At 40.7% G+C, this 57,671-nt stretch carries 46 protein-coding genes and 1 tRNA gene (2 of these 47 running past the window's edge); 19 read left to right on the top strand and 28 right to left on the bottom strand.

Annotated features, from left to right (window positions below; translation table 11 throughout):
* Positions 1-344: the beginning of a ligase-associated DNA damage response exonuclease gene (locus IPO83_14890; GenBank protein ID MBK9732538.1), read on the bottom strand. The gene continues 667 nt to the left of window position 1, outside the view; the window shows 344 of its 1,011 coding nt (coding positions 1-344); its start codon is at positions 342-344; the stop codon falls past the left edge of the window.
* 184 nt (positions 345-528) lie between these two features.
* Between IPO83_14890 and IPO83_14885 the strand changes: the two genes are divergently transcribed.
* Positions 529-1,404 (top strand): SDR family oxidoreductase, encoded by an 876-nt coding sequence (locus tag IPO83_14885; protein MBK9732537.1) that lies wholly within the window; start codon positions 529-531, stop codon positions 1,402-1,404.
* A gap of 86 nt (positions 1,405-1,490) precedes the next feature.
* Here the strand turns inward: IPO83_14885 and IPO83_14880 are convergent, their stop codons facing one another.
* Positions 1,491-3,233 (bottom strand): ABC transporter ATP-binding protein, encoded by a 1,743-nt coding sequence (locus tag IPO83_14880; GenBank protein ID MBK9732536.1) that lies wholly within the window; start codon positions 3,231-3,233, stop codon positions 1,491-1,493.
* A gap of 367 nt (positions 3,234-3,600) precedes the next feature.
* Between IPO83_14880 and IPO83_14875 the strand changes: the two genes are divergently transcribed.
* Entirely contained in the window at positions 3,601-4,548 is a 948-nt protein-coding gene (locus tag IPO83_14875; protein ID MBK9732535.1) for a hypothetical protein, read from the top strand.
* A 201-nt stretch (positions 4,549-4,749) separates the two neighbouring features.
* Here IPO83_14875 and IPO83_14870 read toward each other — a convergent pair whose 3' ends face one another.
* From IPO83_14870 to IPO83_14850, 5 genes are all read right to left on the bottom strand, one after another.
* The gene (locus tag IPO83_14870) at positions 4,750-8,235 is read right to left on the bottom strand and encodes a hypothetical protein (GenBank protein MBK9732534.1); all 3,486 of its coding nucleotides are present in this window, start codon (positions 8,233-8,235) and stop codon (positions 4,750-4,752) included.
* Between the two features lie 232 nt (positions 8,236-8,467).
* Complete coding sequence (locus IPO83_14865) at positions 8,468-9,178, bottom strand: response regulator transcription factor (GenBank protein MBK9732533.1); 711 nt, start codon at positions 9,176-9,178, stop codon at positions 8,468-8,470.
* 52 nt (positions 9,179-9,230) lie between these two features.
* Positions 9,231-10,805 carry a HAMP domain-containing histidine kinase gene (locus IPO83_14860; protein MBK9732532.1) on the bottom strand — a complete coding sequence of 525 codons (1,575 nt, stop codon included), beginning with the start codon at positions 10,803-10,805 and terminating at the stop codon, positions 9,231-9,233.
* Between the two features lie 236 nt (positions 10,806-11,041).
* Positions 11,042-11,791: a response regulator transcription factor gene (locus IPO83_14855; protein ID MBK9732531.1), complete on the bottom strand. Its 750-nt coding sequence runs from the start codon at positions 11,789-11,791 to the stop codon at positions 11,042-11,044.
* A 48-nt stretch (positions 11,792-11,839) separates the two neighbouring features.
* Positions 11,840-12,838: a HAMP domain-containing histidine kinase gene (locus tag IPO83_14850; protein ID MBK9732530.1), complete on the bottom strand. Its 999-nt coding sequence runs from the start codon at positions 12,836-12,838 to the stop codon at positions 11,840-11,842.
* A 278-nt stretch (positions 12,839-13,116) separates the two neighbouring features.
* On the opposite strand from IPO83_14850, the gene IPO83_14845 reads away from it, so the two are divergent.
* Complete coding sequence (locus tag IPO83_14845) at positions 13,117-14,922, top strand: tetratricopeptide repeat protein (GenBank protein ID MBK9732529.1); 1,806 nt, start codon at positions 13,117-13,119, stop codon at positions 14,920-14,922.
* A gap of 54 nt (positions 14,923-14,976) precedes the next feature.
* On the opposite strand, the gene IPO83_14840 is transcribed toward IPO83_14845, so the two are convergent.
* From IPO83_14840 to IPO83_14820, 5 genes are all read right to left on the bottom strand, one after another.
* Positions 14,977-16,350 carry a sigma-54-dependent Fis family transcriptional regulator gene (locus IPO83_14840; protein ID MBK9732528.1) on the bottom strand — a complete coding sequence of 458 codons (1,374 nt, stop codon included), beginning with the start codon at positions 16,348-16,350 and terminating at the stop codon, positions 14,977-14,979.
* Positions 16,351-16,498: 148 nt separating this feature from the next.
* A complete protein-coding gene (locus IPO83_14835) occupies positions 16,499-17,560 on the bottom strand; it encodes a T9SS type A sorting domain-containing protein (GenBank protein MBK9732527.1) in 1,062 nt (353 codons plus the stop codon).
* A 47-nt stretch (positions 17,561-17,607) separates the two neighbouring features.
* Positions 17,608-18,411, bottom strand: coding sequence for a toxin-antitoxin system YwqK family antitoxin (locus tag IPO83_14830; protein ID MBK9732526.1), 804 nt, complete (start codon positions 18,409-18,411; stop codon positions 17,608-17,610).
* 21 nt (positions 18,412-18,432) lie between these two features.
* Positions 18,433-19,782: a hypothetical protein gene (locus tag IPO83_14825; protein ID MBK9732525.1), complete on the bottom strand. Its 1,350-nt coding sequence runs from the start codon at positions 19,780-19,782 to the stop codon at positions 18,433-18,435.
* 4 nt (positions 19,783-19,786) lie between these two features.
* Entirely contained in the window at positions 19,787-21,880 is a 2,094-nt protein-coding gene (locus tag IPO83_14820; GenBank protein MBK9732524.1) for a hypothetical protein, read from the bottom strand.
* Positions 21,881-22,104: 224 nt separating this feature from the next.
* On the opposite strand from IPO83_14820, the gene IPO83_14815 reads away from it, so the two are divergent.
* Complete coding sequence (locus tag IPO83_14815) at positions 22,105-22,926, top strand: SDR family oxidoreductase (protein MBK9732523.1); 822 nt, start codon at positions 22,105-22,107, stop codon at positions 22,924-22,926.
* Between the two features lie 149 nt (positions 22,927-23,075).
* On the opposite strand, the gene IPO83_14810 is transcribed toward IPO83_14815, so the two are convergent.
* Positions 23,076-23,723, bottom strand: coding sequence for a toxin-antitoxin system YwqK family antitoxin (locus IPO83_14810; protein ID MBK9732522.1), 648 nt, complete (start codon positions 23,721-23,723; stop codon positions 23,076-23,078).
* A gap of 451 nt (positions 23,724-24,174) precedes the next feature.
* On the opposite strand from IPO83_14810, the gene IPO83_14805 reads away from it, so the two are divergent.
* The 8 genes from IPO83_14805 to IPO83_14770 all read left to right on the top strand — a co-directional run bounded on the left by IPO83_14805 (position 24,175) and on the right by IPO83_14770 (position 35,103).
* Positions 24,175-25,533: a dihydroorotase gene (locus IPO83_14805; protein ID MBK9732521.1), complete on the top strand. Its 1,359-nt coding sequence runs from the start codon at positions 24,175-24,177 to the stop codon at positions 25,531-25,533.
* Between the two features lie 101 nt (positions 25,534-25,634).
* A complete protein-coding gene (locus IPO83_14800) occupies positions 25,635-26,069 on the top strand; it encodes a hypothetical protein (protein MBK9732520.1) in 435 nt (144 codons plus the stop codon).
* Between the two features lie 276 nt (positions 26,070-26,345).
* Positions 26,346-27,647: an amidohydrolase gene (locus IPO83_14795; protein MBK9732519.1), complete on the top strand. Its 1,302-nt coding sequence runs from the start codon at positions 26,346-26,348 to the stop codon at positions 27,645-27,647.
* Between the two features lie 11 nt (positions 27,648-27,658).
* Positions 27,659-28,609, top strand: a complete 951-nt coding sequence (locus IPO83_14790) for a 2-dehydropantoate 2-reductase (GenBank protein ID MBK9732518.1) — start codon at positions 27,659-27,661, stop codon at positions 28,607-28,609.
* Between the two features lie 215 nt (positions 28,610-28,824).
* Complete coding sequence (locus IPO83_14785) at positions 28,825-29,433, top strand: TetR/AcrR family transcriptional regulator (GenBank protein MBK9732517.1); 609 nt, start codon at positions 28,825-28,827, stop codon at positions 29,431-29,433.
* Positions 29,434-29,519: 86 nt separating this feature from the next.
* Positions 29,520-30,869 carry a TolC family protein gene (locus IPO83_14780; GenBank protein ID MBK9732516.1) on the top strand — a complete coding sequence of 450 codons (1,350 nt, stop codon included), beginning with the start codon at positions 29,520-29,522 and terminating at the stop codon, positions 30,867-30,869.
* Positions 30,870-30,890: 21 nt separating this feature from the next.
* On the top strand, positions 30,891-31,949 hold the full coding sequence (locus tag IPO83_14775) for an efflux RND transporter periplasmic adaptor subunit (protein ID MBK9732515.1): 1,059 nt from the start codon (positions 30,891-30,893) through the stop codon (positions 31,947-31,949).
* A gap of 67 nt (positions 31,950-32,016) precedes the next feature.
* The gene (locus tag IPO83_14770; GenBank protein MBK9732514.1) at positions 32,017-35,103 is read left to right on the top strand and encodes an efflux RND transporter permease subunit; all 3,087 of its coding nucleotides are present in this window, start codon (positions 32,017-32,019) and stop codon (positions 35,101-35,103) included.
* A gap of 207 nt (positions 35,104-35,310) precedes the next feature.
* On the opposite strand, the gene IPO83_14765 is transcribed toward IPO83_14770, so the two are convergent.
* The 4 genes from IPO83_14765 to IPO83_14750 form a co-directional block, all read right to left on the bottom strand.
* Positions 35,311-36,486 carry a hypothetical protein gene (locus IPO83_14765; GenBank protein MBK9732513.1) on the bottom strand — a complete coding sequence of 392 codons (1,176 nt, stop codon included), beginning with the start codon at positions 36,484-36,486 and terminating at the stop codon, positions 35,311-35,313.
* Between the two features lie 68 nt (positions 36,487-36,554).
* Positions 36,555-37,733 (bottom strand): sodium:proton antiporter, encoded by a 1,179-nt coding sequence (locus IPO83_14760; GenBank protein ID MBK9732512.1) that lies wholly within the window; start codon positions 37,731-37,733, stop codon positions 36,555-36,557.
* 705 nt (positions 37,734-38,438) lie between these two features.
* Positions 38,439-38,939, bottom strand: coding sequence for an SRPBCC domain-containing protein (locus IPO83_14755; GenBank protein ID MBK9732511.1), 501 nt, complete (start codon positions 38,937-38,939; stop codon positions 38,439-38,441).
* Positions 38,936-39,256, bottom strand: a complete 321-nt coding sequence (locus IPO83_14750; GenBank protein MBK9732510.1) for a winged helix-turn-helix transcriptional regulator — start codon at positions 39,254-39,256, stop codon at positions 38,936-38,938. Before IPO83_14750 ends, IPO83_14755 begins: the two co-directional genes overlap by 4 nt.
* Before the next feature lie 221 nt (positions 39,257-39,477).
* On the opposite strand from IPO83_14750, the gene IPO83_14745 reads away from it, so the two are divergent.
* On the top strand, positions 39,478-39,900 hold the full coding sequence (locus tag IPO83_14745; GenBank protein ID MBK9732509.1) for a hotdog fold thioesterase: 423 nt from the start codon (positions 39,478-39,480) through the stop codon (positions 39,898-39,900).
* Positions 39,901-39,940: 40 nt separating this feature from the next.
* Here the strand turns inward: IPO83_14745 and IPO83_14740 are convergent, their stop codons facing one another.
* The 3 genes from IPO83_14740 to IPO83_14730 all read right to left on the bottom strand — a co-directional run bounded on the left by IPO83_14740 (position 39,941) and on the right by IPO83_14730 (position 42,717).
* Positions 39,941-40,159 carry a SemiSWEET transporter gene (locus IPO83_14740; GenBank protein ID MBK9732508.1) on the bottom strand — a complete coding sequence of 73 codons (219 nt, stop codon included), beginning with the start codon at positions 40,157-40,159 and terminating at the stop codon, positions 39,941-39,943.
* A gap of 59 nt (positions 40,160-40,218) precedes the next feature.
* Positions 40,219-41,106, bottom strand: a complete 888-nt coding sequence (locus IPO83_14735; GenBank protein MBK9732507.1) for a UbiA family prenyltransferase — start codon at positions 41,104-41,106, stop codon at positions 40,219-40,221.
* Between the two features lie 66 nt (positions 41,107-41,172).
* Positions 41,173-42,717 (bottom strand): acyl-CoA carboxylase subunit beta, encoded by a 1,545-nt coding sequence (locus IPO83_14730; GenBank protein MBK9732506.1) that lies wholly within the window; start codon positions 42,715-42,717, stop codon positions 41,173-41,175.
* A 309-nt stretch (positions 42,718-43,026) separates the two neighbouring features.
* Between IPO83_14730 and IPO83_14725 the strand changes: the two genes are divergently transcribed.
* Both IPO83_14725 and IPO83_14720 read left to right on the top strand, forming a co-directional pair.
* Positions 43,027-43,518, top strand: a complete 492-nt coding sequence (locus IPO83_14725) for a DUF1572 family protein (protein MBK9732505.1) — start codon at positions 43,027-43,029, stop codon at positions 43,516-43,518.
* Positions 43,519-43,560: 42 nt separating this feature from the next.
* Positions 43,561-44,454 (top strand): hypothetical protein, encoded by an 894-nt coding sequence (locus IPO83_14720; protein ID MBK9732504.1) that lies wholly within the window; start codon positions 43,561-43,563, stop codon positions 44,452-44,454.
* 74 nt (positions 44,455-44,528) lie between these two features.
* On the opposite strand, the gene IPO83_14715 is transcribed toward IPO83_14720, so the two are convergent.
* From IPO83_14715 to IPO83_14700, 4 genes are all read right to left on the bottom strand, one after another.
* On the bottom strand, positions 44,529-45,743 hold the full coding sequence (locus IPO83_14715) for a hypothetical protein (GenBank protein ID MBK9732503.1): 1,215 nt from the start codon (positions 45,741-45,743) through the stop codon (positions 44,529-44,531).
* A gap of 125 nt (positions 45,744-45,868) precedes the next feature.
* Positions 45,869-47,209 (bottom strand): MATE family efflux transporter, encoded by a 1,341-nt coding sequence (locus IPO83_14710; GenBank protein ID MBK9732502.1) that lies wholly within the window; start codon positions 47,207-47,209, stop codon positions 45,869-45,871.
* Between the two features lie 367 nt (positions 47,210-47,576).
* Positions 47,577-47,650, bottom strand: a tRNA-His gene (locus IPO83_14705).
* 173 nt (positions 47,651-47,823) lie between these two features.
* Positions 47,824-48,591: a superoxide dismutase gene (locus IPO83_14700; GenBank protein ID MBK9732501.1), complete on the bottom strand. Its 768-nt coding sequence runs from the start codon at positions 48,589-48,591 to the stop codon at positions 47,824-47,826.
* Positions 48,592-48,742: 151 nt separating this feature from the next.
* On the opposite strand from IPO83_14700, the gene cadA reads away from it, so the two are divergent.
* Positions 48,743-50,878 carry a cadmium-translocating P-type ATPase gene (gene cadA, locus IPO83_14695; protein ID MBK9732500.1) on the top strand — a complete coding sequence of 712 codons (2,136 nt, stop codon included), beginning with the start codon at positions 48,743-48,745 and terminating at the stop codon, positions 50,876-50,878.
* Positions 50,879-50,883: 5 nt separating this feature from the next.
* Entirely contained in the window at positions 50,884-52,056 is a 1,173-nt protein-coding gene (locus IPO83_14690) for a glycosyltransferase family 4 protein (protein ID MBK9732499.1), read from the top strand.
* On the opposite strand, the gene IPO83_14685 is transcribed toward IPO83_14690, so the two are convergent.
* Genes IPO83_14685 through IPO83_14670 form a run of 4 tightly spaced genes read right to left on the bottom strand, consistent with a single transcriptional unit; the run spans position 52,041 to position 55,997 of the window.
* Complete coding sequence (locus IPO83_14685; GenBank protein MBK9732498.1) at positions 52,041-52,952, bottom strand: sulfotransferase; 912 nt, start codon at positions 52,950-52,952, stop codon at positions 52,041-52,043. The two genes, IPO83_14690 and IPO83_14685, sit on opposite strands and share 16 nt — an antisense overlap.
* Positions 52,949-54,283, bottom strand: a complete 1,335-nt coding sequence (locus IPO83_14680) for an oligosaccharide flippase family protein (GenBank protein MBK9732497.1) — start codon at positions 54,281-54,283, stop codon at positions 52,949-52,951. Before IPO83_14680 ends, IPO83_14685 begins: the two co-directional genes overlap by 4 nt.
* Positions 54,268-54,405 carry a hypothetical protein gene (locus IPO83_14675; protein MBK9732496.1) on the bottom strand — a complete coding sequence of 46 codons (138 nt, stop codon included), beginning with the start codon at positions 54,403-54,405 and terminating at the stop codon, positions 54,268-54,270. The genes IPO83_14680 and IPO83_14675 overlap by 16 nt, the downstream gene beginning before the upstream one ends.
* The gene (locus tag IPO83_14670) at positions 54,402-55,997 is read right to left on the bottom strand and encodes a gliding motility-associated C-terminal domain-containing protein (protein ID MBK9732495.1); all 1,596 of its coding nucleotides are present in this window, start codon (positions 55,995-55,997) and stop codon (positions 54,402-54,404) included. The genes IPO83_14675 and IPO83_14670 overlap by 4 nt, the downstream gene beginning before the upstream one ends.
* A 115-nt stretch (positions 55,998-56,112) precedes the next feature.
* Between IPO83_14670 and IPO83_14665 the strand changes: the two genes are divergently transcribed.
* Complete coding sequence (locus IPO83_14665; protein MBK9732494.1) at positions 56,113-57,186, top strand: adenylate/guanylate cyclase domain-containing protein; 1,074 nt, start codon at positions 56,113-56,115, stop codon at positions 57,184-57,186.
* A gap of 69 nt (positions 57,187-57,255) precedes the next feature.
* Positions 57,256-57,671: the 5' portion of a class I SAM-dependent methyltransferase gene (locus IPO83_14660; GenBank protein ID MBK9732493.1), read on the top strand. Its footprint extends 418 nt past the window's final position; the window shows 416 of its 834 coding nt (coding positions 1-416); its start codon is at positions 57,256-57,258; its stop codon lies off the right edge, out of view.

The raw sequence follows: 57,671 nt of genomic DNA, 5'->3' as shown, positions 1-57,671 counted from the left end.
TCAGTTTTATAATCACCCGAAGCAACCCAAACTTCACCATTCAATTCGACCCGAACTTGTGAAGAACCAATAATATGACCGGCAGGATGCAATGAAACAGTAACTCCGTTATGAATTATTTTTTCATTGTATTCCAACGAATGAACGTTGATGTCTGCTCCCAGCCGCTGACGCATTACGGGAACAGATTGACGATGCGCAAGATAAACCTGATGTCCACGATAGGCATGATCACTGTGTGCATGTGTGATAATTGCACGATTCACGGGTTTATGGGGATCAATGTAAAAATCTCCGGCCTCGCAATAGATACCTTTGTCAGTAAATTGAAGTAGTTGTGACATGTTGTAGAAGCAAAAATAAATGTTTGCGACATTGTGGGGAATTAAGAATTGAGAATTAGCAATTAGGAATTGGAGAATTAATACTGCCACTGAATACAAACTCTTTCGAACCTACAAAACGATTTAAACAATTTAAACATCATAAACAATCTAAACAATTTAAACAATCTAAACACTTCCCCACATGTATAATGAACCCATGCTCAAAGAAGGTGCCCTCAAAGACAAAGTGATTGTAATTACCGGTGGCGGAACAGGATTAGGAAAGTCAATTGGACTTTATTGCTCCCAATTAGGTGCGCAGCTGATACTCACTTCAAGAAAACTGGATGTGTTGCAACAAACAGCAACAGAAATGGAAAAGGAAACCGGTAATAAGGTATTGGCCATCGCCTGTGATGTTCGTAAATATGAAGATGTTGAATCGATGTTGAAACAGTCACTGGATTATTATGGAAGAGTGGACACCTTGTTAAATAACGCTGCCGGAAATTTTGTGATGCCAACGGAACGGCTTTCTCACAAAGCCTTTGATGTGGTGGTTGATATTGTTTTAAAAGGAACTTACAATTGTTCACTTGCGCTCGGAAAATACTGGATTGAAAAAAAACTGCCCGGAAATATATTAAATATTGTTACCACTTATGCTTTCACAGGTTCGGGTTATGTTGCACCATCTGCTGCTGCGAAAGGCGGCGTGCTCGCTCTTACGCGTTCACTCGCTGCTGAATGGGGTCGTAAAAAAATCCGTTGCAATGCAATTGCTCCGGGCCCTTTTCCTACGGAAGGTGCGTGGAGCCGTTTGTTTCCACCTGTCGTGCAACAATATGTTGACCCAATGAAGCGATTACCAATTGGCCGTTACGGCGAGCACCAGGAACTTGCCAATCTTGCAGCCTACCTGATTTCAGACTATTCAGCATATGTGAATGGTGAAGTGGTAGTGATTGATGGCGGCGAATGGCTGCATGGCGCAGGTCAGTTTACAGGTTTGGAAAATATTCCGGATGAGTTGTGGGATATGTGGGAGAAAATGAGGGTGAAGAAGAGTAGTGAGTAGCGAGTAAAGAGTAAAGAGTCGTTAGTCGTTAGCAGATTGGTTATTACTCATTGTGTCATTGCTAAATAATTCCTGATTCCTGATTCTTAATTCTTAATTCCTTTAGGAACGGCGTTTATCAACTTCTTTGTGTACTCAGAAGATGGGTGATGGTAGACGTCATCAACATTGCCTGATTCTTCAATCTTTCCATTATTCATTACCAGCATTCGGTCGCTCATAAATTTTACAACGGAAAGATCGTGCGAAATAAAAATGTAAGTGAATTGAAATTCTTCCTGAAGCTGAAGCAGCAGATTCAATACCTGCGCCTGCACAGAGACATCCAGCGCTGAAACACATTCATCACAAACAATAAATTTTGGATGTAATGCCAGAGCACGCGCGATGCAAATCCGCTGTCGTTGTCCACCCGAAAATTCATGGGGAAAACGATTGTAGGCATCTGAAGACAAATTTACTTTCTGAAGCAGATCGAATACTTTTTCGCGGCGTTCAGCTTCGTCTGAATAAAGTTCATGAACTTTCATCGGTTCCAGGATTGCAGCGCCTGCAGTCAGCCGCGGATTGAGTGACGAGTAAGGATCCTGGAAAATAATCTGGAGTGATTTGCGAACGCTTCTCATCTCGTCGTCCGAAAGTGTGGTCAATTCCTTTCCCTCAAAGATCACAGATCCGGAAATCGGTTTTACCAACTGCAAAACACATCTTCCTAAAGTGGTTTTTCCGCAGCCGGACTCTCCTACCAAACCAAGTGTTTCTCCCGGATACACATTAAATGAAACACCATCCACTGCTTTCACAAATGATTGGGCTGAACCGAAAATGTTTTTCTTATCAGGAAAATACACTTTCAAATCTTTTACTGAAAGTATGGGTTCGCGTTGTTGCAATCGCTCAAGCCGGATCGAAATTTCATTTGGTGAAATCACATTTTCAGCTGAAAGTACTGCAGCCTCCTGAGATCGTGCTGTCAACAGGCCCTCATCATCTTCGCTCATGAAATCAAAAATAGTGGGAAGTCTGTGCAATTTTTTCCCTACCGGCGGACGGCATGCCAATAATCCTTTTGTATATGGATGCTGTGGATTCAAAAATATTTCTTCCACTGTTCCCTGTTCCACAATTTTTCCTTTATACATTACAAGTATGCGATCCGCCACTTCCGCTACTACGCCTAAATCGTGGCTGATAAAGAGCATGCTCATTTCATTTTCTCTCCGCAAACTGTCCATCAATTTCAATATGCGCGACTGTACTGTTACATCAAGGGAGGTGGTCGGTTCATCAGCAATGAGGATACGCGGATTGCAGCTCATAGCCATTGCAATCATTACACGTTGCTTTTCTCCACCGGAAATTTGATGCGGATACGCATGGAAGACCCGATTCGGATCCTGCAGTTGAACTCTGTTCAGCATTGAAAGTGTTCGCTCCTTTGCATCCGCGGCTCGCAATTTAAGATGTAACGAGATGGCTTCCATTATTTGATTACCGCAAGTAAATACAGGATTGAGAGAAGTCATTGGTTCCTGGAAAATCATGGCGATTTCACGGCCACGGTATTGTCGCATTTCCTTATCAGGAATAGAAAGCAGGTCAACAGGCGCTCCATGAGTTTTTGAAAAAAAAACCGATCCGTTCGTAATTTTTCCCGCAGGAGGAAGCAACCTCATCAACGATAATGCAGTGATGGATTTGCCCGATCCTGACTCTCCGACGATCCCGACAGTTTCACCATGATGAAGGTCAAAGCTGACGTTATTCAACGCAAAAGATTTTTGTCCGTTTGCCGTGAAAAAAGTCTGAAGGTTGACGACTTGTAAAATGCGATCGTTATGCAATGATTTATTATTGGGATAAAAATAGCAGTAAAAATATTTGATCCCTTCGGATTGTTATTTGATCATGAAAAGTCCCGCTACAATAAAACGACTTTAGAAACGAGATATGCAACGGTTGGCAAATAGCAATGACATTATATATTCAGACAAATTTTAATCCATCGCCAGGTTTAATGGATGTTGCAGAAGCTGGCAAACATGACTAATTCTTGCCCAACTTGTGCAGTATTTTTCCTGTTTTAGAGTATATTTATAAGGGAAATAACACTTTATGAGTAATAAAAAATTGAATTCTGACTTTTCGGTACTAATTTTGCAAATGTGAGTTTTTCTTAACCAAAAATAACCAAGTATGTCAGACGTAAGATTAAACCAACCGGGAAACCAACCTCCTAAACAGAATAACCGGACTATTTTTTACATTATCCTCATCCTATTGCTTGTCGGAATTAATATTTACCTGTACGTAAACTATTACCAGTCGAAAAATCAGGTTCAAGCACTTTCTGAAGAAACCAACATGGACAGCATCCGTATCGCTGACCTTGACATGAAATATCAGGAAGCTCTGGTGAATATTGAGTCTTACAAAGGTCAGAATTCAAAGCTCGACAGTATCATTGCCTTGAAAGAAAAAGAACTGATGGGTTTTAAATCTAACCTCGATGCAATGAAAAAGAAAATGAAAGTCACTGATGCCGACTATAAGAAACAATTGGATGGTATGCAGAATACTGTAAATGACCTGATGGCGCAGATTAAAGACCTTCAGGATAAAAATCAGATTCTGATCACCAAAAACGATTCGTTAGGTCAAACATTGGCGAACGAAATGAATACGAATACACAATTGAGCAATACGAATCAGGTTCTTTCTCAAAAAGTATCGGTTGCATCGTTGCTAAAACCGACGAGCCTCTCTTCCACTGGCGTTCGTGGAAAATCAAGCGGCAAAGAAAGTGAAACAGACAATGCAAAGAAGGCAGAGAAGTTAAAGGTTTGTTTTGATTTGCCGGAAAATCAGGTTGCGGATCCTGGAGAAAAGACATTTTTAGTTCGCATTATAAGTCCTCAGGGAACAACGCTTTCAATTGAGAGCAGCGGTTCAGGCACGTTCATGGTAGCAGGCACGGGCGAACAACGCCAATACACTACTTCCACCAACGTTCAGTATGATCAAAAGTCAAAGAATGTTTGTACCTACTGGCAACAAAGTACGCCCTATGAAAAGGGTACCTATACTACAGAAGTTTACCAGGATGGCTATTTATTGAGTTCACAAAAATTCGAATTGAAATAATACAATAGTATTTAGAAAAAAACCACTTCCCCGGAAGTGGTTTTTTTTTGCCTTTCATTCAGAGGCTGTTTAAAAATCATTTTATCAATGGAGAGATGTTGCTGAAGTTGCCGGTGAATATACTTTCAACAGTTAAGCAGCCGTGGTTTGGATCTTCACCTGCAGCTATCATAATTCCGGAAACCATTTTTAAACAGCTTCTCAGAAAATCGCACGCACTTGGGCACGGCCGGTATTCACCAACGGTGCACTCCCGGTTTTGCGACCTTCATAACTCAACGACATCTCAATAAAATTCGAAAGCTTGCGGTCGAAAGAAATATTCAACAAATAGTTCTGTCCTTTTTGCAATCCTTCGAGCATGGCATATTCCACCGCTGTATTGCTGACTCCGGAGTAATCAACATTTGCATATACAGCACCCACATTAATTACACTTTTGGCCACTACATTGTACTTTAAATCCAGTGTCACTTTATTGTTGATGGCCTGTTCACCTTCTCCGTCGCTGATTGAGTTTTTACTGTTGCCATAACTGTAACTGACAGTTAACCTGAATACGTTGGATGGCTGAAAAGATAGTTGAGGTGTAAGAAAGTATCCATTCAAGAGGTAATCATTTTCCGGAAAATATTCAGCTACATATCCCTTTTGATTCTGATTCACTTTTAAGATGGAAGAAAATTTGCGCGTGATATTCCACCTCCAGCGAATACCATAATCACGTAAACTACGCGATTCTATTCCATTCGTTAATAAGGTACTCGACCGGTTATTCTGATAAGAGAAATCGAGGCCGTATTTCGGATTGCTCCGGTTAAAGTATAGAAAGCCTGAAACAAGAGAGCTATTTGAAATGAGCAAGGTATCCGCAACATTCAATAGAAACGGATTGAACTGCGAAGAAAAATTACCCGGAAGTGTTTTTTTATTGATTTGCAAAGTTGCCTGCGCGGAAAAGCGACTGATCAGTTCTTTGAATCCACGCGGAGTTCGCCAAAGGTTGCGCGGATTGATGGAAAGTGATTCATTGAACAATGAGGAATACGCTTTTACAAACTGGTTGGTAGGCAATAACAGCCTGATGTAATTAGCATCGCTCTGAAAAGCGGCAACCTCAAATTCATTGATCTGTTGTATCCCATCGGAGTTGTAATCATTCCATGTATAAACTCCGGTACCATCAGGAACAGGCGTATAAGCATATTCTTTTTTTTGTTCCTGCACTGATCCCAATTCATAAAGTGTGTTGGAAGTGATAAATCCTTTTTTCACCTGGAGGTCATAACCCAACCTTCCAAGCAATGATTCATCCGCGCGCTGTGGAGTAATGAGTGTATCAGGCACATTAAGTTTACGGTAGATGACGTTTGCACGTAAAATGCTGTTGGGATTCTTTAAAAATTCAACACCTGCATTCATGGTATTGCCAATGGTTGCTTTTACAAATTGATTTGATTCAGGAGTGTAATCGATTCGCGAAGCATAATCAATGTTATAGCGGATCTTAGCGGTATCACTGCTTCGTAAATAGATTTTTCCTTCATTCCAGTAAAAACCGGACGCTGATAAAGTATCTGTTCCTTTCAAAATTTGCCGATTATTTTCCTGCTCCCCATGCAAACCCAATACTGCCCCTTTTAAAAATCGAAAAGATTGAGATATATCAACTGCAGGTCTAAGAAATTTTGTTTCTAAAACATCAGTCGAAGAAACGAGATAAGATGAAATCAAGGAAGCATGAAATCCGTGATACTCGTAGTTGCCATGGAGTGAATTATTAATACCGGTATAATTCCCGGTACGGTTATAAAGTGAAAAAACGTACGACACATTTCCCTTTGTAATTTGCTGCAATCCCAAACTAACTGTAGCAAGGTTTTCATTTGCCGCTACTTCATCAAGAGGAAGATTCCAGTCTCTTTCGAATTCTACAGAACGGTAACGCTCTACAGGTTTGAATGTTCGGGAAGCAAATTCATACTGTCCGTTAAATAAAAAGAAACTGGGTTTCACTTTACTATTGTTAAGTGAAATTTTCTGATTCCATCCCAGCTTTGCTGCGCCACCGCTATTGTCGCCGTTATCTATATCAGAAAAAGTATTTACATCCTGGTTACTGAATGCTCCTTCCCATAATAAGTTTGCATGTTCATTAAAAGCATATTCACCGCCAACGGTTAATAATTGAATGCGTTGTGGTGCAATTAACGGAATCACGGGTTCATATAAACCTTGTGGAATTCCATTGAGCGGTGCGACCCAGTTGTAAACTCTTCCATTTACAAGGTTCGTGGAAATAACATAGTTGCCGTTGCCGGGTCCGAGGTAAGAAAAGCTGAGGGCGTAATGTGCTACATCAGGATTCGTGGAATAGACATACACTACATATCCGAGCGAATCAATCTTTCTGTACAGGATCCGATCAGCAGTAAAGGGGACACTGTCAATGCTTTGGTAATATGCCTTTTGAATACTGTCACCGGATTCAGAAAGGATCACTTTCTGGGAATCAGTCAGTTCCTGCTGCACCGGTTGATTTTTGGCATCCTGCTCTGAATAAAAATTTACCCTGATGGTTGACTTATCCTGCTGAAACTGTTGATTTGCAAAAAAAACAGAGCGCAGATAGGCCTGCTCAGAATATTGAAACTCCACCGTGATTCTTTTATCCTTTGTAATAAGTCGTGTGGGAGAAAAAATAATTTCACCTGCATTGTAATCAATCACGTAATCAAGGTCAGCGCCACGCACCATCAATTGATCATCAATAAAAACGCGTTCGCTTCCGGCAAGTATCACGATAAAGGTTTCGCCATTGTTTCCTGTAAGCCGATAAGGTCCCTGGTTGCCTTCCTGACCCGGGAATTTATTGCGCGCATATTTTCCTTTTGCCAATGCGATACCTACATTGGTTTTTAAATGCAAGTCAGGTCCTGCATCATACACCGTACTGAAACTTGCGCCCTGCAGTTTTTTATAGTAGTTCATGAAATAACCATCCGGCTTCGACAATTCATAGTCACCCACCACGAGCGATGACTTATTTTTCTTAAGCTGAATAAATACTTTATCGAATTCCTGTAACTGTTGCGTGTTGCCATCCGGTTGAATTGGAATGTTATTATCAGAGAGCGCGGCGAGCACCTCCACATCACCTGCCACTTTACCCTGCAACTGCAGGTTGAAGCCGGAATTAACCACTAAATCCTGGTTGTTACCGAATGTGATGCCGCGTGTGAAGCTGCCGTTATAATTTACTGCTCCAAGATCAAGTGATGTGCCCGGACTCAGTTCCTGCAGCGAATAGATGATCGGCAACCTGCTGAGACTGTCTTGTTTGTTCAGCCTTGAGAAATCTTTGTGAAAAAGTTCTTTCGAAAATGCATAAGGAAAAACCCGGTAGGTAATGTTTATACTATCGGGAACTGCACTGCCTTTCCAGGTAAGTGTAGATTTAAAGTCATCCACCACGTATTGCTCCTCAGGAATTACATTTCCCGACAACGCATCATTAAGAATAACAGTGCCCGGAAGAACACTGAGCGAATCGATTTGAAGGGTATTGCCGGTGAATGAAACTGTTTTGTGACGGAGATTTGAAAGTTGCTGCGCAGATAACGGCCCGACAAAAAAAAGCACAGTGAATACTGCACTGTAAACAATATGAAAGGTTGTTTTTTTCAATCGTTGCCTTTGTAAGAAGAATGTTTTTCCCGTTGATTGATCTATCAATGCAACCGGTTAACGGACAAATGATTTCAGGAATTGCTGAAACTTATTACTGAAAGTTTTCACTTGTTGCACATTCCGGAATCCTTCGTAATGCTGCCTGCAAACTGCCGTGTTACACTCCAGTCATAAAGTTTAAAAATAGCCATTATTGCATTCAATAAGGAATTGCAAGGTGCAACCGTGATCAGGCATTTTGACGGTTTCCTACCATAAGGCGATAACCGTTTCCATGAATATTGACGATCTCCACATCAGGATCGTCTTTTAAATATTTCCGAAGTTTTACGATGAATACATCCATGCTCCGGCCTGTAAAAAAATTGTCTTCTCCCCAGATGAGCCGGAGTGCTTCCTGCCGCAACACCACATCATTCATGCTGGCGGCAAGCAGGCGCAATAAATCAGCTTCCTTGGGCGACATTTTCCATTCCTGATTTGATAACCTGAGCGCCCTTAATCTATAATTAAAAGAATATTTGCCAATCACAAAATCATTCGGCAGCTCAATTGTTTTGGCCGGTTCATGCCTCCGCTTCAGAATCGCCCTGATCTTATATAAGAGTACTTCAGAGTCAAATGGTTTTGTGATGTAGTCGTCTGCTCCAATCCTGTAACCTTCCACTACGTCAGCCTTTAGCGTTTTCGCCGTTAAAAAAATGAAAGGGAGCAAGGGAGTTCTTTTCCTGATTTCACGCGCAACGGAGAACCCATCCATTTCAGGCATCATTACATCAAGCACACAAAGATCGAAGTCCTTTTTCTGCTCCAACTGCAACGCGGTTGTTCCATTGACCGCAAGCGTAACGTCGTAGTTGTTTAACTCAAGGTAATCGCGTAACACGGTTCCAAAGTTCGGATCATCTTCAGCTAATAGTATTTTCGGATTCTTTTCCATAGTCAGGTTTACGATGCACGATCGTTTTTATTGTGATGGAAAGGAAGCTGATTTAAGCACCATCATTCGCCGGCTGTGCAGTGTTCGTTGCCTGCACGTGGCCAAATGGTAAATAAATTTCAAAACGGCTTCCCTTTCCCAATTCGCTGGTTACCTCAATTGTGCCACCATGCTTTTTTACAATAGATTTCACGTAAGCAAGCCCCAGCCCAAAACCTTTTACATCGTGAATATTACCGCTTTGTTCCCGGTAGAATTTATCAAATATTTTCCGCTGTGTTTGCTGACTGACACCAATTCCTTTATCCTCCACGCTGATTACAATTCCGCTTTTTTCGTTGGCCGTACTGATGGTTATCTCGGGCGCATTTAATGAATACTTATTGGCATTGTCCAACAGGTTATGAATAACATTTGTAAGGTGTACTTCATCACCCACTACCTCAGCATTTTCGGCACAGAGTTCCAACGTCAAAATTCCGTTTCGCTTTTCCACCTGCATGCTCACCGGGTCAGATACATGATAAATGATATCATGAATATTCAGCAATTGTTCATTCAGGTTGAAATTCTCTTTATCAACCATTGCCATTTGCAGAATATTCTCCACATGTGCGTTCATTCGCTTATTCTCATTGCCGATGATGGAGGAGTAATACCTGATCCTGTCCTGATCTGAAAGCACTTTCGGATTATTGATCGCATCCAACGCCACTGAAATAGTGGCAATGGGTGTTTTTAATTCATGCGTCATGTTATTGATAAAATCAGTTTTTATGTCGGCCAGTTTTTTCTGCCGGAGAATGATATATACAGCAGATGAAAAAGTGGCAACAATCAGCAGCAGAAAGATGGCTGATAATATCAGCATCCACCATAATGATTTTACAATATATGGTTGAGTGTCGTTAAAATGCAATAACAATTGATAAGGACTCATAAAAATATCATTGGGAAAAAGGTCAGCCCTGAAAGACGCCGGTACCATGGCCATCGTGAAGGAAGGCGATTTTACACTGCAAATGGAATCCTTAACACCACGCACCACAGCGAATTGAAAAGGCAATTCAATGCCTTTTTTACTCAACTCCTGCCTGATCATGGTATAAAGTTCAAGTGGTGGAATGCGCCGGTCAATCGGAACTTTTACGTTGCTCAGTTCCATTACCATCTGGTAAATAATCTCATTCATCTGCCCGGCTTTAGTGTTCATGCGACTCTCACCGGAAGGCTGCATCGCAGAATCTTTATTGAATTCAATAATTACCTCAGGGTTGGAGAAAACCGGGCTGTACTTTGAATTATTCGAACTAAATGAGTGCTGACTGGTAATTTTTGTTTTGCGAACGACTGTGTCGGTGCCGGATGAAGCAACGGAAATTTCCTCCCGCTGACTAAAGAAAACTTTGTTTTGATCTGCTACACTATATCGCTGATGGATAAAACTTGCTGCTTCACGCCGTTCCACTTTACTTACTACATTGTTCAGCGCTTCATTAACTGTTTTATAAAAGTCCTCCTGTTTGGTATCCCAGGCATTTCTTATCCATAACCCCTGCAGCACAATGATGCCGATGAGCGACAAGGTAAGCAACACTATATTGAAGGTGATGAGTGAAATTTTCACCTCGCAAATTTATGGCATTGCTGGTTTGAAACAACGATTTTAACGATACTTTAACCACTGACTGTATTTACTGATCTCCATTGCAGAATGGCCATCAGTATAATTGCGCTTTATCGTTTGATGAAAAAAAATGTGGCAAACTGATTTCGATTATCAAATGCCAAATCATTCAGGCCAACATCCAATTCATTGCCAATCGCTTGATGCGATACTATAAAATTCAGAAAAATCGGTCGTTAGTGGTCTGTAAATTTGTAACCGACACCTCTTATGGAATGAAAATAAACGGGATTGCGGGAATCTTTCTCAAAGTATTTCCGAAAAGTGAGGATAAAATTATCAATCGTTCGTGTAGAAGGAAACACATCATAACCCCATACCGTTTGCAAAATCTGCTTGCGGGATACTACTTCATTCTTTCGTTCAATCAGCAGTTTAAGCAAAGCTGCTTCCCGCTTCGTAAGTTGAATAGGGTTTTTGCTTTTGCCTTTTGCTATGAAAGTGGAGAAATTGATTTCATTCTCATCAAAGCTAAAAATATGTGTACTCATTTCATCCGCTGTTCCTTTCATGCTGTGGCGAATCAATACTTTCACCCGTAATAAGAATTCCTCCAGGTTAAACGGTTTGGTGAGATAGTCATCAGCACCCATCTTAAGACCCATCACTTTGTCTTCACTGGTATCCTTTGCTGTAAGAAACAGAATCGGTGTTTCAGTGTTAGTAATACGAATGGTCTGACACACCTGGTAACCATCCAGTTCAGGTAACATAATATCCAATACCACAAGGTTAAACCGTTCTTCACGGAATCGTTTCAGTGCTTGCGGACCGGTAATGGCTACCACGACTTCATAGCCCTCCAGCTCCAAATTAATTTTTATGGCTTCGAGCAGGTTTTCTTCATCTTCCACAACCAGTATTCTCGGCTGAGACAAGTTCTGATACGCTGTGGCCTGGTTGAGTACTGCGGTGCTAGTCGACATATGCAGGTTAGTTTAAAATGTTAGAATGCTTTAAGGTGTTTATATTTTCTAAACGAATTTTGGTAATTCAACCTGAAAAACTGAACCTCTCGGTTGGTTATCCTTAACTGTAACTTTCCCTTTGTGTAATTCCAGAATGCGCCCCACAATATAAAGTCCTAATCCGGTTCCCTTTGTTTTGCGGGTCTCTTCCTGGCCAATACGGTAAAATTTCTCAAACACTTTTTTCTTTTCCGCATCCGGGATTCCAAAGCCATGGTCTGAAATTGTAAAAAAAGCATGCTTGTCTTCTTCTGACACCGCGACTTCAATCATGGTTGCATCAGCAGAGTATTTTATCGCATTTTCAACCAGGTTAGTAACCACACTGGTCAGTGCCATCCTGTCTCCAATCACAAATACTTCCGGTTTTATATCTGTGTTAAAGACACGCTGAAATTCTGATGCTGCTACCGTCTTATCAATCACCGTTTGCACTATCTCGCTCAGGTTGCATGCATCCTTGCCGATCTGGAATGCATGGTCTTCAATTTTTGCCGCGAGTAAAATATTTTCTACCAGCAACTGCAAGCGATCCATATCATGTAATGAATTATTCAGCAGCAATTCCACTTTGTTACGTGGCAGCGAATCACGCTTCAACATCGTTTGCAGCGCAACTCTTGAAGATGCAATAGGTGAACGCAGTTCATGAGTTATAGATAACAGGAAATTTTTTTGCTGGCGGTTCAGTTTGTACTCGCGTTGCAGGCTTTGATTTGTCTTAAGCGTTACCACCATTAAGATGACCAGGAAAACCGTTCCTTCCCCGATAATCATGTAGACTTTTCTATGATATTCACGGTCTATTTTTGTGAATGTTGCCGAATTTTCATCATTGTAGGGTACTTTATGCTGATAGATATAATTCAATTGTGTCAATTCTTTTTTCTCATTGTATGCTTCTGCGTTGATGCGCACCAATAAAAATATCCACCAGGTGAAGGAAATAAAAATATACGTTACCAGCAGGTAAAAAATAAGCAACGGTCGTCTTCTGATTTTCATAGTTTAATAAAATGATCGTTAAGTTAAAATGAATTGCCCGATGATACAAGTATTTTACATTACCATGAAATCAAAATGATGCTTTTATGACAAAGATACAGCGATAGGTGTGCACCATAAAATGGAAATCAAAACACACATCTTAATACTTTTATTATCCCAGGCAGGTCTTCCGGAAATCAATTCCCAAATTTCAGCTTTCATGAATCAATGAAGAAAGCTGATTCATTCATCACCAGGTCTTTTCAAACTTTATTACTTTCAACCTGTAACGCAATATGAAAAAAGCACGAAAGCAGACTCCTCCAATTAAGAAACAACAAACCGTTGTTCCTTCTTCCAACCGGTTGATACTTTTTTTTATTGCAGCAGCCATCGCGATGATCACCTTTATTGTATTCGCGCCCGCGCTGAACGGCTCCTTTACAAATTGGGATGATGATTCTTATGTAACGTCGAATCCGTTCCTGACCAGCGCCACTATTGACTGGCGATCCATTTTCACGGAACCGGTCGCACTGAACTATCATCCATTAACAATGATTACGCTTGCCCTGAACCGGCAGGCAGCGGGTTTTCATCCTCATGCTTATCTTGCCACCAACATTCTTTTTCATGTAATGAACAGTGTTCTGGTATTCCTGTTTTTCTATTTCTTATCAGGAAAAAAAATAATCACGGGTACCATTTCAGGGATCTTATTCGGCATTCATCCGATGCATGTAGAGTCAGTTGCCTGGATCTCTGAACGGAAAGATGTGCTCTATGTATTTTTCCTGCTTCTTTCATTGCATGCTTATCTGCAATACAGGTTAAAAGAAAAAAGCATTTGGCTTTTCGTCAGCTTTTTATTTTTCCTGCTGTCCTGTCTGTCAAAAGCAATGGCAGTAGTGCTTCCAATTATTTTAATCCTGATAGATTATTTCCAGCAACGTAAACTGTCACGGCTGGCATGGTTGGAAAAAATTCCATTTCTGCTGGTTTCTCTTTTCTTCGGCATAATCGCCTTGCGTATTCAGGCAGCGTCTGCAAATGAAACAGTAGCCTCCTTCACTTTTATTCAACAATTTTTTTTCGGTTGCTATGGTTGTATGATTTACCTGCTAAAATTTTTATTCCCCTGGTCACTTTCCGCATTCTATCCGTATCCGGTTACAGACAGTTCACAGTCGCTGCCATTCCTGTTTTATGCTTCACCAATGGTGCTGATTGTGACGGCCTGGTTGGTTTACCGTTATTTAAGGAAGCAATCATTTATCGTGTTCGGTTTCCTCTTTTTCCTGGTAAGCATTGCGCTCGTTTTGCAATTTATTACTGTAGGAAATGCATTGATGGCTGACCGCTACAGTTATCTTTCCTATGCCGGGCTCTGTTTTGTTACCGGCTTTGGATTTGAAAAAATTTACCATGAAAAACAAAAGATCCGGCCTTCACTTCTTGTTGCGGCTGCAATTATATTTTTTTTGTTGGGCTACCTCTCGCACGAGCGCACTAAGGTGTGGCATACGAGCGAAACATTGTGGAGTGACGTGATCAGCAAATATCCGGAGGCAGCAACAGCATATAAGAACCGCGGCAACTATTATGGCGCAAGGGGCAACACTGCCGCAGCATTGAATGATTATAAGGTGCTACTTAAAATGAATACCAACGATCCGGAAGTATTCAACAACCTTGGAAATATTTATGCAGATCAAAACAAAATGCCTGAATCCATGGCTGCTTATTCCAAAGCAATTGCGTTGAAACCCGATTATGTGAATGCTTACATTAACAGAGGTATCAGTTACAACACCTTGAAACAGCCGCAAAAAGCGGTGGATGATTTTTCAAAAGCAATCGCCTTGAATGGAAAAAAAGCTACGTTGTGGGCACAACGCGGATATACTTATTATGAAATGGGTAATTATGAATCCGCTATTTCCGATTTTGATATTGCTGTGAAGCTTCAACCCGACCTCCCGGCCGCCTACTATTGCCGGGGACTCTCTTATTACAGGCTTTCAAAAAAAGAAGCGGCAGCGAGGGACCTGATGAAAGCTAAATCATTGGGTTATGAAGGTGACTATTCCTTGCTAAAATAATAAGCGATGTAATAATCTTTTAAGGTTCTATTACTTCAAATATAATTCCGGTGCTTACGAACTGCTTTGTGTCTCTTCTCTTTTCAATCCAAACTTGTCCATCTTGCTGTAAAGGTGGCTTCGCTGCAAATCAATTTCATCGGCAGTTTTGGAAACATTCCATGAATTGAGGCGCAAACGATATTCTATGTATTGCTTCTCCATAAAATCACGAAAATCTATGAACTTGTCAAACCTGTTGAACATCGACTCCATCGGGTCGTTGGCAATATTGGCCACTGCATAAGCCAGCACTTCCTGTTCAGTTATTTTATTTTCACTTAGAATTACTAATCGTTCCATCACATTGTGCAACTCACGGATATTACCTGTCCAGTTGACATTTTGAAGTTCCTGAATGGCTTTAGGTGTTACAATTTTACGCGGAATGCCATAATCTTCGCAGATTTCAGTTACAAATTTTTCAGCAAGAATCGGTATGTCCTCTTTGCGATCATTGAGGGAGGGAACATGAATAATAATCACACTCAACCTATGATAAAGATCCATCCGGAAATTTCCTTTGTCAATCTCTCTGCTCAGGTCTTTGTTGGTAGCAGCCACCACTCTTACATCTACTAATATTTCCTTATCACCACCCACGCGCGTGATTTTGCTTTCCTGCAAGGCACGCAACACTTTTGCCTGCGCACTCAGGCTCATATCCCCAATTTCATCCAGGAAGAGTGTGCCGCCTGTAGCAGATTCAAATTTCCCAATGCGTTGTTTGATGGCTGAAGTGAAGGCACCTTTTTCATGACCAAATAATTCACTCTCTATCAGTTCAGTTGGTATGGCCGCGCAGTTCACTTCTATCAAAGGACCTGATGCACGGTTACTTTTTTCATGTATCCAGCGTGCTACAAGTTCCTTTCCTGTGCCATTGTCACCTGTAATAAGTACCCGTGCATCCGTTGGTGCTACCTTTTCAATTTTTTCTTTGATCTTTTCCACTGCCGGCGATTGTCCGAGTATTTCCCGGGTTTTAGAGACGCGGCGTTTGAGCACTTTGGTCTCTGTAACCAGCGAAACTTTTTCCAACGCGTTACGCAAAGAAATCAGCAACCGGTTGAGATCCATTGGCTTTGCAACAAAATCATAGGCGCCTTTCTTCACTGCTTCTACTGCAGTATCGATGGTGCCGTGTCCTGAAACCATAATGACAGGTGTATCCGCATTGGTCTGCATGATTTTATCCAGCACCTCGAGTCCGTCCATCTTAGGCATCTTGATATCAAGAAGGATCGCGTCAAAAGTTTTTTCTTTGAGCATATTCAACCCTTCCGGTCCATCATTGGCTTCTTCAACCTTATAACCTTCATATTCGAGAATTTCACGCAGCGTGCGGCGGATACTTTTCTCATCGTCAATGATCAATATCGTTGGCATGAAATAGTGTTCTTTTTTGAAAGAAGGTAAAGGTAAAGATTCCGGCTAACACCACCTTACATCTGAATAATAAAGCTCGTGGTAAATTAACTGGAACCTGAATAGGTGAGTTGTTAAAACCTGATGAAAGTCTGATTAACTTTTTAATTCAATGTTCCACTACAATAGCATGATGTTGCACATTTTGATTTTCAACAAATTCTAAAAAATAAATCCCGTTGCTCCAGGATGAAAGATCAAGCACTGAAACAGGATGGGACAAAATTCTTTTCGCTATGATCTTTCCGGATAGATTGGTAACGGTTAGGTGCAAAGGGCCATCTACAGTTTCATTTGTTTTAATCTGCAACATATCATTTGCAGGGTTGGGAAATACCGAAGCCAATGAAATGCCTGAAGTGGCTACCGGCCTTATTCCGGTCTGCAGTGTTGTATCCTGATAAGTAATTTGAGTAACTACCGGTAAGCCCAAAACATCCTGCGCATTGATCTGGAAAACCGGTGTTCCACTTCCCGCTGCCAGCCATTTATATTCATAAGATTTCAAGGTAACATTGGTACCGAAATTTAAGGTGTCAAGATAAACACTGTCAACATCCAATATGGTAGAACTAACTCTTAAAGCGTTAAAGGTTCCCGCCGGCGTTTTAACCGTTCCCCAACCATCAACGGTATTTACTCTTTTCCGCTGCTGTGAAACATATCCGAATCCTGTAAGGCCAAATGCAAAACCCGACTCAGAAGAATCCACATCGCCATATTGAAGGGGGAAATTATAGATCACATCCTTTTCTCCATAAACAATCGGGACAGGAATACCATCAAATGTGCCGGCAAATCCATATTGCTCGTATAAAGTGGAATTGCTTTTATAAATAAGATACACATCATCCAACGAGAGTTGATCTATCGAAATGCTGTAAGCAGTTTTATCTACAAGGTTTGCTCCGGTGTATAAGAGCTGATAAAGAAATGAGAGCTCGGTCTGATCATAAAAAGTATCTGTGGTGGAAGTTAAAGGCGTAAGTTGTTGAAAATCCCAGATGTGATCCGGACCCGTTTCAACAGGATCAATTGCAAGATCAAGTACCAATCCCGTGGTAATATAAGTGCCTCCGGGATGCGGCATATCGGCTTGTGTAATCGTAATTTGTGCACTGGCAGAAATGCATGTCATCAAAAGTAAAACAGGAATCAGTGCGTCTTTCATAATTATTGAATTTGAAATGGTAAGCAGCAACCAACGAGTGAGGATTATTATTTCTTAGCAGGAACTTCCTTTACCATCACGCCTTCGTTCCATGTCTGTGTTTTTTGCAGGGCGCCAGACTCATCATACAACTTCCATGTACCGGTCTTCTTTCCGGATTTATTGGTGCCTTCGGCCTTCACCTTTCCTGATTCATAGAAATCTTTCCATGCTCCATTTTCTATATTGTCATCGTAGTTGCCTTGCGACATAATTTTGCCGCTTTCATAATATTGTGATGAAATACCACTGATCACGCCATTCACATAGTTGTATTCCACAAAGGGTTTTCCATCGGGATAAAACCAACGGTTAAGACTGTCGCGCTTACCATTCCTCCACATTCCTTCCTCAGAAAGTAATCCTTCCACAGAGTAAGCCCGCCGCCAGCCATTGAGCACACCCGCAGCATAATTTTCTTCGCTCTTAATATATCCACCGATATAAAAGTCGTGCACTAACCCTTCTAACTTACTGTTTTTAATACTTTGCTCTTTCAACAAACTGCCGTTTTCATCAAAAATCAAAACCAGGCCATCATAAAAATCAAGGTTATATTCTTCCACCCTGCTGAGTTGCCCGCTCTCAAAGTAAGTTCGCCAAATCCCTTGTTTTTTACCATTCAACAATTTACCGGCACGATACATTCTGCCTGAAGGCAAGTACCTGATTTTCATGTCCACAATGTTATAAGCATTGGGATCATGTACAGCAATGGTATCGTAGGTTGCTACCATTTCATCGCTTTCCTCCTCCTGTGCAAATAGAAAAGTGGGAAAGAACAAAGCCAGACAGCATATCAACTTTTTCATTTCTAAACGTAGTTTAAGTTTTTAAAAATTGAACAATGCCTGCAAAAATAAAGAAGTTGAAGTAGTTTGTTGTGGTATAAATATACCAAGCACATTTTCCGAAGCGAGCCGAAAACTCCAATGCCTGTCAGCAACAACGTTTGCCATAAGACCAAGATTGAATTTTGAGGTTCCTCCATATGCTATCGAGCAACCACCAGTAAGCCAGGAGGTAAATGCATATTGCGGTTGTATAAAAAAAACGGGCAGCAGGTCGGTAAAAGGACGGTAGGTCATACCAGCATACGTCATCCATCTGTTGCTGAACGCATGAAAATAAATGAAGGAAAGCCGCATCGGAAACTGAGAAACATAAGAACTTGTTTTTACAGTGGTCGAAGTTTGATTCAGTAAGCTGTCTTTATTAAATTGAAATAAAGTTGTATCAGAGGTTTGTAAAAAATCCCCGACCTCAATACCTTCAAAGTGAAGTGAGGTGTCTGCTGTATAAAGGGTCGCTTGTTTGTTCCAGGAAATAAAACCCACATCGCCTGCATAAAAAACCAGCCGTGATTTTCCACCAGGCAATGTACACGAGAGCAACAGATCGAGCGAAGCTCCTCTTCCATCTGTTTGCAAACTTCCGTGGTTAGATGTATCAGCTTGCCTGTACTCGAAGTTGTAAGTTGCATCAAGGTATTCTCCATTCTGCTCTGTGAATAAAGTTGCATTGCGCAGGTTAATTTCAAAACCATTTTTAGCGGAGAGAAAAGACAATCCGACTCCAGCCTCCCATTCTGCGGCATGCGAGAAAAATTTCTTTTGAACACCAACACGAACCTGACGGTAATCATATTTAATATCACGTGAACCACTGAAATCGGCGGTTAATCCCGCATATGACGCATTTCCAAAAAAAACAACATTGAAAAGGTCACTGGTAAATTCAGACTGTTGTACTGAACCGACCTTTAAGCTTAGCGATAGCAATGCAGGCGTTTGCCATAAAAATTTTGGAGACACAACACGATAGCTGATGGATGCACCTGTATTGTACTCAAATGAATTGATAGAAGTAAGATTATCCGACACGGAATGCTTTTGCTCATCATCAATAAACTTATTGCGCAAGGCAGCAACACTGAAAGCCAGATTCACCGAGTTAGAGCTCAGCACTCCATTTCCTGATAAGGAAATTTCATGATTCATCGAATCATTGAATGATGTAAACGGATTGATAGCAGTAGTAGTCAATGACAAATCATTCCAACCTTTCAATGAATTGGCAATGTTCATTTCATCAGCTACGTCATGGCTTATTACATCCTGAGAATAGGTAGCAAAGGCATACAATAATAAGGTCCATAAAAATAAAAAGTGACGATAGCTCATGCGTTTAATATCCGGTGTAAAAAATAAAGTTGCCAGTCAATTTTATATCAAGCAGGTAATCGTCGTAAATTTTAAGGTACGAGCTGCATGCTCCGGAAGTAGTTGTGGTAAAAGAAGAACGAATGACTACTTTCTTCGCACCTCTGAGCCGGTTCATTTTTGATTCATCGGCAGGAACCGTCAGCACTGATTTTGTTTTTTCTGAAACAATACACTGATTGTTAAGCAGGCCGGCTGCAATGGTTGCTGTTGATGTGAATAGAGAATCCAACAAGTTGAAATCCTCATCATAAAAATACAACTGTGGAGTAGCGGAAAATGGAAAACCATTGTAAGCAATTATCGAAAACGTGCCTTCTTTGATTGCAGGATCTCCTTCTTCCTGGCTGCCTAATGAAAAATCAAAAGTATCCTGCAACACTAAATCATTTGCAACAAAAGATAACGGGATCGTCAGATTCAGCGCAACTTCCAATCCACTGGTGTCATAAGCAAAATCGTGATAAGCTGAACTGTTTCCAAATGGGTTCACGAACAAATCCATGGTATACTTCAACTTATCAGGAAGATTTTCCACCAGCGATTTGATAGTTGAGTTGGAGTTGTTCAAAGAAAAAAAAGTGAGTGATGGGATGAATGGAGACAACAAAGCCGGAGCAATACTGAGTGGTTTATTTAACTGATCCCATTGAAGAGAAACGTCATTTCCGGTGGAAGAATTAATTGCAGTCAGCTCATACAAGTTAATTCTGCCGGAAACACCAATTCCATTTTTAACCGACAGATCAATCGCAGCACTTTCCAAACCAATCGTTCCGCTTTTTATATTCTTAAATCCATCAAAAATACTTTCCGAAGGTCCGATGGTAATGATTTGTTGTCCGAGATAACCACTGATAAATTCCGGTACAATATCCTGCAGTGTATAGAGAATGATGACAGAGTCATTTTTTGAAATCGTCACGAGATCACCTGTTGAATCAATACTGGCCACAAGGTGACTATAGTACGTATTGTGTTCATCTCCATTAATACCGGTGAGGTCAAATGTATATCCGGAAAGATCAAATGATTTAACCACGGAGCTTGTAGAACCAGGTGGCGCGGCCGGTAAATATTCATTGAGTGAAATTGAATTACCGAAAACATCCGTTGCAGAAGGCAAAGCAAATTCAAAATGTGATTGCTGGGGAATGGTGCTTTGCAAGGTAATGTTCAGCAAACCTGATTTCACACGCAACTGATTCAATTGAGCACCTCCACTTAAATTGTATTTCGTTTCCTTGTTTTCATCAATCAGGTTTTGTGTTGGAAAAATGGCCGTCGCGCCACTCACCACAAGATCATGCGCGACCATTTTGATGATCAGCGCATCAGAAGTGTCAATCAATGCAACGCCGCCCGGACTGTCAAGATCGATGATAGCTGCGACCAATGTTCCTTCCACATGCTTCCCACTCAAATCAATCATCTTGGTTTGTGTTTGTCCGGGTAACAAATTCAAAAAGGTATCCTGAGTGAGCACCTGTTGATCAAACTTGTTTTTTACCTGGAAAACAATGTTGGAGATTTCTATAGTCAAACCATTTTCCAGCGTCATGTCAATAAACCCTGCCTCCAGGTCAGCCGATTCAAAAAACTGTGTGGCATCAATATCATTATCGCCGGTCACGATATCCTGAATAGGCGGAATTGGAAAAACTCCGCCGTTGGCAGCAATAATAAACTGACCAAGCAATCCGAGTTGCTGACACATCTGTCCCAGCGACAATGGATAAATGATGCTCTGATTTGCAAGACTCAGATTTGACAAAGAGAATCCGGCTTTAATAGTTGTATCAGGAATTTCCAGTGCCTGATCGGCAAATGAAAACTTATAAAGAGCATTGCTGAAAACAAGAGAAACAGAATGATCGCTGTTTTGCAGCAACAATGAATCAGCGAGTAAATCATCTAACGACAAAGAAGTATTCAGCAATGGCGCAAGGATATTCGCATTCCATGAAGGACTTGATTCACTTCCCTTTTTGCAGGAATTCAATACAATTACCACCAGAGGCAACAACCATAAAAATCTTAAGAAAATCCTGTGAAACATTCTCAGCAGATGGGAAAACCGTTCGAAGTGGGTGAAGTTACTTTTTTGATCACAATTACTCAAAATCATGTGGCAACAATCATTTCAAAGTGCATACAATATAAATAAGGAAGGATTCTTCATAAACAATATAAATGATCTAAACCATCTAAACGCTTCAACCCATCGCCACATGGCAATAATTTTTAGCTTTACTTCCTCATATTTGAGCACTATAAAAACCTATGAGTAAAAACTCTTTGAAAGATAAAGTGGTGGTTATCACCGGTGCATCATCCGGCATCGGAAAGGCATGTGCATTTGCATTTGCTGCAGCCGGTGCGCAGGTGATGCTTGCTGCACGCAATGCGGAAAAGTTGTCGGAGATAGAATGGCAAATCAGGGAACAAGGTCAAAAAGCTTCGACCTGCAGAACAGATGTTAGCATTGAAGATGATTGCAGAAAACTGATAGAAACAACCATCCGTGAATTTGGAACCATTCACATCCTCATCAACAACGCAGGAATCTCCATGCGCGCTGTTTTCGCAGACGTGGATCTAAAAGTGATCCGTCAATTGATGGACATTAACTTTTGGGGAACTGTCTATTGCACCAGGTATGCCATTGGCGAGATCATAAAAAATAAAGGCAGCATTGGAGGTGTGTCATCTATTGCCGGTTATAAAGGATTGCCCGGTCGTACCGGATATTCGGCTTCTAAATTTGCCATGCAGGGATTTTTGGATGCGCTGCGTGTTGAGAATCTTAAAACCGGTGTTCATGTAATGGTGGTTTGTCCCGGTTATACAGCTTCAAACATCAGGAACACAGCGCTCAATAAACAAGGTAGACAGCAAGGTGACTCACCGTTAGATGAAAATAGTCTGATGAGTGCCGAAGAAGTTGCAGATCACATTGTAAACGGAATTATTCACCGGAAGCGTGTTGTCATACTTACCCTTCAGGGAAAATTTACGGTACTGCTGAATAAGTTTTTTCCGGCGTTTATGGATAAGATGGTGTATAATGTTGTATCAAAAGAAAAGGACTCACCTTTCAATTGATACAACAACAGTCCCCTATTTAAAAAGGGTGGAAATTTTTTTGTTCATCAGAGATTAAAAATAGTTTCCAGGAAATTAGTTGCATTGAATTCCCCCGTCCTCTTAGAATACACGGCGGCAGTGTAAAAACACATAAGTTTATTTTTACTTCAGTCATTATCATGATTCACTTCGCCGACCTGCTTTCCTTCCTCATCAAATGATTTCCAAACACCGGTCTTCAATGCATTTGTATAGGTTCCGGTCTCCTTCACTTTTCCGGATTTATAATAAGCTATAAAGGCACCATTCTCTGCATTGTTTTCAAACATTACTTCTTCCTTTAATTCGCCGGAATCATAATAGTATTCCCACTTTCCGGTCATCACATTTTTGTGATACTGACCGCTTTCCTTCGTATTTCCATTTTCAAAAAAAGTTTGATAGGAGCCTTCAAATTCACCCTTGTCGTAATGCTCGATAATCATTACCGGACCACTTTCATAAAAGACCTTCCGCTCGCCATTTCCGATTCCGTTAGCAAACAATGCTTTTTCACTAATCTTTCCCGAAGCATAATATTTAAACAGTGTATCCTGAACCTGGTTGTGGATATAGTTGCGTCTTTCCACCAGATTTCCTTCCTTTCCATAAAGCAAATATTCACCTTCACGAATAGATGGACTGTCTGCCCTCACAAAATAAACTTCCCGTATGCTTTTATTTTCAAGGTCATAATAAGTCGTTATTTTTTGATTCTCCCTTGTGCAGGATATTATTACAGTTGCAATAAGCAGCAAACAAATCAATCTAAGCATATCATGTAGTTTCCTGCAAATATAAAAGATGCGATTAGAAACGAAATGGGTTAAGTGGATGGGGTGTACGACATTTCCCCATTTGGTTTTTTTCGCAAAGGTAATCCACCGGGTGTATGACAACCTATAAAAAGAAATGCTCCATCTATCTTAACCAATACCAAAATACAAAGAAAGTTTGCCAGGTTTTTTTTCTATAGGATTGAATTCGTCACCAAAATCTTTAAAAAGAGTCGCTCGCAAAGTCGCAAAGGAGATAGCGTATTTAACTGTTCGTCCATTGCGTTCAATACTTTTTTCATCTGATAGTCACTTCATTCAAATAAGCAAAGCAGCATCCTCCATTTTCTTTGCGAGCATTGCGAGCTACTTTTGATTGAACAACCCGCCAACATAAATTGATCTCCTTAGCATTTGTCTGTTATCTGCTGAATAGTATCTTCGTAACAGCATGAAAAAAATTCTCCTTAAAAACGCCCGGATAGTAAATGAAGGAAAAATTTTCGCGGGCGATCTATTGGTAAAGAACGGGCGCATTGAAAAAATTGATGCCCAGATATCAGGCACAGGTGCTGAAACCGAAATTGACGCCGCAGGTAATTATCTTTTTCCCGGCATCATCGACGACCAGGTTCATTTTCGTGAACCAGGTTTAACACACAAAGCAACGATCTACTCTGAATCGAAAGCAGGAATCGCAGGTGGCGTTACTTCCTTCATGGAAATGCCGAACACAATTCCGCCTGCGGACACGCATGAATTACTGGAACAGAAATACCGGACTGCACAGGTTACATCTCTCGCCAACTATTCGTTCTATCTCGGTACTTCCAACACCAATCTTGAAGAAATCAAAAAAACTGATCCATCAAAAATCTGTGGCGTAAAAATTTTTATGGGCTCTTCTACCGGGAAATTGGTGGTGGACAATGCAAAGGCACTCGAAAACATTTTCATCCATGCTCCTGTATTAATTGCAACGCACTGCGAAACTGATCCGCTCATCAAACTGAATGAAAATAATCTGCGTGCAAAATACGGTGATGCTATTCCCATTTCATTGCATCCGGTTATCCGGAATGAGGAACAATGCTTTGCTTCCTCCAGGCAAGCCGTTGTGCTGGCACAAAAACACAATGCCCGTCTGCACATTCTTCATATTTCCACAGCAGAAGAATTAGCATTGTTTGATAATAAAGTATCGCTCAGGGATAAAAAAATCACAGCAGAAGTTTGCGTGCACCACCTCCTTTACGATAGCAAAGATTATGAAAGACTTGGCCCTCAAATTAAATGCAATCCTGCAATCAAAGATGAGCGTCATAAAGTTCAACTGCTGAAAGCGCTGCTTGATGACCGGCTTGATGTGATTGCAACTGATCATGCTCCGCATTTGTGGGAAGAGAAATATTCCCTGACGCCGGAAGGGAAAATCAATTACTTCAAATCACCATCCGGCCTCCCGTTAATTCAGCATTCATTCAGCATCATGCTCGAATTTTTCCGGGAAGGAAAAATTTCATTGGAGAAAATTGCGGAGAAAATGAGTCATGCTCCGGCAATACTTTTTGGTGTAAAAAACCGTGGGTTTATCCGCGAAGGATATGCCGCAGACTTTTTTCTATCAGACATGAAAAAAAACTTCACGGTAGCAAAAGAAAATATTTTGTACAAATGCGGATGGTCACCTTTGGAAGGCACAAATTTTCAGGGACGCATCACGCATACTTTTGTAAACGGACGATTGGTGTATGCCGATGGCGTGTTTGATGAAAGCGTAAATGGAATGAGATTGGAATTTGAACGGTAATGTCCTTTTTGCATCAACTGTCAATGATCAATATCTGAGGCCATCATTTCGTTGTAGCCGCTACTTTTGACAGACCTGTCTTTCATAACTCAAAATAATAAATGGACGAAAACATAAAGAAAAAGAAGAGAACACGAATAACAATCCTTGTGTGCGCATCCTTAATACTCTTCTTTTTTGTGCTCAAGATGACAACCAAAAAAACTTCCGTTGAAAACGAGCTGATGATTCAAGCCGCTAATGAAATAAATAAGAAATGTCCGATTATGGTGGACAGCATAACACGTTTTGATAATTCGGCTGCTCTGGCCAACAATGTTTTTCAATTCAACTACACCATAACTAATGCTGACAAGTTAAATTATGACACATCGGCCTTGCAAAATGCTGTAAGATCTTCAACACTCAGTGCATTAAAGACTGACTCCAGGTATAAACTTTATCGCGACAACAATACGAACTTATCATTTGTGTATCACGATAAAAACGGTTCTTATTTATGCAGTATTTTGATGAACTCAAGCGACAAGAAATAAGTGCTATGGGTTATATTGACATTGCTATCCCATTAGTTGCGGGACTTATATTCATTGCATTTCCTGATAAGTTAATTAAGACAAAAGACGCCACTTTTGAAAAGAGAAAATCTTTACTGACTAAATGTGGCTTCCTTCTTATAATTGTTGCCGTACTTTTCTTTGTTATCAAAATCTTTGAACAATAAAGCTGCAGTCACGAAGGATTTGTCAGGCATTTCCGGATTTCACAGCTCTCCCGATTTTTTTAATACTTTCAATAAAAATTAATTCAATATGCGATTACAACAACTTACGCTACTATCCTGCTTTATTTTCATTGCATCATTAGCATTTGGACAAAAAACGGATGCAATAATAGATCAGCGGGCAACAGAAATACTACCCAAAGTAATTGAATGGCGTCGCTATCTGCACGAGCATCCTGAACTCTCCAATCGCGAATACGAAACTTCAAAATATATAGCGGCCTATCTGACATCATTGGGACTTGAAGTACAAACAGGCATTGCAAAAACCGGCGTGGTGGCATTACTGAAAGGTGGAAAGCCTGGTCCTGTTGTTGCTTTACGCGCTGATATGGATGCACTGCCTGTAGAAGAACGTAACAGTCTGGCCTTTGCTTCTAAGGTAAAGGGCGAATACATGGGTAATGCCGTTCCTGTCATGCATGCATGTGGTCACGATTCTCACATTGCAATATTACTCGGAACTGCGCAAGTGCTTTCATCAATGAAAAAGGATGTTCCAGGCAGCGTTAAGTTTATTTTTCAACCCGCTGAAGAAGGTGCTCCGGGTAATGAAGAAGGAGGCGCAATGCTGATGGTGAAAGAAGGCGTAATGGAAAATCCTAAAGTGGATGCCATTTTTGGATTGCATATCAATTCACAAACAGAAATCGGTGATATCAAATATAAAAGTGGCGCGGAGATGGCCGCTGCAGACATACTCATCATCAAAGTAAAAGGTAAAGGTTCTCACGGTTCACAACCCTGGGGTGGCATTGATCCGATAATGGTTTCCGCACAAATTATTGAAGGGCTGCAGACGATTGTGAGCAGGCAGGAAGATCTCACTATGGCACCTGTTGTTATTACTATTGGAAAAATTAATGGTGGCGTTCGAAATAATATAATTTCAGAAGAAGTAATAATGGAAGGAACCATCAGAACACTCGACAGTGCCATGCAAATAGATGTGCATGAAAAGATCAGGCGAACAGCCACAAAAATTGCAGAAGCCGCCGGAGCAACTGCAGAAGTTACCATTATCAAAAAAACATTGATCGTAAACAACAATGCAACATTAACGGGAATGATGTTGCCAAGTTTAGAGAAAGCAGCAGGCAAAGAAAACGTTCACATCATGAACTGGATGACAGGTGCGGAAGATTTTAGTTATTACGGAACAAAGGCGCCTGCTTTTTTCTTTTTCCTTGGCGGAATGCCCGTTGGTCAGGATCCTGCAACCGCTGCACCACATCATACACCTGATTTTTATATTGATGACAGCAAACTGGATGTAGGCGTAAAAGCATTTTGCCATTTGGTATTCGACTATGCAAGTCTGAAAAAATAGTTAATGCATCAATGGAAAACAAAGGAACTGCAATAAAGAGAATAGCTATTCTGGGAATAGGAGGCGTAGGTGGCTATTATGGTGGAAAATTGGCGGCGTCTTACACTTCCGGTTCCGCGATCGAAGTAATTTTTATTGCACGTGGTGAAAATGAAAAAGTCATCCGAACAAAGGGGTTAGAACTGATCACTCCCGCAGATCACCAAATCATTCATCCAAAAATTATAACTCATGATGCCAGTGAAATTGGTGTAGTTGATCTTTTGATATGCACCACAAAAGCATATGCGCTTGAAGAAAGCATCAAAACAATTTTGCCTTGCATTGATCAGCACACCATCATTCTTCCACTCCTGAACGGAGTGAATAGTAAAGAGCGCATTCAACAATTTATTCCAAACACAAATTGCTGGCAGGGTTGCACTTACATTGTTACGAGACTGGTAGAACCGGGTGTTGTTAAAGAAACAGGCATTTGGAATCAACTGTACTTTGGAGATGAACAGGCAAGTGAAGAAACTATTTTCCAATTGCAATCCATTTTTACCAATGCAGGAATCAATGCCAAAGGAACGAAGGAAATTACACCGGTGATATGGTCCAAATTTATTTTCCTCTCTCCTATCGCGACCATGACCACGGCTTTTAATTTGCCAATTGGCGCAGTGTTGGAAAACAAAGAACATAGCCGCATGTTGTGGTTATTGATTAAGGAAATTGCAGACATTGGAATGTTTAAAGGAATTCGATTGCCGGAAACAATAGCCGCAGATACGCTTGAAAAAATAAAAAAACTACCCTTCGACACTTATAGTTCAATGCACTTTGATTATTCGCAGGGAAAGAAAACTGAAGTGGAATCACTGACTGGTTATGTCGTTAGTCTTGGTCAACAACTTGGCATTGAAACTCCCTGCCATGATCAAACACTTGCATTGCTGAAGGCCAGGGTGATTTTTTAAAAATATCGAACATTGATTAACGATTTTTGAATTTCGAAGTGCGGCTCCTATAAAATGCGGGGCCTCAGTAACGGGATTGCCTGCCGGACCAGGAAGAAATAACTCCTTGATTTCCGGCAACCATCCGTGTGGAAAAATTAATTTTTCAAAGACTTGCAAATTATAAACAGTGTTCAGTATATTTGCACCGTTACTTATAAAATCATCATTCAGCAATGGGCATCACCGAACGCAAAGAGCGGGAAAAACAGGAACGCAAAGCACTCATCCTCGAAGCCGCCACCAAAATGTTTATTGAGGATGGATTCGATAAAACCTCCCTTCGCAATATTGGTGAAAAGATAGAATACAGTCCTGCCACTATTTACCTCTACTTTAAAGACAAGAACGAATTGTTTTACGCTATCCAGGAAAAAGGATTTGAACTTTTGCTGAAGCAATTCAGGAAACTGGATAAAATAAAAGATCCTTTTGCCAAGCTGATTGGCGTGGGTAAAGAGTATTTAAAATTCGCGGAGAAAAATCCGGAATACTACGACCTCATGTTCATCATGCGTGCTCCAATGCTGCATATTGAAAATGAAGAAAGCTGGGACTGCGGCATGCAAAGTTTTCACTTCCTCGAAGAGGTAGTTACTGAGTGTATCAAACAAAAAAAAATAAAGTCAAAAAATGCGGCCATGGCTTCTATTGCCATCTGGTCCTTTGCACATGGTTTGGCCGCGCTTCACATCCGCGACCGGTTCAAAAGCATGCAAAAGATCAAAATTAATAACCTGATGGAAGAGGAACTGGCGGAGATGATGAGCATGATGAAATCCTGATTTTTTTTGCGAATAAATATGAACACTGTTCACCAAATGCACACTATAATTAACTTTCGATCGTCCATCTGCAAAAAATGCCATTCATGAATCGTTCCTTACATTGGTTTTTGATACTCCTGTTATTCCCTACCTTCCTCAGCGCACAAAGTGCTATTCTCGAGAATTATGTAAATGAAGGACTTAAGAACAACCTCGCCCTGCAACAGAAGGAATTTTCATTGCAGAAATCGATGTATGCTCTGAAAGAAGCGAGGGGATTGTTTCTTCCTTCCCTCAATTTTTTGGCAGATTATACCTACGCCGGCGGAGGAAGGTCGCTCGATATTCCTGTAGGTGACCTGCTGAATCCTGTTTATACCACCCTGAACCAACTGACCAATTCCAACTCCTTTCCGCAAGTGGAAAATGCAACAGAGGAGTTTTTGCCCAATGATTATCATACCACAAGGCTCGAAGCTGCCATGCCGCTGATTAACGCAGAAGTATTCTACAATCAGCAAATAAAAAAAGAAGATATCAATTTCCAGCAAGCGGCCGTGAATGTATACAAGCGTGAGTTGGTGAAGGAAATCAAAAACGCTTACTACAAATACCTGCAAAGCATACAGGCAGCAAAAATTTACGCGAACACCTCCAAACTTTTAGGCGATAATAAAGCAGTAACAGAAGCATTGGTAAAAAACAATGTAGCACTTCCCGGCAACGTGTTGAAAATTAATGCCGACCTGGAAAAATTCAATGCCCTGTATAGCGAAGCACTTAACAACAGAGAACTCGCTGCCGCTTATTTTAACTTCCTTCAAAACAAACCATTCAACATGGCTATTGAAGAAGACAGTCTTATGCTGAATGAAATTACGATCGCGCAAATTAATTATGCGGCATCTGTCGAAAACAGGGAGGAAATCCTGCAATTGAAAAGCGGAATTGAACAAAATAATATTTTATTAAAACTACACCGTTCTCATGCCATTCCACAACTAAGTACCTTCTTTGATGTCGGCTACCAGGGCTACTATTATACGTTTGACAAATCACAACAATATTACTTTGGTGGCTTGCAATTGAAATGGAACCTGTTCAGCGGATTCACGAATACAAACAAAGTACGTCAAACAGAAACTGATGTCAGGAGTCTGAATCTGCAGCTTGATGAAACAGAAAAGCAACTCAAACTGGAGCTGACAAGAGCACGGTTGGAGCTGCAATCAGCCATTGCAAAACAACAGGCCTCGCAGAAAGCACTTGAATATGCCAGGGACTATTACAGAATCACCCAACTCCGCTATGGACAAAATCTCGCATTGCTTATTGAACTTACTGATGCGCTCAATCAACTTACAGGTGCACAATTGTCACTCTCCCTATCCAATGCGGATGTGCTCATCAAACAAGCAGATGTCGAAAGAGCAGCAGCTATTTACAAACTCTAACAAACTACATTAATCCATTCCATGAAAGTTTCATTCGTTTCCACGCTGATTTTTATCACTGCAGTTACCGCAACCATCTCCGGCTGCGCTTCAAAAGGCACCGACGATAGCAATAAAGAATCAAATACAATTACAGTAAAAACAGCAACTGTAATCAACCAAGCAGTTACGGTACCAATCAATTCAAGCGGCATCATTACCTCAAAAAAAGAGGCACGCCTTTCCTTTAAAACAGGGGGTATCATATCGCGCATGCTGGTAGATGAAGGTCAAAATGTACATTCAGGACAGTTGCTGGCCACACTGGACCTCACCGAAGTAAATGCTTTGGTTGCGCAAGCGCAGCAAAACGCAGAGAAAATGCAACGTGATTATGACCGGTTGAATAATCTCTACAAAGAGCATGCGGCAACGCTTGAACAATTACAAAATATAAGTACCGGGCTTGAAGTGGCGAATCAAAATCTTACTACTGCAAAATTCAATCAACAGCATTCCTCCATTTATGCCACCGAAAACGGGACGGTTATTAAAAAACTGGCGAACGAAGGTGAACTGGCAGCTCCGGGAAATCCTGTGTTCATCATCAACTCTACGGCAGATACTGATTGGGTAATTCGTATTGGTGTGGCTGATTATGAATGGGCGCGCATTAAATCAGGTGATCAGGCCACTGTCAGTATGGATGCTTATCCGGGAGAAATTTTTAATGGAGCAGTGAGTGAAATTGCGGATGCGGCAGATCCATACTCCGGCACTTTTCAAATTGAAATGAAGGTTAATCCGGGAAGCAGAAAATTCGCCAATGGACTGATTGCAAAAATTAAGCTCACCCCTTCACAAACTATGCAATTGTCAATAATTCCTATTGAAGCTTTGGTAGAATGCTCAGGTAAAAAGGGCTTTGTCTATAAACTCAATCAGGATAAAAAAACAGTCACGAAGATTCCGGTTACAGTGGCATTCTACCTAAAAAACCAGGTAGCACTATCAGCGATCGATTCAACAACCACTGAAGTGATTACCGGTGGTTCGGCTTACCTCAGTGCAAACTCAACTGTTGTGATTGCTGTAAAATAGTTAACAAGCGATTGCCTGCTTTACGCTCCTTTCCTACATCCGCTCATAAGTCATTTAAAAATTCACCATGAGAATATCAGAATTTTCGGTTAAAAATTATCAGTTCACGATTATTGTATTTGTGATGGTAATGGCACTCGGCATCAGTTCGCTGATCAATATGCCAAGAGGTGAAGATCCGCCCTTTAATGCCCCTTCTTTTGTTGTGATTGCGGTTTATCCGGGAACAAGTCCTAATGATATGGAAGAACTGGTAACAGATCCTATTGAAGAAAAACTGAATGAACTGAGCGATGTCAAGCGCATCCGCACCGCCATTGACGATGGTGTGATGATTTGTGAAGTTGATTTTACCTGGGGCAGCAATATCGACAGTAAATACAATGAAGTGGTGCGCGAAATCAACAATCTTCGTCCTTCATTACCTGCAGATCTCCTGAGCCTTGATGTACGCAAAATTACTTCCAGCGATGTCAATACCAAACAGATCGCACTTGTTTCCGAAAACGCTTCCTATAAAAGCTTATACGATGAAGGCGATCGTTTGAAGTCATCACTGGAAAAAATAAGTGGCGTAAAAAAAGTGGAAGTCCGCGGCTACCCTGAACAACAAGTGCGCATCTCCCTGAACCTAGAAAAAATGGCGCAGCAAAAAATTCCATTACTGCGTGTGCTCGGAGCCATTAAAAATGAAAATGTAAATATTCCCGGTGGAAGCGTTGATATGGGTGCAAAAAAATTCAATGTTAAAACAAGCGGCGATTATAATTCAGTGGATGAAATAAAGAATACAATCGTACTTACATCGGCTGAAAAAATTGTGTACATGAAAGACATTGCCGACGTTGAATTGGGATATGAAGACGAGAACTATCTTACCCGTTTCAATGGAAAGCGTGCTGTATTTGTAACGGTAAGTGAAAAGGAACGCACCAATATACTGGCCATCAATCAACAGGTAACTCCCGTGCTGGAGCAATTTGCACCAACGTTGCCGTCCAATATAGCATTCGCGGAAGGATTTAACCAGGCAGATGATGTTTCAAAAAGATTAAGCGGATTTGCTGTTGACTTCGGCATCGCCATCTTGCTGGTGCTGCTTACGCTTCTTCCGTTAGGCTGGCGTGCTTCTATCATCGTAATGATATCCATTCCGCTTTCTCTTTCCATTGGTTTGGCTCTACTGAATCTTTTTGGCTACACCATTAACCAGTTATCAATTGTCGGGCTCGTGGTGGCATTGGGATTATTGGTGGACGACAGCATCGTGGTAGTAGAAAATATTGAACGTTTCCTTCGCAATGGCTATTCAAGAAAAAATGCAGCTATTGAAGCAACCAAACAAATCGGGTTGGCTGTAGTGGGTTGCACTGCAACTTTAATTTTCGCTTTTCTCCCGATCGTGTTTCTTCCGGAAGGATCGGGTGATTTCATTCGCAGTTTACCCATTGCTGTCATCAGCACTGTACTCGCTTCGCTTTTCGTTTCACTTACCATTATTCCGTTTTTATCAAGTTTGATTCTCAGCAAGGATCACAATCCTGAAGGAAATATTTTCATGCGCGGACTCAAGAAACTGATCAGTGGTTCCTACAGGCAATTGCTGCGCCGGGCACTTGCTCATCCATATATCACGCTCTCCATCGCCTTTGGAATCTTCGCTGTCAGCATCGCACTTTTTCCTGTTGTCGGATTCTCGCTTTTTCCTAAATCAGAGAAACCAATGTTTATGGTAAATATTGAAACTCCTTTGGGAACCAATCTATATGCAACTGATAGTGTTGCACAATTTGTGGAAAAGGAATTACAACAACACAAAGAAATCGCTTCCTTCTTCACGAATGTCGGAAAAGGAAATCCACGTGTGTATTACAACATTGCTCCAAAAAATGAAGCGAGCAACTATGCTCAGTTTTTTATACGTACCCAACCGCTCACGATGAAAGAGCTTGAAACCATTATCGATGAGCTGCGTGGAAAATTCGATAATTATCCGAATGCAAAAATCGAAGTAAAGCAATTTGAACAGGGTCCGCCTGTTGAAGCACCTGTGGCCATGCGCATCTTCGGAGAAAACCTTGACACACTTCGTTCGCTTGCATTTAAGGTGGAAGATTTAATGAAAAATACAGAAGGCACCATCTACATTAATAATCCATTGCTATCGCTGAAAACTGATCTGCATGTTGCAATTAATAAAGACAAAGCAGGATTGCTTGGTATTCCGGTGGCAGAAATTGATCGCACCGTGCGCTTGGGTATCGCAGGATTAAACATTGGTACCTACCGGGATGAAAAAGGAGATGAACACGAGATCAACGTTACACTTCCTAAAGATCAAAACCATCCTGCTATTGATCAGTTCGACAAAATTTATGTCTCTTCCGTAACCGGGAACCTTGTGCCACTCAGACAACTGGCAACACTGGAAATGAATACCTCGGTTCCCACAATCAAACACTATAACAAAAACCGTTACATCACTGTAACATCTTACGTAAAAACAGGATACAACACCGGTGAGGTAACACAGGAAATAATTCAAAAAATGAACACGCTGAATCTGCCGGCCGGTTACAGTTACCAGGCTGCCGGTGAAGTGGAAAGCAGCCAGGAAAGCTTTGCCGGACTTGGAACTATCATTATCATTACCATCTTTGGAATACTCGGCATTTTACTGTTGGAATTTGGAACTTTCAAAAGCACATTTATTGTGCTTTCAGTGATTCCATTGGGCGTGATCGGAGCTGTGTTTACACTGCTGATTGTTGGAAAAACATTTTCATTTGTTGCAGTAATTGGTCTGATAGCACTTATTGGTATCGAAGTGAAGAATTCAATTCTGCTGGTTGACTTCACCAATTATTTACGCGAACGCGGAATGGAATTAGATAAAGCAATTGAGCAGGCGGGCGAAACACGCTTCGTACCAATCATACTCACCACACTCACTGCAATCGGCGGACTGACGCCATTGGTATTGGAAGATGCTCCACTTTATGCGCCATTGGCGTGGGTATTGATCGGTGGTTTGATCAGTTCTACATTACTCACCAGGCTTGTAACTCCGGTATTGTATAAATTGCTCCCTCCGAAAGTTCAACTGATTGAAAACTTTGATACCATTGACAACCCACTTAATCACGTTTCTTGAAATTCATGCTATCGTCAGTTTATTTCTCCATCATATTCATACCAATTAACCGGACAATCCATGTGAGCAAGCTCACTTCGGATTAACACGCGCTTTACTAATTGATTTTTCAACTGTTATTAATGGATTAGCGGAATTAAGTGAAGCCCTAATCATCATCACCTGTGCAATTTTTCAACAAAGAGTGACCAGTGCCCGTTTGCAGCCCTATTTTTCAGGATTAAAAGCAAAACCTGAGAAGGATATTCCGTTGAATTTACACACACCTGCTCCGTCTGTTCCAAACCAAAGTTCTCCCTTCCTGTCTTTATAAATTGTATTGATAGCATTACTAGTAAGTCCGTCGATACTCGTATAATTAGTTAAGTTTTCGCCATCAAAACGCCAGACACCTGCATCATACGTTCCTATCCAAAGGTTTCCATTATTGTCTTCGTTTATGGTCCAGACCCGTGCTAAAGTTCCTGGTCCTGATTTTCCTGATTTCAAAAATTCAGGATTACTCATTCCTTTTTCCGCCGTAAAATTGATCAAGCTTTTTCCATCGTATTTGAAGAGTCCATTACCATTATTTCCAAACCAAAGGTTACCGTTACTATCTTCAAATAAACCACGAACAGCAGGTCCACTCAATCCTTTTTCAGTAAACCATGTAAATGATTTTCCATCGAAGCGACACACACCTAAAGTTTGTGTACCCAACCAAACATTCCCCTTTTTGTCTTTCAGGGTACAATACACCGAATAAGCGTTGAGCATGCGCAAATCCGGGTCACTGGAATTTGTTGGATTAAAATGCCTGGCATCTAAAGAAGAAGCCGGCAGGAGCACATAGGTAAACGTTTTACTGTCGCTGTGATATGCTCCTCCTCCCACCTCAAACCACATATCATCCGGTTCCATGCTGATTCCCTTATCGCTCAGCAATTGCTTGTTGCTCTTATCAGGAAAAGCGGTGAATGCTTTACCGTTAAAGCAACTGATACCGCCTGCCGTTAAGAACCAAAGGTTTCCATGATTATCTTCCTGAATGGTAAATACCTGGTTATCGTTCAACCCATTTTTAGTAGTAAACTGTAGTAAAGTTTTCCCATCATAACAATATACTCCTGATCCATTGGAAGCAAACCAATAATTATCATTAACGTCCTGATAAATGCAGTTTATAGCCTTGCCTACTTCAGTTACCGCGTTTGCGCTAAAATCAACAGTGTAATCAACTTTTTTTGCAACTGTATTCCGTGCAGGTACGCTATCAACCGATGGAGCATGAATAATTTTAGCCGCACCGTCCCTTTCATTACCACAACTTGCCAGCGTGAAATATATTATTGCTATGAGAAGTTTATGCAAGCGCTGATAGATTGATATTGGTGCCGTCATGAGCTTATTGTTTTAGAACCATTTACTTTGAGTTGTAAAGTAAACGCTCCTTTAAAATTAGCTGCTTCTTAAGCCAATTCACTTTTTTCTGTTTTATTTGTCAGAAACCCGAGCATCATAACAAGTGCTGTCAACAATATAACCTGAATAATGAGCGATTTATTTACCAATGAAATAGATTGTATCGGTTCAATTGCAAGAAAAAGTAAAATAGTAATAAGCCCTCTGGGTGCAATAAACAAGAGCGGTGACAAAGGAATTTTAGAGAGTTTCAATTGAATGGCTCTGAATAGAAAAATTGCAGCAGAAATCCCAACCGACCAAATCAAAGTGTCTGTGTTAAGTATTTCACTCACCTGAATTAAGTAACCAAAAAGTAAAAAGAAAAGCGCTCTTACCAAAAATGCTGCTTCAATAGTTAACTCCTTAAATTTATATACCTCACTATTCAACTCATTTGGTTTTAACTTTTCAATCCATTTATATTGTTTGAGTTCATCAAGATTGCCAAGAAACAAACCAAAAAGCAAAATGAAGATTAATCCCGGTAAATGATAAACTTTAGAGACAGCATAAATTAAAATGACGAGCAAAATGATCGGAGCAAATTTTATGTGATGATCAATTTTGCTGAGCAGAAAAGCAAGACCGATAGTTGCGACAAACGAAACAACCGTTATCATCAATAGTTGTAACCCGAAATGCACAAATGAATCTAATCCAAAACTGTTGTTAAGAGCAACAAAGTTGAAGAATAAAACACCGAGGATATCGGACAAGCTGCTTTCATAAATTACAAACTCTTTATTAAAAGTTGTAAGAGTTTTCACGCTTGGAATTGCAATTGCGCTGCTAATAATACAAAGAGGAATTGCATTAGTCAAACTGTTTTTGAATGATGCTTCTCCGAAATGCTGAAATAAAAATGAAAGTAGAAATGCTAATACTAGCATTGGAAGTAAAGCAGCAACAAGAGATTTTTTAATGAGCGGTGCTTTTGTTTTGTTAAACTCCAACTCCAATGAACCCTCTAACACAATAAGTATGAGTCCAACTGTTCCAAAGACCGGTAAGAGAGGTGACAGGTCAGGAACGCTTATTTCAAAAAAGCCGGAAACCTGTCGCACTGCAAATCCTAACAGTAATAACAAAATTACTGAAGGCACTTTTGTCTTTGCCGATGTCAGATCAAAAACATAAGCAAGCAAAAGTAAAATGCAAATCGTAATAATTATTTGTATCGTCATTCTTGCCAGTCATTTCTATTCTTATCAATGAAAGTTAATACAGTCACTATAACATTACAGTCCATTTATTATGAATAGATAAGGATATTACTATGGCACTTTTCCAACTACGCACAACTTTTTCAAGTCAGCCAGAAGATTGTCAAAATCGAATTACGTTAATAGTGCCTGTGATACCAGACGCTGCCATTTTTTTGGCTTTGATTCTTCTAAACTGCCGCTGTAAAGATTAAATTCCTCCAGAACCCTCAATCTGTGAGTGTTGAAGTGCTGCTGGTTCAAAGATGCATCCTCAAAAGTTAGCAACAAAATTTATACAATAAGTGCCACTTACTCTGCTATTCGTGCAGGTCAGCAAAAACACATGGTGTACCTTGTAAGGTTGTTTTTAGAGTTTGGTTATGTGCTGCAATCTATAATAGGTGATTACAAATCTGTTGGCCTTTTCTATTCCAGCATTTCATATTCGTAATAGAAAGACGTTACAATACCTTTAAATTTTCTGCTGAAACATTTTTGAAATGCACAATTAAAATTCTATCACACTCATCGAAGTCAAAATTTATTTTGTGTTCAGGAAACACATTTACAAGTTTATATAGAAGATTTTGCTTCTTCATTTCTTTGAACATTTGTTTTAGATACTTACACTATTCTGAATACCACACTACTGCCAAGTCAATGTTAACAGCAGCTCAAATTCTATTATGGTCGTGATAAAGTTGCCAACAATTCTTCCAGGTTTTTCATTTGCATAGCATATCCTTCCTTAAAGCCCATTTCAATCATTCTTTCTAAGCGTTCAAGGGATTCATTATAAATAGTAATACTGACTAGTGTCATTTCGTTTTGTCCGCTGAAATTAAAATCCCACTCGGAACCAGGCAATTCAGGGTTTTCATCTTCGTCTGCAAAAGCATTCGACATTTTGAAATTGGTTTTCGGAGTAATGGAAGTATATTTCTGAACGGACCAACGCTCCTGCCCTTCCGGGCTTACCATCGCATAAAATCTTCGCCCACCGATTTCAAAATTCATAAATTTGGTTTTTGAGGTATACGGTTTAGGTGCCCACCACTGGTCAAGAATTTCCGGTTTAGTATAAGCATCCCAGACCAGCGAAAGATCTGCATCAAATTCTCTTGTTATGTATACTTTTTGAGCCGCCTTGTCAACGGTAAAATCAAATTGCAGGTTGTTGTTCATTTTTTCTGTTTTTTAATGGTTGATAATACATTGTCCAGTTGCTTGAATCGTGTTTCCCAAAGTGTTCTGAATTGGTTTAACCATTTATCAATCTCTTTCATTTTATGAATTTCAAGAGAGTAATAAATTTCCCTGCCTTGTTGCTTCTGTTTTACCAGCTCGCATTCCGTGAGTATGCGAAGATGTTTAGAAATAGCCTGTCGGGTAGTGTTAAAGTTTTCTGCAATGGCGTTCGGTGTCATTGCCTGCAATGCAATTAAGGTAAGAATCGCCCGCCTTGTAGGATCAGCTAATGCCTGGAAAATATCCCTTCTCATTTTTATCAAATCATTTTTTGGGAAACCAATCGGTTGCAAATATATGTGCAACTATTCGGTTTCTCAAATATTTTTGCACTTTATTTTTCTGTTGTCAAAAATTCCTGCAGGGTGGCGGTTCGGATCGATTATCCGTAGCTGCTATTTTTACTACATTTGAAATCTTCCCACCTAAAAAAAGAAAAAGAATTATTATAGCTTGAAAAAATAACTTTGAAAACATGATTTGGAAAAAAACCATCGACATTAAAGAACTGAATGAATGGCACAACAACAGCATGCAACAACATGTAGGCATTGAGTTTACAGAAGCTGGCGACGATTTTCTTAAAGCTACCATGCCGGTTGATTATCGAACCAAACAACCCATGGGACTTTTGCATGGCGGTGCTTCTGTAGTACTGGCTGAATCATTGGGAAGTGTGGCATCTGTATTATGTATCGACTCAACAACACAAACGGTAGTCGGCCTGGAGATCAATGCAAATCACATTAAAACGGCCCGTGATGGTTTTGTGACGGGAATCGCAAAGCCGATTCATTTGGGAAGAAGCACGCAGGTGTGGGAAATAAAAATTTACAATGAGCAGGAAAAACTGATCTGCATCAGCAGAATTACAAATGCCATTCTTGAAAGAAAATAAATTGCTATTTGAATTTTAGCTTGAAATAAAGGATGACCATTCAGAGAAACAGTGTAAGTAAATTGGCCGAAATAATCGGAAGGCTGTTAACCTGTAAACCATAAATCAGCCACAGTGTTGCACCGGCAGAAAAAATTCCAAACATCACTAATGAGAGATCTTTGGCTGACTTCGTACGCCACGTTTTAATTACCTGCGGAAGAAATGAAATGGATGTGAGTGCGCCCGCAATCAATCCAAGTGTATCATTTGAAGACATCCTTGCTATTGAAGTTAAAAATTCAACTGGTACAAAAATTAAAACCCAGCAAAAGGTCTTCACCAAATACTGTCCAGTAACAGCACCAGCAAAAACTGCAGTATCATCATTCCATCCACTAAAAACAGGTAATAGAAATCAGATTGCTTTGTACGTGTTCTTGAAATCACCAGATAAGTAATGCAGGCAGACACAATCATGGCAACACCGGTTCCATAATAATGCGCGAGCACAAAGTAATGGATGCCCGAAATAAAAATGAGCAACCCGCTGATCACTTTGTAAAGATTTTCAGTCGCAGCAGGTCCATAACGGATAGGAATGGTCTTCAATCCTTCCTTCCTGTCAAATTCAATGTCGCGCGCATCAAAACAAAGTGCTACCATAAAAATGAACAGCATTCGTTCGGCCAGCACCAACCACAAATTGTAGTCAACCAGCGGCCACTCTACATTTACCGCCGGAAGAAAAGCAGTGGCAAGTGTCCACACAGTGGTAATCATGAATGCCTTATGAATCCAGAGATTGCGAAGACTTCTGAAACGACTGGTGGAACGTACCAATGGCAATTCGTACAAGGAAGAAATTATTCCAAGTGCTACCAGGATTCCAAAAATCAATAAACTCGTCTGGAAAACAAAAAAAGCAACGCCGCCTGCACCAATAATGGAAAACATGAACAATGTGAAACGGTGCTTTGCCGCCAGGCCCGTTATTGTTCCGTAATCCTGCGGTGGAATACGAGAGACACTTAGTAACCTATGAACATTGTACAAAAAGAGTGTTGCAAAAAAAACGAGGAAGGCCAATCCATCCATGTAAACAGGCATTCCCAGCAAAATGTATGTTTCCAGTAAAATGGCAAGCGCGCACAATGAGATGACTACATTGCCAAAAATTAAAGGATTGATAATCCGCCGAATCAGCTCGTTCAGGTTTTCAGGCATCAGTGGTTGTTTGGCATTTCACTTTGAACAAACAGCTAAATCATTCAGATGCGCAATATAACTTTCTTACAAAGGAATATTTCCATGCTTTTTCCTTGGCCGCTTATCCACTTTATTTTCAAGCAATGAAAAGGCACGCAGCAACTTCATGCGAGTTTCATCCGGGCGGATCACTTCATCAATATATCCATGTGATGCGGCTCCATAAGGGTTAGCGAATTTTTCAGCGTATTCATCAACCTTCTCCTGCAGTTTGGCTTCTTTATCAGTGGCGCCATTTATTTCTTTTCTGAAAATAATTTCAGCAGCACCCTTTGCTCCCATCACTGCAATTTCTGCAGTGGGCCATGCATAATTCATGTCGGCACCAATGTGTTTGGAATTCATAACATCATATGCACCACCATATGCTTTCCGCGTTATAACAGTAACACGCGGCACTGTTGCTTCACAGAATGCATATAATAACTTCGCACCATTACTGATAATACCATTCCATTCCTGATCGGTTCCCGGCATAAAGCCCGGAACATCTTCCAATACGAGTAAAGGAACATTGAATGAATCGCAGGTGCGAACAAACCTTGCGCCTTTTGAAGAAGCTTTGATATCGAGTACGCCTGCCAAAACCGCAGGTTGATTGGCAACAATGCCAATGCTTCTTCCGCCAATTCTACCAAAACCCACCACCATGTTTTCAGCAAACTGTTCATGCACTTCCAAAAAACTACCCTCATCTGTAATCGCGGCAATCACATCCTTCATATCGTAAGGTTGATTGGGATTTTCAGGTATGATTGTATTAAGCTTTGGCCTTCGTTCATTGGCAGCTTCATAAGGATACATGGGTGCAATCTCTTCACAGTTTTGCGGCAGGTACGAAAGCACATTTTTTATTTTCTGAATACAGGCTGCCTCATTGTGCGACGTAAAATGCGTAACACCTGATTTGGTGGCGTGTGTAACAGCACCACCTAATTCTTCAAAGGATACTTCTTCATGTGTAACGGTCTTCACTACATTCGGACCTGTTACAAACATGTAAGAAGAATTCTCTACCATTAAAACAAAATCAGTTATCGCCGGTGAATACACTGCGCCACCAGCGCATGGACCCATGATAGCGGATATTTGCGGTACAACGCCGGAAGCTTTCGTGTTCAGATAAAATATATCGGCATAGCCGCCGAGTGAAACCACACCTTCCTGTATGCGGGCACCACCGCTGTCGTTCAGCCCAACGACCGGCACTCCGTTTTTCAGCGCCATCTCCATAATGCGAACAATTTTATCAGCATGGGTTTCAGATAGCGAACCGCCAAACACTGTAAAATCCTGAGAATACACATAGACCATTCTGCCATTTACGGTACCGTAACCGGTCACAACGCCATCACCCAGATAGACTTCCTTCTCCATGCCGAAATCAGCGGATCTGTGCATCACAAACATTCCTATTTCTTCGAATGAACCTTCATCAAGCAGTAACTGAATGCGTTCCCGCGCGGTAAGTTTTCCTTTCTTATGCTGATCCTCAATTCGTTTCGCTCCGCCACCTTCCATGGCCTTGGCAATCTTTTGTTCAAGCAATTCAAATTTCGCTTTCGTCATAGCAGACCTTTTATTTACTGATTACTTAAATTAAGAAGGTCGCTAAGATAGAATTAAACCAACATTTTTCAGTTCAAAACAGAAAAGGGTTGCAGCTCAACATAAAGCTGGCAGGCTGTATTTTGTAAAAGAAAAGATTCGTCGCAAAATCGAAGGCTGCAATGCAAATAAGGGTGTTTAACTTTGCGCGCTTGCACGATGGTGCGAAAAATCTAATGGCGCAATGTCGTACACCCGGGAAGACCTTTATAAACCGGTTTCAGGGAATTTAACCTAACTTGTATTTTTACGATTCAAATTTTTAAAACTATGCTGCAACAGTACCTGGCTGATCAGTTTGAAAGTGCACTGATTCAACTGAAAAATGAAATCAACAGTTATACGCATAAAGAGAATATCTGGAGACTGAAGGGAGATATAAAAAACTCCGGTGGCACACTAGCACTTCACCTGATCGGAAACCTTCGTCATTTTATCGGTGCCACATTAGGAAACACCGGTTATGTGCGACAACGTGATGCTGAATTTAATGATCGTGATGTGCCTTCGTCGGAGATCATGAAAAATATTGACGAACTCACCTACAGCGTGAAAGTGATTGTCGGAAATCTCACACAGGAGCAACTCTTCGGTGAATATCCGTTGAAAGATGGCAAGCCTGCCAAAGTAACTTCTGAACGGTTGATACAATTGCTTGCACACCTGCAATATCATGTGGGTCAGATTAACTATCACAGAAGAATGCTTGACGCGCCTGTTAGCTTGTCGGATGGAATTGATGAGCTTGAAAAAAGGGGCTGATATCCGGGCACAACTTATTCGTTGAGCTTTTAATTCAGCTTCATGAACGTCAACATTATTCAGCAATCGCCATTATCTGAAATTCCTTCCGCTTCGGGAATTGAAGTATTCGAAAATCGCATCTTTATTATTGGAGATGATACGCAGTACCTGTTCGAGCTGAACAGTGATTTTGTGCTCGTTGAAAAAATAAATTTTTTTAAAGCTGAAGTGAATGAGACAGGAAGGATCAGTAAATCAACAAAACCTGATCTTGAAGCACTCACCACCATTCAACATGATTCCGAAACATTTCTGCTGGCACTTGGGTCAGGATCCATTCGTGGCATAAGAGACAAAGCATTTCTCTATTCAATAAATAAAAAACAGGTTACCGGAATTTCACTCCGTCGTCTTTATGATCATTTAAGAAATATATTCATCAATGAGCAGTTTGGCACTTTGAATATTGAAGGTGCACTTTTCTATCAGCAAAAATTATTTCTGTTTCAACGTGGAAATATCAGTGGCAGAAACCTGGTGATTTCAATTGCATGGAATGATTTCCTGCATTTTGAAGAGCAGGGAAATCATGAATCTATATTGATTCAGGAGTTGAAATTGCCAATGTTGCATGGACTTCAGGCAGGAATCTCCGGTGCCTGCATTGTGCCCGGAAATAACATGGCATTATTCACCGCTTCTTTGGAAAATACATCCAATGCAATTGATGATGGACCTTCAGCAGGCAGTTATATTGGTTTGCTTGGCATCGCTGAAAAGAAGTGTGTGTTAATTGATTTGGTTCTATTGAAAGATGAAAATCGTCCGTTCTTAGGAAAGGTTGAATCCATTGCAGTAACACGATTTAACGGAACAGATAAGATAGATGCACTCGCTGTTTGTGATGAAGATGGGAATCCTTCGCAATTATTGAAACTGGAAATCAGTATCTGAAAGTGCATGAAAAAACAGCTGATGATCTGCAGTTTAATCAGATTCTTCGCTGCGCTCAGAATGACAACCACCGTTTACTGCTTCAGTATGTATTCCATGGCTTCATCCTTCCCATTCAAAAAATCAAAATAACTGTGACTGACTGCGATGTCAGGAACAAGGGGTCCGTTATGACCAGGCCAGTTGTTCCAGAATTTGGTGGAGTAATAAACCGTAATCTTTGAATCAGGTAATTGAAAACTTTTTACTTCGCCAAAATGATTGATGTTGGCGCCGGTAGGTTCTCCTACGATAATTGCATTGGTGTTTTTTACAAAATCAACTGCATTCATCAATGCAGAGGAGAATGTTTTTCTGCCAACCAACACATACAACTTGCCTTTTGTATTTAAGTAATTTCCTTTAATATTTTTAAGAAATGGATGGAGCACCGAAGAATTCCCGCCGCCATTGAACCGCAGATCAACCACCAGTTTAGATGGTTTGCGGAGTTCAATTTCCCGAAATATGTTCGTATTAAAATCATTGAAAGAAAGCTTATCGTCCTCCGAACATTTCGCATAATCAAAATACATTGTATTATGGGTGGTGTCATATTGATACCAGTAAAAATCATCGCGCATATAGGGTAAAATATGATTTAATGGTTCGGCTTTTACCAATGTTGTTACCTTATTAACCGGAATTGATGGAACAATAGCAGTAATAGTATCGCCGGTTGCTGTCAATAATCTGAAGCTGGCTTGTTGTTGATTTTCAATGAGACCGAGTCCATATAAAAGTTGTGGCTTGTTGCAATAGTACGCCATCCAGAATTTAATGAAGGAAGGATTGTCCTTCTTCAGGATACTGCTGAGTTTCGATATCACTTCCTGTACCTGATGATGATCGATCGCCAGCACGCGGCATGAAAGATATTTGCTGCTTAAACTATCTGCGAGGATGATGGCTAAACCTTCATCAAAATACTCAAAACGAAAAGGAAAAATATTTTCGAATCCGGGATCAATCCGTGTATGCTCATCTGCAATCCTTGCATTGATTCTGAATAATTCAACAATGAATTCTTCCTGCGTCAATACTCCTGCCCGATTTTTTAAATCGTTAATAAGGCTGTCGAATGCAACCTTTGAAATATTCGCGAAGAGATTTTTGTGACCGGAAATTAAATGGCTGCTGAAATAATCAATATCACTTTTATAATCATGCTTTTGAGATAGTGGTTGGGAATAGACGGATGTATTCTTTAAGATAACAAGTAAAAAGAGGAAGAGTATTTTATTTTTCATGACTGGAAATGGAAAAGAATCTTTTGCTATTTTTTTTTGCAAATGAAATTGGGTTCGTATTTATTTTCAAGATAGAGACGCTTCATTTTAGAGCTATATTCTTCAGTTCGCTTAGAAAGAACAGACTAAATTTTTTTATCCATCCACCTGCCATTTTTCAAATACCACGCGCACATCACAAAAGTTACAATCCAGTAAACGGATTCTGCCAGCCAGATAGCAGGCAAGCTCCAATGAAGCACCACTGCCGAGACTATGGTGTAGGAAACATAAAACACAATGGCAACAATTTCGATCAGCAGTGAGACCTTCGTGGCACCTGAACCACTCACAGCAAATATGGTGAGGATGGAAAATGAGAATAATGCAATAGCAAAAGTCAATGTTCTTAAAGTAGGAATGCTGTCAATAATCAAATCTTTATCATTCGTATAAACTGATAAAGTGGCTACCGGAAAAATGTTAATGAGCAATCCGAAGAAAACGGAAAAACCAATGCTGATGAATGAAACTTTTTTAATCAGCGGAATCACATCGTCAGGCTTTCCTTGTCCTAACAAGTTACTGGTCATTGAATTGACTGTGGAGGCCAATGCCCACACCGGAATGCCGTAGAAAGTATACAATCCGCGCACAAGGTTGGAAATGGCCAAAGGATGTTCACCCAAATGTTCAATAGCAAGAAAAAACAACCACCACGATCCCACGCTGATAACCTGTTGAAACATGAGCGGTGTTGCAAGGTTCAGCATGCTGATAATCAACTTGAATTTGATTTTTGTAAACTGGAAAAGATGATAATCAATTCTGAATTTCTTCACCAAAAAATAAATAATAAAAACTGCTGTAACCGAAGCTTCCGCGATAGAAGAGGCAAGGCCAGCGCCGCCAACACCCAATACCGGAAATCCGAAGTTGCCAAACACGAAGCAGTAAAGAAAAAATATGTTAATGCCCACCATTGCTCCCGTTGTCCATACGGTAACTCTCGTATTACCAATGCCAATAAAGAATGACATAAAGCAGGAATTCAGCAAGCCAAACAGAATACCATAAGAACGGTAGTGTAAAAAATAAGCGGCCTTCTCTAAAATTATATCTGACTGAATAATGCTTGCAAGAATTTTTCCTGATAAGAAATGCATTAGGATAAACTCCACTGTGCCGAGCAAAAGCACCATTCTTAGCTGATGATCGAGCACCTCACCAATGGCCGCATTGTTACCTTCCCCTTTTCTTCTGGCAATCATCACTTGCATACCAATATTCATGGCGTAGCCGATATTGAACAACAGGAAATAATAGATGCCGCCAATTGCGCTTCCACCCATATCAGCTTCGCCAACACGACCGATAAATGAGGTATCAACCAGGTAAATGAAATTCTGCCCCAACGATCCCAGCATGATCGGCCAGGCGATGAGGAAAATGTTCTTATAGGAAGTGTATGGATTTTTTGCTATCATGATAAGGTCGGCGAAGATAATTATCCTGCGATGTATTAGTAAACATCGATGGTAGCTTCAGTAATACCCATAGTTGATCGGATTGATGATCATCGGATATGATTGGAAGATGTAAATTAAAAATGTAATGTCACCCCGTGGCCCCTCAAAGCGGCGCATTTCTCCGGTAACTTTCTGTCGCTTTGGTTAAACATCTTCATTCCCGAACCGTTTGATAAAATAAATTTCGATAACACTCAATTTGATTACAGCAATTATGCGCGGGAAACATTAAGACGGAAGCTGACTGAATAACAACACCATGAGATTTCTGCAGCATAGAGCATACAATAAAAAAGAGCCGTCTTTCGACAGCTCTTCTATTTTGGGTGGATGATGGGGCTCGAACCCACGACCCTCAGCTCCACAAACTGATGCTCTAACCGACTGAGCTACAACCACCGTATAAGGGTGCAAATATAATTGAAATCGGTTAAGGTGGGATAAGGATTTAAAATGTTTGAATTGTTTGACGGGTTTGAAAAGTTTAGGGTTTAGATTGTTTAGTGGTCATTAGTCATTAACCATTGGTCATTGGTCATTATGTACAATTCTCAACTCTTAATTCCTAATTCTCAATTCCCATAAAGCTCCATCACTTTCTTCCAATTCACCACATTCCAGATGTCGGTGAGATAGTCAACGCGCTTATTCTGATGTTTAAGATAATAAGCATGTTCCCAAACATCAACGCCGAAAACAGGTTTGCCTTTGTCTTTTGAAATATCCATTATCGTATTGTCCTGGTTCGGTGTAGTAACAATGGATAATTTACCACTGCTATCCGTCACCAGCCAAACCCAGCCTGAACCAAAAACACCCATTCCTGCTTTACTGAATTCTTCTTTAAACTTATCCATGGTTTCCCATTTTGTCACCATCGCATCCTTCAGTTTCCCGGTAGGCAGCACATCAGATTTTGGTCCGATCACCTGCCAGAAAAAAGTATGATTCCAGTTACCACCGCCCTGGTTGCGAATGGCAGCACGTGAACCCTCCGGTAATTTATCAATGTTTGATAGCAATGCATCTAAGGAACGGCCTTTCAATTCTGGTGCCTTTTCTATCGCTGCATTCAATTTGTCTATGTAACCCTGATGATGTTTGGTATAATGAATCTCCATTGTTTTTGCATCAATATATGGTTCCAGTGCATCATACGCATAGGGCAAAGGAGGCAGCTTGAATGTGCTGTCATCAACTGGATGGAATGATTCATCAGTGAATAAAGTGGCGGCAGTTGATGTATTCCAATCAAGGGAAATAAGACTGATAGCACCGGCAGCTGCCAATGTTCCGTTCTTAATGAATTCTCTGCGGGATTTCTTTGTTACTGTTTTCATGTTTAGAATTTTAAGGTTGTATGGGTTGTATGATTTAATTCCGGAAGGCTAAATTGGGTAATTTTACGACACCAATTCTATAAGCAATTGTTAACAGCATATAATTAAATCGAAAAGTGACGAAGAAGATAAAAGGTTGTAAAAAACAATTATGAAAACTGATATAGAAAATAAGGAAGTTGAGCTGAATGTAGAAGGAATGACGTGCTCGAGCTGTGCGATGACAGTGACAAAATTTCTGGAGAAACGCGGCATGAAGGAAGTATATGTTGACTTTTCATCCGGCGCAGTGAAGTTTCAGCCCAATGGAAATTTTAATGCTGTGGAGATTTCAAATGGCATTGAAGGATTGGGTTATCATGTTAATTCAAAGTCAACAGTTGAATCAACTAACGGAATAATAAGTTGGATGAAAACGCTGGATGCAAAATTCTATCTGTCACTTGTCTTCACCATTCCTTTATTGTTGCACATGGTATTGCCATTGCCATTTCTTCATAACCCTGTCGTTCAACTTCTGCTTTGCCTGCCTGTAATGCTGATCGGTTGGCAGCATTTTGGAAAAAGCGCCTTCGGATCTTTAAGAGAGGGTGTTCCGAATATGGACGTGCTTATTTTTGTTGGAAGTAGTGCGGCATTTATTTACAGCGTTGTCGGCCTGTTCATTTATCACGATGCTAATTACCTGTTTTTTGAAACAGCGGCTTCCATCATAACCCTGGTTTTACTTGGTAACCTGATTGAAAAAAGATCAGTAAAGCGAACACGGTCAGCCGTAACAGAACTCAATAAGCTTCAGCCTCAGAAGGCAAAGCGAATTGATTTTTATGGCGATGAAGCATTTGAAGTGATCTCTGAAGTAGATCATCATGATATTAAAACCGGAGATTATTTTTTAGTGAACACAGGCGACAGAATTCCCGCTGATGGAAAGATTGTGTGGGGAAACGGCTGGGCAGACGAATCAATGATTACCGGAGAAAGTATTCCGGTAGAAAAGAAAAATGGCGATGCACTGATCACCGGTACAGTATTGCACGAAGGAACCGTGAAGATGAAAGCACTGGCAACCGGTAAGCAAACAGTACTTGCACATATCATTGAATTGGTAAATGATGCGCAGCGAAACAAACCCGACATTCAACGGCTCGCAGACAAGATCACTGCCATTTTTGTTCCTGTAGTGTTTATGATATCTGTCGTTACTTTCATCTCCAGCTATTTTCTTTTTGATCTTTCTTTCAGGCAAAGCCTTATGAGCAGCATTGGTGTGCTGGTAATTTCTTGTCCTTGCGCCATGGGACTGGCAACGCCAACTGCCGTGATGGTCGGCATCGGACGCGCTGCTAAAAAAGGAATTCTGATTAAGGGTGCACAATCGCTGGAAACACTCATCAGCGTGAAAGCAATTGTGTTTGACAAAACAGGAACGTTGACAACCGGCAAATTCAAAATCAAGCGGATGCAAAGTTTGGGCATCTCAGAAACAGACCTGAAAAGCATTCTCGTGAGTGTGGAAAAATTTTCATCACATCCTATCGCTGCTTCTCTTGTTGATGAGCTTAAAAATGAAATCAGTTTTTCTCTCCATCAGGTAAGTGAAAAGAAAGGGGTCTCGATTTCAGGATTTGATGAAGCAGGTAATAAATATGAGGCAGGTTCTTATCAGATTGCGAAAGATCATACAAACGATCCATCCTTCAATGTTTATGTTTTGAAGAACGATCAACTTGTTGGAATGGCAGAGGTACGTGATGAAATTCGCGGTGAAGCGAAAACGGCCCTCGAATACTTTAAAAAATCCGGCATTAAAACCGTGCTGTTAAGCGGCGACCGCGAGGCAGCCTGTAATTCCATCGCTGCGGAATTAGGTATTGATGTTTTCTATGCAGAGAAATCTCCTGAAGAAAAACTGAACATTATTCATCAGCTTATGCATACATCTGCGGTTGCAATGGTGGGAGATGGCGTAAATGACGCTCCTGCTCTTACAGCAGCCACCATCGGCATCTCGTTGAGCAATGCAACACAAATTGCCATTGATGCTGCGCAAATTATTTTGCTTCACAACGATCTTGGGTTATTGCCGGAAGCATTCCGGATCAGTAAACACACACTCCTTACGATAAAGCAGAACTTATTCTGGGCATTCTGTTATAACATCATCGCCATTCCGATTGCTGCTTTTGGGCTGTTACGTCCAGTGGTGGGTGCCGCTTCCATGGCTTTCTCCGATGTGATGGTGATTGGCAACTCACTCCGACTCCGCGCAAAAAAATTATCTTAGCGCCGATGCGTAAAAAAATACTGTTCATCACCAGGTGGTATCCGAACCGTGTGGACAAGCTTGATGGAAATTTTATCGAGAATCATGCGCGCGCGGTTTCCATGTTTGCCGATCTCGCCGTATTGTATGTAGGTGCCGATCCAACTATGAGTGACAAGTCGTATGCCTGTGATGTTTCCACTGAACATGGTTTCACGGTAGTACGTGTATGGTACCGGAACAATGATGTTTCTACAAAAATCAATGGCCGTATTATAAAATTCTTCCGGTATCTGAAAGCAACTAATATCGGCTGGAGGCAGACAAAAAAACTATTCGGACTTCCGGACGTGAATCACGTTCACATTTTTACACGACCGGTATTACTTGCATTTTATCTCAGATTCCGTTACAGGATTCCATTTCTGATTACCGAACATTCGAGCCATTTCGTGCATGATCTGCCTGTGCTTTTGCCACCTATGAAATGGTTTGCGCAATATGCAGCACGGCAGGCAAGAATAATAACAGCCGTTTCAAAAACGCTGCAGGAAGCCATGAACGCATTTGGTCTTCATGGTAATTACCGCATTGTTCCTAATGTTGTTTTTGTAAATGAAATACCTTCTGAAAAAAAACAGGAAATAACTGTAGTAAATATCATTGCAATAGGCGGACTTACTGATCAGCGTAAAAATATTGCAGGCCTCATTCAGACTTTTGCCGCTATACATATGCAGTTGCCCGATGCACGACTCAATATTGTGCGGCCGGTATCAGATCAAAAACTATATGAGCTTGCGAAAGAAACCGGACTGCTTAAAACAAAAATTTTCTTTCATGATTATTTATCCAATGATGAAGTATACGCATTGCTTGCGGATTGCGCCTTCCTGGTAGTGAACAGTATTTCAGAAACATTTTCAATGGCTGCGGCTGAAGCGCTGGCCTGCGGAAAACCAGTAATCACTACCCGTTGTGGAGGACCGGAAGAATTTATCGATGAACAAACCGGCGTGTTGATTGATGTTGACGCACCGGATCAATTGTCAGCAGCCCTGATAAGCATGTATGAAAAGTATAACGAATTCCGGCCTGAAAAATTAAAGCAATACGCAACGGATCATTTTTCAGCGCAAATAGTCGGAAAGAAATTTATGGATATCTATGATCAACTTGCTCCTCAAACGCGCCATTGATCGAGGTTGCGCCCCAATATTTTTTCCAATGTGTCAATCTCGGCCTTCATCATTACTGATATTTTCTTTCGTAACACCGGATTTAACGCAGATCGCTTTCTTTCTTTAGTATTTACTTTCCACAGCCAATACATCAGCCAGTCACGACGGGCAGATTGATGCGGGAAAATCCATTTTCCCGCTTTCTTAATTATTGAAGGAGTGTGGACTGTCAATTGCCGGATAAATCCGCTGCGTATGGTTTTGCTGGCGTTGTATACTTTAAATGCAGCAGGTAACATTTCATCCACTCCAATGAACCTTAAAATATCGAGGTAAATTATTTCTGTATCAGCAATAAAGTCATCAAACAAAATCACTTTCACATTTTCAGCTCCAAATAATTCGAGGTATTTCTTTACCTGCAGAGCGTATGATGCAACATCAAAATAATACAGTCCTTCAACCGGGCATTTAATAGCAGGAGAAATCCGCAACCCTTTTTTGCGTTCAGCCTGTGCATTTAATGCTTCTTCAAAATCAGTGATGTTTTCATTGTCATTGAAAACATGGTTGCTGTGAAGCGCATACATCATGTCGACAGGATTGCGCAAAAGAATAATAATTTTTGCTTCAGGATTGAATACTTGAATTTGATGCGCAGCAATGGTGGAGTATAAATTCCAGACAGAAACTTCACCAATGGCAATTTCATTTTTATAATCTTTGTAATAAGCCAGAAACTTTTGTTCATCAAGCAATGGAAACCTGAAATGAAGATCGGTACAAAAAAAATTCAGCTCTTTAATCCTGGGAAGATATACCTGCGGATGCTGTTTCAGATATTCATACAGTGAGGTGGTACCGCTTTTAGGTGCACCTACGACAAAGAATCCGGGTTTTATAATACTATTCATCTGATGCGAAGCAGGGTGGAATTAATTCCTGTCTTACGAAACACAGCAATGGACATGGCTACATTCAGCACTACATTGTTCACTGCCGCTGCAATGGCTGCTCCTTCTTTTCCAAAAGTTGGAATCAGTAAAAAGCTAAGGCCCGTAGTAAGCACCGCACAAATCACCAATAACTGAACAGCTATCTTCTGATGCCCCGTCATGGTAAGCATGTAGCCGACTGATCCCGTTGCAAAGTTTACAACCTGCGATAAGGTTAGCAACACCAAAACAAAACTGCCACCGCCGAATTCTGCACCAAATAACCTTAGAAAAAATCCAGGAAAGAACAGGAAACAAATAATCAGCGGGAGTGAAAACAGAAGTCCGAACCATAAACTTCTGGTAATTACCAATTGCAGTTCTGCAATTTTTTTTTCCGCATATAATTTGGAAATCAATGGAGCCAGCACTACGTTGAGTGCAAACAACATATACCCTTCGAGATCTGAGAGCCGCGTGGCGATGGCAAACACTCCTGTTTCTGCCGCATCCCTGAAAGAACCCAAAATAAGCAGTTGCACCTGCGTGAGATAAAAATAAATACCATTCACCATAAAAAGTGAAAGTGCAAGTTTGCTCCATCTCACCTTTTCAAATAATGGCGCAACACCTGAAACGGTAAGCAGCACTTTGCGTTGCACAAAATAATTTCCTGTAACAAACGCAATGATAATGCTTACCACACTCAACACAATTACCATCGATACACTCAATTCTTCCCTGAAAAAAAAATAACAAACTCCAATCAGCAACAGCAGCAAGAATGGGCGCAATAACTTATCAGGAAACTGGCTAAGAGAATTGAATTGGAAACTTCTGAGCCATGAAAATCGCAGGTTAATCATCGCAATTACCGGCAGCGCAGGAATTGCGAGCCACAATCCTTGCCTCAATAAGTCATCAGCAGGTTGCTTAAAAAAATAAGACACAGCAAATAACACGACAGAAACAACAAATGAAATCAATAGAATACGCCTTGTTGCATATAAAAAATAACCGCGCATCAGTTCACTTCTTCCCTGCACACGATAAGCCGGTAATTCCTTAACTGCCAACTGTTCAAATCCCATACAACTGAATACTGCCAGCAAATTCACCCACGAAAATCCATAACTGAATATGCCATAAGCTGCCGCTCCCAATAAGTTAGTGATCGTGAGACTGATGAGCAATGAAGCAATTAGTGAACACGCTTGTATGCTGAAAACCACCAGCAATTCCCGTACATGCCGGCTGCTGAGCCATTCGCGGAGACTTTTTGTGGAAAGTGATTTCAGGATGGAATCCATTCAGCAGTGGTGAAGGATTTTTTTGATGAAGGTAAAATAGGCAATATTAAATTCAGGTGGAGGCCATCCATATTAAGGTCACGGAAATACTTTCCGGCTTTCACTTCTGTTTCACTTTTCATCGGATCAGTGTCACATTCCCGCTCTTGTTAATCACTGTTCCGTCTGTTAGTTGACCTTTCAGATGCCACACATAAACACCCACCTCTTGCTTGTTGCCATTGAACGTTCCATCCCACCCAAAATCCACATTAGTGGTGGTGAATAACAGTTGCCCCCAGCGATTGTAAATGCTGAAGTCAATAGAGACTATTCCGCTTCCAAGCACATGGAGCAAATCATTTTTACCATCATTATTGGGAGAGAAAGCTGTAGGTAATGTCATCACAGGCGGAATTACAATGTTACAGGAGTCATCGACTGCAATTACTATCGTATCAGCACCTAAAAAACAATTGTTTGAATCAGTAACGCTCACTATATAAACGATGTCCGTATCCGGAAAACACAAGGGCTGACTGCATTCAACACAACTCAGAAAATCTGTTGGTGTCCATGTGATGCCGGTAAAATGATTCACGCTCAGTAAAACTGCTTCGCCCAGGCAAACCATTGTATCATTGCTCGCTACAACTGGTCCTGAGGAAGGCCAAACGATGACATGAACCGAATCATACTGATTGCATCCGAACTGATCTTTCGCAAACAGGTAATAATTTATGGATGCACCAGGCGTGCTGACAGGATTTGAAATTGCCGGATCGGATAATGCAGTAGCGGGTGACCATTGATACATAATGGCTCCATCTGAAAATAACTGAACTGATTCACCAAAACATAGTGCAGTATCCGGACTTGCATGCAAATCGAAGGGAGGATGAATCACAACAGTAACTGTATCTGTTGCTGTACAACCACCTGGCCCGGCCGCCGTAACCGTATAAGTTGTTGTTGATTCAGGTGTTGCTACCGTAGCTTCGCAGGTGAAACAACTCACACTGCTGGTTGGCGTCCAGTAATAACTTGTTGCACCATCGCCATCGAGCTGTACCGAATCACCATAACAAACAGCGCCTCCCGCACCTGCATCAATCACCATCGCACATTCGCATTTTTTCACTGTAATGTCATCAATTCCAAAATCATTGCCCAATGCACCATTCTGTGTATTTACAAGACACATGGTGATGGATGTATTTAATCCGGAGGTCCATGTCTGTGCAAAATTTATCCATGTATCAGACTGAAATGGAGCGTTTAAGGCGCCAAAAAACGGGAAGGTATTCATAGTAACCTGGATGGCGGCGGGACTTTCCGTAACCAAAGAAGTAAGCCAATAACTGATTTCATAAAAAGAATTCGGATCAACCGGAAAAGTCTGACACCATGGAGATGAATTAGCAGTGGTGGCACCATTCACAATCAAAAAATTTCCGGTTCCTGTCGTGTGATCAGTTCCTGAAAAGGAAGACTGGTAAACAGATGCATCAACGTCAACCGTGTATTTACCTTCTGCAAAAAGACAACCTGGCGTTGAACAATAGTTGTGATCAGAAATGAAACCGGTATTTCCCGCACTGAAATCACCATTGGTGATAATGCTTTGTGTAGATAATTCCAGTCCGATAGGACATTGAGCTGCTGCATCAAGCGCAAAACAAAATCCTGTAACGAAAAAAAGATTGCTGATCGAATGGCTAAAAATTCCTCTCATTACCGGCGAAGTTACAGAAAGGAAAGTATTTCGCTTACCAGATAAAAATCAACCCCATCCATCAGCTATTTAACCTATAAATATTTACATTTGACTAACGTGAAATTTCTTCCAGATGTCCTCCAGAAATATCCGGAATAACATTTTCTTTCAAATTACGGGCTGGACATTCTCTGCCTGGTTGTTTATGGTAATTCGCGTTGCCGGACTTGCAGATTATGAACGCATCAAGTTAATTGAACCCATCCGTTACCAGGTAATATTCATCCAGAGTACCATGGCTGGATTTACAATCGGGCTGCTGTTGGGTATTCTTGATATTTTCCTGTCAAAAAGTAAATTACGTAAACGATCCTTTGGCTTTTTAGTGGTTATAAAAGGATTGATTTATATCAGCACCATAATTATTGTGGTTTCACTTATTCATTTCATTACCGGACTGTCAGATCAACTCAGCATACAGCAGGAATTGGTAAAGCTGAAAGTGTTTTATCACCAGGGATTGCTGATTGCAATTCTTGTTTATGCATTGGTGATTTCCTTCCTGATAAGCTTTATACTGCAGGTGAATCAGAAATTCGGTCCGGGAATATTGTTGCCAATGTTACTGGGCAAATATTTTAAACCACAACAGGAAAACCGCATCTTTCTTTTTCTCGATCTCCGTTCTTCCACCACCTATGCCGAAAAAATCGGCCATGTGCTTTTCAGCGAACTGATACAGGATTGTTTCTATGATCTTGCCAAACAAGTGGAAAAATTTCAAGCCGAAATTTGTTTGTATGTTGGCGATGAAGCAGTAATTACCTGGAAGCTGAAAAACGGATTGCTTAATAATAACTGCCTTCGCATAACACTTGCTTACAACGAACAGCTTCAGTCACGATCTGAACACTACAAAATCAAATACGGCATGGTCCCCGAATTCAAAGGAGGGTTGAATGCAGGACTGGTGATGGTGGCTGAAGTAGGTGAAATAAAAAAAGAGATCACTTATCACGGTGATGTAGTTAATACAGCTTCACGCATTCAGAATCTCTGCAACCAGTATGGCAAAAATTTGCTGATCTCCGAACAATTAAAAAATCAATTACCTCCCGCCAACGATCTTCAATTTCAATTGATAGGCTCGCTCGAACTGAAAGGCAAAAAGGAATTGGTGAGTATATTTAGCGTCGAAAAGAATTAAGAATTGAGAATTAGGAATTAGGAATTATCTAACTGTGAGCATAATGTCCAATGACTAATGGCAATATACATGAGTTCACCTTCAACAAACAATCTAAACTCCTCAAACATTTCAAACCCTTCAAACATTTCAAGACCACATCTCTTCGAATTTGAAGATCTCCCCTGGTTTCCGCAGGTAATTCGCGAAGGCATGATGGATTTTTTGAGACACAATATCTCCTGGTTGAATTTCTATGAACCCGTAGCGCCGTTGTTAAAAGAAACATTGATGGCAACACAGAAAAATGAATTGCTCGAGCTATGTGCAGGTGGTGGCGGTGGTGTTTTAAAGCTGATGAAATATTTAAATGCGATTGATTGCCATCCTCAAATAACACTCAGTGATTTGTATCCGAATATAGAAACCTACCAAAAGTTAAAACTTGAAACAAATGGGAAAATTGATTTCATGGAACAACCGGTGGATGCATTAAATGTTCCTGC

This window comes from Chitinophagaceae bacterium (assembly GCA_016717285.1).
Lineage (GTDB): Bacteria > Bacteroidota > Bacteroidia > Chitinophagales > UBA10324 > JACCZZ01.
Note: the sequence above shows the minus strand (reverse complement) of the source record. Positions and strands in the feature narration are given on the sequence as shown.

Coding starts and splice junctions, on each gene's coding strand:
- IPO83_14885 (MBK9732537.1), top strand. CDS start 529: ATGTATAATGAACCCATGCTCAAAGAAGGTGCCCTCAAAGACAAAGTG.
- IPO83_14875 (MBK9732535.1), top strand. CDS start 3,601: ATGTCAGACGTAAGATTAAACCAACCGGGAAACCAACCTCCTAAACAG.
- IPO83_14865 (MBK9732533.1), bottom strand. CDS start 9,178: ATGGAAAAGAATCCGAAAATACTATTAGCTGAAGATGATCCGAACTTT.
- IPO83_14855 (MBK9732531.1), bottom strand. CDS start 11,791: ATGTCGACTAGCACCGCAGTACTCAACCAGGCCACAGCGTATCAGAAC.
- IPO83_14850 (MBK9732530.1), bottom strand. CDS start 12,838: ATGAAAATCAGAAGACGACCGTTGCTTATTTTTTACCTGCTGGTAACG.
- IPO83_14845 (MBK9732529.1), top strand. CDS start 13,117: ATGAAAAAAGCACGAAAGCAGACTCCTCCAATTAAGAAACAACAAACC.
- IPO83_14840 (MBK9732528.1), bottom strand. CDS start 16,350: ATGCCAACGATATTGATCATTGACGATGAGAAAAGTATCCGCCGCACG.
- IPO83_14835 (MBK9732527.1), bottom strand. CDS start 17,560: ATGAAAGACGCACTGATTCCTGTTTTACTTTTGATGACATGCATTTCT.
- IPO83_14830 (MBK9732526.1), bottom strand. CDS start 18,411: ATGAAAAAGTTGATATGCTGTCTGGCTTTGTTCTTTCCCACTTTTCTA.
- IPO83_14825 (MBK9732525.1), bottom strand. CDS start 19,782: ATGAGCTATCGTCACTTTTTATTTTTATGGACCTTATTATTGTATGCC.
- IPO83_14820 (MBK9732524.1), bottom strand. CDS start 21,880: ATGTTTCACAGGATTTTCTTAAGATTTTTATGGTTGTTGCCTCTGGTG.
- IPO83_14815 (MBK9732523.1), top strand. CDS start 22,105: ATGAGTAAAAACTCTTTGAAAGATAAAGTGGTGGTTATCACCGGTGCA.
- IPO83_14810 (MBK9732522.1), bottom strand. CDS start 23,723: ATGCTTAGATTGATTTGTTTGCTGCTTATTGCAACTGTAATAATATCC.
- IPO83_14805 (MBK9732521.1), top strand. CDS start 24,175: ATGAAAAAAATTCTCCTTAAAAACGCCCGGATAGTAAATGAAGGAAAA.
- IPO83_14800 (MBK9732520.1), top strand. CDS start 25,635: ATGGACGAAAACATAAAGAAAAAGAAGAGAACACGAATAACAATCCTT.
- IPO83_14795 (MBK9732519.1), top strand. CDS start 26,346: ATGCGATTACAACAACTTACGCTACTATCCTGCTTTATTTTCATTGCA.
- IPO83_14790 (MBK9732518.1), top strand. CDS start 27,659: ATGGAAAACAAAGGAACTGCAATAAAGAGAATAGCTATTCTGGGAATA.
- IPO83_14785 (MBK9732517.1), top strand. CDS start 28,825: ATGGGCATCACCGAACGCAAAGAGCGGGAAAAACAGGAACGCAAAGCA.
- IPO83_14780 (MBK9732516.1), top strand. CDS start 29,520: ATGAATCGTTCCTTACATTGGTTTTTGATACTCCTGTTATTCCCTACC.
- IPO83_14775 (MBK9732515.1), top strand. CDS start 30,891: ATGAAAGTTTCATTCGTTTCCACGCTGATTTTTATCACTGCAGTTACC.
- IPO83_14770 (MBK9732514.1), top strand. CDS start 32,017: ATGAGAATATCAGAATTTTCGGTTAAAAATTATCAGTTCACGATTATT.
- IPO83_14765 (MBK9732513.1), bottom strand. CDS start 36,486: ATGACGGCACCAATATCAATCTATCAGCGCTTGCATAAACTTCTCATA.
- IPO83_14760 (MBK9732512.1), bottom strand. CDS start 37,733: ATGACGATACAAATAATTATTACGATTTGCATTTTACTTTTGCTTGCT.
- IPO83_14755 (MBK9732511.1), bottom strand. CDS start 38,939: ATGAACAACAACCTGCAATTTGATTTTACCGTTGACAAGGCGGCTCAA.
- IPO83_14750 (MBK9732510.1), bottom strand. CDS start 39,256: ATGAGAAGGGATATTTTCCAGGCATTAGCTGATCCTACAAGGCGGGCG.
- IPO83_14745 (MBK9732509.1), top strand. CDS start 39,478: ATGATTTGGAAAAAAACCATCGACATTAAAGAACTGAATGAATGGCAC.
- IPO83_14740 (MBK9732508.1), bottom strand. CDS start 40,159: ATGTCTTCAAATGATACACTTGGATTGATTGCGGGCGCACTCACATCC.
- IPO83_14735 (MBK9732507.1), bottom strand. CDS start 41,106: ATGCCTGAAAACCTGAACGAGCTGATTCGGCGGATTATCAATCCTTTA.
- IPO83_14730 (MBK9732506.1), bottom strand. CDS start 42,717: ATGACGAAAGCGAAATTTGAATTGCTTGAACAAAAGATTGCCAAGGCC.
- IPO83_14725 (MBK9732505.1), top strand. CDS start 43,027: ATGCTGCAACAGTACCTGGCTGATCAGTTTGAAAGTGCACTGATTCAA.
- IPO83_14720 (MBK9732504.1), top strand. CDS start 43,561: ATGAACGTCAACATTATTCAGCAATCGCCATTATCTGAAATTCCTTCC.
- IPO83_14715 (MBK9732503.1), bottom strand. CDS start 45,743: ATGAAAAATAAAATACTCTTCCTCTTTTTACTTGTTATCTTAAAGAAT.
- IPO83_14710 (MBK9732502.1), bottom strand. CDS start 47,209: ATGATAGCAAAAAATCCATACACTTCCTATAAGAACATTTTCCTCATC.
- IPO83_14700 (MBK9732501.1), bottom strand. CDS start 48,591: ATGAAAACAGTAACAAAGAAATCCCGCAGAGAATTCATTAAGAACGGA.
- cadA (MBK9732500.1), top strand. CDS start 48,743: ATGAAAACTGATATAGAAAATAAGGAAGTTGAGCTGAATGTAGAAGGA.
- IPO83_14690 (MBK9732499.1), top strand. CDS start 50,884: ATGCGTAAAAAAATACTGTTCATCACCAGGTGGTATCCGAACCGTGTG.
- IPO83_14685 (MBK9732498.1), bottom strand. CDS start 52,952: ATGAATAGTATTATAAAACCCGGATTCTTTGTCGTAGGTGCACCTAAA.
- IPO83_14680 (MBK9732497.1), bottom strand. CDS start 54,283: ATGGATTCCATCCTGAAATCACTTTCCACAAAAAGTCTCCGCGAATGG.
- IPO83_14675 (MBK9732496.1), bottom strand. CDS start 54,405: ATGAAAAGTGAAACAGAAGTGAAAGCCGGAAAGTATTTCCGTGACCTT.
- IPO83_14670 (MBK9732495.1), bottom strand. CDS start 55,997: ATGAGAGGAATTTTTAGCCATTCGATCAGCAATCTTTTTTTCGTTACA.
- IPO83_14665 (MBK9732494.1), top strand. CDS start 56,113: ATGTCCTCCAGAAATATCCGGAATAACATTTTCTTTCAAATTACGGGC.